Consider the following 57,671-nt stretch of genomic DNA (forward strand, 5'->3'; position numbering starts at 1 on the left):
GGGTTGTTCATCGCTTTCTGTCAACGTAGCATCTGCCAGCGCATCGGAAGAGTCCGAAGAAGAAGTTTCTGAATCGTCGCTACCACTTTCCTCGGTACCGTCAGTTGTCGTACTCTCATCAGTCGAACTTTCCTCTGAAGGATTGACCGACTGTTCTTGTTTTTCTTTAGCGGGTTCTTCATTGTTGCTTTCTGTACCGCATGCTGCAAGGAGTAGGGTTGCGGCAAGCCCGGTGTATAAAATTTTACATTTAATCTTCATTCATAATCCCTCCCATTTACTAATTGGACGTATCATTGGCTGAAACGTTTCACTGATCAGTTCCATGAATAATTGTATACCGTTTATGGTTGACAACTGTTTTTTCTTCCAGCTCAAGTTCATCGAAGTTTTCCATGAATGTCAAATCGACAATGACAGAGTTTTCATTTACTTTTTCAACAATCCCTTGTAAACCATCTCTGAATTCTATAATGTTGCCAACTTCTGCGATTTTCATAGTTCGCCAGCTCCTTAAACAGATTATCTTTTATAGTGTGCCTTAAAATGTTCAATTCGTAAAGGTTTTCACTCAAAAAATTGTGCAATTTCATAAGAAACATCGGGATTGTTAAAACGTTTCTAATTATTTGTAAAATAGGTTATACTAGACTTTTAAAACTATTATTCTCGGGAGGCTAGCGCATGAGTTGTATATTGGAAGAACAAATCGAATTGACGCGTCAACAGTTGAGTGCGATAGCGTTAGAAAAGGGGATATCTTCTAAAGAAACGATTGAAGTGAGTGAAGAACTTGATCGTTTATTGAATGCGCTCCAAACAATCGGCGAGTTGCCGGAATAATAGATGATTAGGGGAATAGGGAGGATTATGTAAAATGGTGACGTTACAAGAGTTTCGAGAAGAATTGAATGAAGCGGTCGTGGGGAGAGAAAAGGAATTTGATTTATTGTTAATTGCCCTTTTACAAGGAGGGCATGTGTTGCTTGAAAGTGTGCCGGGTTCCGGTAAGACAATGATGGCAAAAAGTTTTGCCAATACATTCAAAGGAATTTTTAAACGTGTTCAGTTCACCCCGGATGTACTACCGTCCGATGTGACAGGCATTCGATTTTTTAATCCACAAACACAGGAATTTGTCTTAAAAGCAGGACCTGTACAAGCGAATATCCTTTTAGCGGATGAAGTGAATCGAGCGACCCCGCGTACACAGTCAAGTTTGTTGGAAGCTATGGAAGAGAAGCAGGTAACGATTGATGGAGAAACGATTGAATTGCCTACTCCATTCATGGTCATTGCCACACAAAATCCTATTGAATCTCAGCAGGGAACTTTTCCGTTACCGGCTGCTCAGTTAGATCGTTTTCTATTTAAATTGACAATCGATTATCCTTCATTTGATGAAGAACATGAGATTTTGCGCCAATATGGTTCTAAACCTGGCGAAATTCGAACGAAAGCGCTTGTCGACGCTCAACTTGTCCGTCAATGGGCAAAAGAAGCCGGAGAAGTGACTGTCCATGAAGATATTGAAAGATACATTCTAAAGATTGTTCGAGCTACAAGAGAACACCCTATGATGGAACTTGGGTTAAGTTCACGAGCTGCACTTGCAATCCTACAAGCCACGAGAGCAAAAGCATATATAGAAGGCAGGAAGTATGCTACACCGGATGATGTCAAAGCGATTGTGGCACCTGCTGCATTGCATCGACTGGAGTTATCGACAGAAGGTATGTTAACACGCTCGGTAGAGGAAGTGTTAAATGAAATTGTCAATCATGTGACTACTCCCATTGAGGCGACTGTATGATGAATTGGATCCGCTATGAGCATGGGTTCAAGGCGATCTACAACGGCATGCTCCTTACACTTACATTATTTCTTCTCTGTGCAGTGTTTGGTTTATCTACACTAGCGGCTTGTTTTGCTTCAGTATTTGCAATGTTGGCTTTTCAGAATTATTATTTCTCCAAAATTGGAGAGGGGTTGACGGTTCGATTCAAAGCGAAACAAAAACGAATCTTAATCGGACATGACGAAGAACTCATAATGGAATTTGAGAACGGTAGGGTCCCTATTTGGAACGGCACACTTATTTTGTCAATGGAAGATGCGGTTGCACCGAAAAATTTGTTAATGAAAAACTTTAGTGGAATCTATGATATTTATATTCCTTTCGCAATTGGTCGTCATGAAAGGACAGAAATTCGTATTCCATTAGAAGGGAAAAAACGAGGCAAATCAAGAATTACGAGAGTGTTGCTGGAAATACCTCATATGTTTGGGGATGGTTCAGTTAATATGGAACTAAAAGATGCAGTCAGTTATCAAAGTATCGTGTACCCAAGAATTACGAAGTTAGGAAGAGAGCTGACACCATCACCTTTTAAACCAGGAGAATTTCAACAACGGCAGTCATTGTTTGTTGATCCTTTCCAACCGATCGGTACGCGTGATTATATGCCCAATGACCGATTTGATCAGATTCACTGGTCAGCTTCTGCGAGAATGCAAAAACTGCAGACGAAAGAATTTCAGCCAATTAGTGCACAAATGATTGTTTTAATGATGAACGCGCTTGAGAAAGACCGAGGTTATCATGACTTTGAAGCAAAAATTGAACGGCTTGTCGCATATGCGGATTATTGTACGAAAAATGAGATCCTTATGCGGTTGCCATTAATTTGCGTACTTTGGGAGGAAGACCCTACTTGTTCATTCCAAGTGGCTCTGGAAAATTACACTTTCAAGAGGTAATGGAAATGATGGCGCAAATTTCAGATCGTTATGCGAAAATGCCTTTTGAGGAGATGATGAAACATATGGAGAGTTCAGGTCAGCTCTCTCCAACGATTGTACTCATCTCTCATGTTCAAGAAAGGTTTCAAAGGATTGTTCATCAATGGGAAAGACGATATACAGTTACAGTCGATACTTCTTTTGAAAGGGATGAAAATGAATGGGAGAAGCCAGAATTGAAGATGACAGGAACCGATTCAGTAATTCCGAGCGATTGATTGTTGAGTTATCGCTCCTGGCTTACATTTTTGCTTTCTTTTCACAAGAAGTTCATGCGGTTGTAGCGTTTGTATGGATCTTGATTGCGTTATTTGGAGGCATTGTAAGCTATTTCCTGTTTAGTAAGCGTGATTATTCAATAGGGCTCGGTATAGGTTTGGCCTTAAGTTTGACGATGCTAGTTTTGTTTGCAGGTGTTCCGCTTATGAGCGGCTGGTTTATATTCTTGTTTGCATTGTGGCGGATACAAGGGAATTTTAATGGTTCTCGCATTCATGGTTGGCCGTTTTTATTCGTAAATACATTTGTATTTGTCATACTGACAGTTCTTGTTCGGTTATTGTTTCCAATGGATAACCCTGGAGTTAGGATTCAGGAGCAGGTTGTCATCTATCTTGTTATCACATTTCTGTATTTCTTTGTGCGAATGTTGACGATTTGGAGTAATAGCCGCAAATTAGCTAATTTTAAATTAGTCGATGCCAATCGAATATTCTTCTCCATTATTGGGCTAGGCAGTGCGGTATTTGCACTTATCGCATTTGGCTTGAAACCTGTGCGTCTTGGATTATTCATGTTAATGGGTTTTTTATTCAACGGATTGTTCACGCTGTTCGGTAAAGCGACGAGTCCGTTTCTTGAGTATATTAACCGTGAAGCTGCAAAAATTCAAGACGAATTGGAAGATGAGTCGAGTGCCGTTGATTTTGAAATGCAAGAAGAGGCAAAAGTTTTCGGAGGAGATGGAAGTCTTTTTGAGTATGCCATGTTTGCAGTCGTTGCAACTTTATTAATCGTTGCAACAATTTACCTGCTTCGAAGAAAACGACAAAACATGCACATCGAAAAGAAAGAAGCATATACCTTCATTTCAAAAGGAAAGAAGAGAAATAAAACGGTTCATCGTCAACTGACGTATGATTATTCAATTGCGCGAGATGTTGTTAGACAAGCTTTTGAAAGTTTTGAGTTAGAAGCAAAAAAGTACAATTTTTCTCGGTTTCAAGGTGAAACTGTCTCTGAATGGTTTGCAAGAATGGGGTGGAAGCAGGAAGTACTTGTTGTAACACTTTACAATGATGTTCGTTACGGTGCCTATATCCCTTCAGAATTGGAGCAAAACACATTTTTACAAGCACTTGAAAAAATAAAGGAAAACTTTTTTACGAAATAGGTTTAACCTTTGTATGATCAGGGCATAGTATGATTGAACACAGCAACATTCTCATTTCCCCCTTTTGAGGACAGAACCTTTTTCAGGTTTTGTCCTCCTTTTTTGTTGAACATTGTTTATAATGAGAGTAATACATATATTGGAGGGGTCAACTTGGAGAAGGCAAAATTAGCGTTCATTGGCACGGGTGTAATGGGTAAAAGTATTGTAAAGCATTTGTTGCAAGCGGGACATGATGTCACAGTTTATACGAGAACAAAAGCAAAAGCGGAGGAACTGCTTCAGTTTGGGGCTAAATGGGCTGAAACAGTTGGGCAAGCGGTTGAAGGGGCGAGCGTTATCTTTTCGATGGTCGGTTATCCAACTGATGTGGAGGAAGTGTTTTACGGTAGTGGCGGGATTTTAGAGAATGCCAATTCGCAAGCTTTGTTTATTGACATGACAACTTCCAGCCCTTCGTTAGCACAGCGCATGGATGCTGATGCGAGGGAAAGAGGTTTGTTTACACTAGACGCGCCAGTATCGGGTGGAGATGTTGGGGCACAAAATGGTACACTTTCCATTATGTGTGGAGGGGCTGAAGAAGTGTTCGAAAGGGCGCTACCTTTCTTACAACGATTCGGTAAGCAAATTGTGTATCAGGGTCCTTCAGGGGCTGGCCAGCATACAAAAATGTGTAACCAAATCGCTATTGCGACAGGCATGATTGGCGTTTGTGAAGCACTCGTCTATGGAAAGAAAGCGGGTCTGGATTTAGATACTGTATTACAGTCCATTGCAACAGGTGCAGCGGGATCTTGGTCATTGTCCAATTTGGCTCCTCGAATCATAAAAGGAGATTTTGAGCCGGGTTTTTACGTAAAGCATTTTGTGAAAGATATGAAAATTGCTTTGGAGGAAGCTGATAGGATGGGAGTAGCTCTTCCTGGTCTTCAAATGGCAAAGGATTTATATGCAGAGTTAATAGAGGAAGGGTATGGAGAAAAAGGTACTCAAGTGTTATTTATGAAATATAAGAATTGATAGATGGTGTAAAAGGTACAAGAAACAGTGGGTGGCATGCTGTTTGTATAAGTGAAAAATAGAAAAACGCGTGAAAGCAAAGGAACAGGCCGATTGCTTTTACGCGTTTTTCTTTCTGTTTGATGTTCGTCAGGCAATGTGAACTCTTTGGTGATCCTACGTTTACTTCCCATCTAAATAAGAGGAACGGAAGGATTGTGTATGTGACATTCGCTTGGTTTTGTGTTCCTTTATTGCAGGTCTTTTTTTAGGAGGAGTTTGGTGTACGACAGAGTCTTCTCCGATGAATGCAAGCAACAATTCTTTAGCTGCTTTTAAATTCATATGGATTTGAGGGTTTCGGAATTGTTGGTCTTGATTGCCGAGGTGAGGGAGAGATGTGAAGTCTTCTTTTGTTGGTAAGGTATGAAAGAGAAAATCACTGCATGCCACAAGCACTGTTGAGCTTTGTTTGCTTAATTGAGGATTCTCAATAAAATGCAAACCGATTTTTTGGGCATCCCCATTTCGAAGGAGTTGTTGAATCGCTTTGTTTTTCAATGTATACAACTCACGATTATTCGTAGCTGTTTTGGCGTGTCGGTTCACGGTATAGATGGCGATTGCCAATTGCTGTATTCTTTCTTCGTTAGTCACTGTTATCCTCCGCTCAAATATTGACGTCTGTCCTCCTATCATAGCATAGTTGAAACTAAAATGAAGTAGAGATGAATTTTACACAGACTACGCTACGATGTAATACCAAAACTATCTGATCATCGTCTTGACTCTGCGTGATATATGTGTACGGGACTACGGTTCGTTTACAGAAATTTACGTAGAGACACTATTTTTTTGTCGAATAAAAAGGTATACTTGTAAAATAACGTAGAATAGTAGGAAAACATGTATAATGATCGCCCTTAGCAAGAGATGTCCCCCTACTGCTCGTTAAAAGACAATCGACATGCATGGAGGCATACATGGAGAATAAAACTGTACAAGAACATCATGACGAAACACTGTGTACATATTTACAACAACATCCTCACAGTCTTGCCATCCTGATCGGCAGTATGCACGGCGACGATTGGACGGTTCTGTCCACAAACGAAGAAGCAAAGCGGTTTTTTGAAGAAAGTGAAGGGCTAGACGCGGCCAGCTACTTTGGACCATTCTGGGCGCCTTTACGTAAACAGATAGGGACAATGTGCTCTACACAAACGAGTAAAAAACAGATCGCTTATGAAATATATGAACAAGCTCACTTATTTGAGTCAATTATCATTCGCCAAGCTTCAGAACATTATCAAGAAATGTATGTGATTGAATTACGTTCACAAGAAGCGCTATTGGAAGAACAGATGATCCGTATAGAATTCGAACAAAAATATATGTCAGTAATTGAGCATAATTTAGATCCGATTATTACAATTAATCGCAGCAATCGTATTACGTATGCAAATATATCCGTTCATAATGCGTTTGGTTATCGAATGAAAGAACTGTCCGGACGTTCTGTCATCGATCTTTTGAGTGATGAAAAGAAAGAGGAATTCGATCACTTTATCGCACGGGCTTTTGCCGGTGAGTCATTAGAAATGGAAGGGATATCATTCTTTCATAAAAAAGGAAAGTATGTGACTTCCTATATAAAAGCAATTCCTGTAAAAATTAACGGATCAATTGATGAAATTCACTTGATTTTGCGCGATACTTCTTATCATCAAAAGAATAATGAAAAGTTATTGTTTTTATCTTATCACGATCAATTGACGGGTTTATGGAACCGACGTGCATTAAAAGAACATTTTAAAGTGGATGCCGACTATGCAAAGAAAAGTGATGAATATTTGTCTTTTATTCATTTAGACTTGGATCGCTTTAAAACGATTAACGATTCTCTTGGCCGCAATGGTGCGGATGAAATGCTGAAGATGATTGCCGACAGAATAAAAATGGTTTGTAGAAAGGATTGTAAGCTGTATCGAAATGGAGGGGACGAATACATTATCTCTTTCCGGAACCATTCCATTGACAGCACAGAATCATTGGTACAGCGGATTCTCAGTGATTTTACAAAGCCTTTCTATTACAATCATCAAGAGTATTTCATCTCTGCATCAGTCGGTATTTCAGTCTATCCACATGATGGTGTATCACTTGAAGGATTATTGCAGAAGGCTGAGCAAGCTGTTTTGTACGTAAAAGAGAATGGTAGGTCCCATTATCGGTTTTATCGTGAAGATATGAATAGCACATTTACAGATTTGGCTTTAATGGAATCCCATCTTCGTCGAGCAATTGAATTTAATGAGCTTGCGGTTTATTATCAACCGCAAGTAAATTTAAATACAGGGCAAATCGATAGTTTTGAAGCGCTGTTACGATGGAATAATCGAAAGTTCGGTTTTGTTTCACCGATGGAATTCATCCCTTTAGCGGAAGAATCCGGTCTGATTCATACGATAGGTGATTGGGTGCTAGAAGTTGTTTGTAAGCAGTTGAAAGAATGGCAAGACAAACAATATCGTCCGGTTCGAATCGCTGTAAATATTTCTCCGAAACAATTCAGATCTGGAGATTTTGCACTGAAAACGAAAGAATTAATAGAAAAACATGAAATAGATGCCTCTTCTTTTGAAGTAGAAATTACGGAAACAGCATTAATGCACATGAACGATACTTTATTAACCTTGCAAAAACTAAAAGCAATTGGTGTAACTATTTCAGTGGATGACTTTGGAACAGGATACTCGTCTTTAAGTTATTTAAAGCAATACCCCATTGATATTATTAAAATCGATCGGTCTTTTATAAAAGACATTGAACATGATAAGAAGAACGAAGCAATTGCAAAAACGATTATTAACTTAGCCCATAACCTTGGAATGGAAGTGATAGCTGAAGGTGTGGAGAAAGAGTTGCAAGCAAAAATTCTTAAAGCGGCGGCATGCCATAAAGCACAAGGGTTCTTGTTTAGCAAACCCGTTCCCGCTTCACAAATTGTCGATCAATATTTTGACTGGATTTAACTAAAAAAATGAGGTACATGAAGGTGTGTAAGAAGTGACACATTTTCATGTGCTTTTTTAGTGTTCATCTATATCATATACAGAAAATTGTGCTATAATTATGAGTGAGTATTCATTCATAAAGGGGGAGTAACATGTTTGAGGAAAAAGTCATTATTGTAACAGGCGGTTCTAGCGGGATGGGCAAGTATATGGCGAGAAAGTTTGCTGAAGAGGGTGCTCACGTCATAATAACAGGACGGGATGAAGCGAAACTAGAACAAGCAAAATTAGAAATTGGGGAATCTGCATATTGTTATCAAATGGATGTCCGGTCAACTGAGCAAGTGCAGGGGCTAGTTGAGTTTGCAGATGAGAAATTCGGTAAGATTGATGGACTTGTAAATAATGCAGCTGGAAATTTCATTGTCCAAGCTGAAGATTTATCACCGAATGGCTGGAATGCGGTAATTGACATTGTATTGAATGGAACTTTTTACTGTTCAAGTGCTGTTGGCAAGTATTGGATAGAAAAGGGGCAAAAAGGGAACATTTTAAACATGTTAGCCACATATGCATGGGATGCAGGCCCAGGGGTTGTTCATTCGGCAGCTGCGAAAGCTGGTGTCATGTCGTTGACTCGAACATTAGCTGTCGAGTGGGGACGTAAGTACGGCTTTAGGGTAAATGGAATTGCACCAGGACCTATTGAGCGCACAGGTGGAGCTGAAAAATTGTTCCAATCTGAAAAAGCGGTTCAACGTACAATCAATTCCGTTCCTCTTGGGCGTGTAGGAAAACCTGAAGAGATCGCTGAATTAGCAGCTTTCATTATGTCTGATAAAGCAGCTTATATGAATGGGGAAATCGTCACATTAGATGGTGGACAGTGGTTGAACCAATATCCTTTCTAATAGGAATTGCTTTAGTATTGTTTCCATTAAATCGCACACCCTACGTCATAATGAAGTAGGGAGGTTTACTAGTATGATGGATATTTGGACAGTTCCAGTTGTGATTGTCATTCTTATTATCGCTTATATTGGGTGGAAATCTGTGCGAAATTGGAATGAACCTGTAGTTCGTCTGAACAATAAAGACCAGCAAATCCCAGAGGTTGTGGAAGAAAACCCTTTTACTGTGAATCCGATTATTTGGGTGATCGCTGTCGCATCTGTGTTCATTCTGTTCGTGATTTTTTATTATTGGGCCTCTTCTTCATGAGAAGAGGTTTTTCACTTTGTATAGGTTGTCCAAATTACTTTCTTTATTTCCAGGCAGACGCGTTGGAAGTGCCCCGCGGAAAGCGTGCGCCGGAACGCAAGCCAACGGGTTCGAAGGAGTTTAACTGTAAATAAGTGAGTTAATCAACAAACCTGCATTGATTTTATTTCTCTTGCCCTTATTCTAATGCTCTTTCGCAATATGATACGCTGTTGGGAGACACTTATGGTATGATAGTGTTGAAGATTTGTTAGACAGCTTAAGAACCGAAGGAGCGATTCATTTATGATTTCTGTAAATAACAGGGATTTTTTGCATGTGCCGATTACAGACTATATTATTCCGTCTGAGAAAGTTGCACATGTGCAAGTTGGGAATAATGCTGAACACGCCCTTCTCGTCCTGACCAAGACTGGTTATTCTGCCATTCCTGTCATTGATTCGAAAAATCACTTAAGAGGTTTACTTGGTATCGGGATGATTACGGATTCCATTTTAGGATTGGAACGAATTGAATACGAACGGCTTTCAGACTTAAAAGTCGATGACATTATGCAAACAGACTTACCTACAATTAAAACAACCGATAAATTCCAAAAAGGACTAGATTTGTTAATTAACCATACGTTTTTATGTGTTACGGAAGAAGACGGGACATTTGCAGGGATATTGACAAGAAGAGTCATGTTAAAAGAGTTTAAAAAATACATTTACACAAAATAATCGATTCGATAGTCTGATTCGTCAGTATGCGTAACAAGGAAGGCTCCAAATTGGGGCCTTTTCCTAATTGTATACATAAATTATGGTTGGGTCATGGAGGGATGAATATGACGAAAGGTATAACGACAAAACGGCCGCTCGTGCTTGTTTCAGTTATGCTTGCAATGTTCGTTGGGGCTGTTGAAGCGACAATTGTTTCCACAGCTATGCCCGCAATTGCAGCAGAGTTGGGGGGCTTTTCAAGATATAGTTGGATTTTTTCATCTTATTTATTAATGAGTACGGTGACAGTTTTAGTCTATGGGAAACTTGCTGATCTATTTGGCCGCAAGCCAATATTTTTTTTAGGACTTTCGATTTTTCTAATCGGCTCTATTCTTTGTGGTTTGGCGACATCCATGGAAATGTTAATTGTTTTCAGATTCATTCAAGGGTTAGGCGCTGGTGCAGTGATGCCGATTGCTACAACGATCGTAGGAGATATTTACACGACGGAAGAGCGAGCAAAAATACAAGGCTATTTGTCGAGTGTGTGGGGGATATCTGCCGTCTCAGGGCCAGTTATCGGTGGTCTCATTGTTCAATACGTAGATTGGAAATATATCTTTTGGGTAAATGTTCCGCTTGGACTATTGGCGATGGCCGGTGTCTATTTGTTTTTGCATGAACCAGCAGTTGAACGTAAAGTGGCAATTGATAAGAAAGGAGCGTTATTACTGACGCTGTCGTTATCGTTCCTTCTTTTTTGGTTGGTTGAAGGAGGACAAGGGTTTCCACGACTTTCTGGTATTAGCTTTGTCCTTCTCGTTTTGGGTCTTGCACTATTTACTTTGTTCATTTTTGTCGAGCGTGTTGCAGAAGATCCGATGATGCCATTTTCTATTTGGAAAAATCCGGTTATCCTCTATGCCAATCTAGTTTCATTGACGACTGGTGTCATTCTCATTGGCGTTTCGACTTATTTGCCGACTTTTGTAACTGGCGTAATGGAACAACCTGCAATTATTGCTGGATTTACTTTAACGACGATGTCCATTGGCTGGCCTATTGCATCATCTGTTGCTGGCCATTTATTAGTGAGATTTGGTCCCTTTCCAGTCTCTTTTGTTGGTGGACTTTCTCTCATTGTTGGTGCTGTTCTGTTCGTCTTCATGTCAAGCGAATCAGGACCGGTATGGGCAGCAGTTGCCAGCTTTTTCATTGGTGTCGGCATGGGGCTAACAAGCACTTCGTTCACTGTCACAATCCAAGGATCTGTTGGTCGGGAAAAAAGAGGTACGGCTACAGCTGCAAATATGTTTATGCGAAATTTCGGCAATACAATTGGAGCAGCTATTTTTGGTGCAGTCCTAAATGGATCACTTTTATTTATTTTTAAGCGAGAGCACCTTTTTTATGAAGTAAATGATATAAACGCACTATTAACCGTAGATGAGCGATTGTTATTGCCAACGTTGAAGTTGCAATCTCTCCAAGAAGCATTGGACAGTTCATTGCAATGGGTCTATATTGTCGTGCTTCTCTTTGCCGTCATAAGTGTATTACTCATTTTACGCATTCCAAGAGGGAGGATGAATGAACGTGACGACAACTGAATTGGAAATTATTAAAGCACTTGCCGAAGAAGGAAACATGCGCAAAGCATCTGAGCGATTATTTCTCTCGCAGCCGGCATTGTCACAACGTCTACAGACGATTGAAAAAGAGTGGGGTGCAATGCTGTTTATCCGCTCACAAAAAGGCTTGGAACCGACACCTGCAGGCGAACTTGTTATCGCGTATGCAAGAGAAACGATTTTAAAGAAAGCAGAAACATTGGAAATGATCGCTTCACTTGCCGACAAAGTACATGGTACGTTGCGTATTGCGTGTGCATCCATTATTGGGCAAACTTGGTTGCCGCAAGTATTAAAAGAATTTGTCAGAATGTACCCCGATGCAAAAGTTTCTCTCATGACAGGTTGGAGTTCTGAAATTATGAAAGCTCTCTATGATGGGGAGGCCCATGTTGGAATTGTACGTGGACAAGTGGATTGGAAGAGCAAGAAAACGTATTTATTTAGGGATAAATTGTATTTAGTCGATCAAGAAATACAATCCATTGATGAATTGAAAAATACAGATCGACCGTTCATTCAATTCAAAAGTGATTCGAATTATTACATGGAAATTCAGAGATGGTGGCAACGACATTTTTCTCAATATCCCGGCCGTCAAATTACAGTCGACCAAATTGAGACGTGCAAACAACTTGCACTGAATGGAATTGGTTATGCGATTTTGCCAAACATTACGTTAACGGGCGATGAAAAAGTAAACAAAATTCCTCTTTTGAATAGTGAAGAAGAATTCGAATTGACAAGGGATACATGGCTGATTGGGTATGATTCCACATTTGCGTTAAAGCAAGTAAGTGCTTTTACAGAAGTGGTTATGGCGCATGCTGAAAAATTAAGAAAAGAATCAGAATAAAGGGGAACTTTCTTTCCTTTCCTACGTACTAATTAAGAAAGCTAAATAGATAAATGGCAATTGCCGATTAGGGGGAGTCTACATGTGGAAAAAACAGTGGGCAATCATAGCAATGCTGCTAACTGTATGCTTGTTCCTGCCAACTGTCCATGCGGCTGCAGCACCAGAATTAAAAGTGAAGGTGTCTGCGGGTTTTGACGGCAAGGCAAAATACGGAAAAGGAGCACCGATTTTAATTGAAGTCGAGAATAATGGAACTTCAACATTTAACGGTGACATGGTCATCGATACGCAACAAACGTATGAATCGGGTGTTGGAGAAGTCTTTCCTTTGTCGATAGAAGCAGGTGAAACAAAAACCGTATCTTTTGTTGTTTCGAAAATGTTTGATTTTAATATGTATGGATTAAATACGAAATCTATTTACTTTTATGAAGGTGGATGGAAAAAAGGTAAAGAAATTCAGCATAAAGGTTCTCAACAAATAACAGTTGCCATGTATCACGAAGATACGAAAATCATCACAACGTTTACAGATAACGTTGATCGACTTTCTGCAGTAAAAGGCATCAGATTGAATAATACTTCTTCTACTCAAGTGATTGATAGCACAAAAGTGGCATCCATTAAACTGCCTGATGAAGCTGCTGGATGGGGACCGGCTGATATTATTATCATAGACGAATATCCAGTTGCGGATTTATCTCCATCAGAGCAGGAATCTCTTGTGAATTGGGTTCGAGGTGGAGGCATCATCGTGTTTGGTGGATCGGATCATGTAGATGCCGAGGCAGGTACTTTTGCTGAATTTTTGCCTCTTAAAGTTGCTGAAAACAAAACAATCAGCCCACAGGTTTTTAATGACTGGACAAAAAGAAAAGGATTCACAGAAGATATTCAACTAGCAAAGGCGACATTGAACAAGGGAGCAACTGTTATCCATGCATCTGGTTCAGACATATTAGCCGCTTCCAACCAACTCGGAAAAGGAATGGTCGTACAGACTGCCTTCTCGGTTGGGGATGAACCATTTTCAAAAGTATCTGATGCAACTATCGTGTGGAATCAGATTCTGAATAATGTGCAACAATCATTAATGGTAGGCGGAAGTATGAACTATTATGACCAACCGATGGACTCTTTGCGCTGGACAATCGGTAATGCAAATGAATTGTTTCCTTCTTTTAAAGTTTCCGCTCCGTTCATTTTCGGAATCATCATTCTATATATCATTATTATTATCCCTGTATTATATTTTGTTTTAAAACGGAAAGACAAACGGGAACATGCTTGGTGGATCATCCCAGCCATATCAATTGTCGTTTCCGTATTCATTTTTGCATATGGTGCGCACGATCGTATTGGGAAAGCACAAATTCAACAGACATCTGTTTTCGATGTCAATCAGGACGGAACGATGACAGGGTATTTTGTTGAATCGATTTTAACACATAAAGGTGGAGACTTCGTGTTCACAGCACCTCGTGAGACGATTTTATCAACATTTACACCGTATTCTTCAGGGTTCTTCGGTCCTTCTCAAATGGGGACGAGTGCGCATAAAAGGGCGATACTGGAAAAAGATGCGAGTAGTTTGAACTTGTATGTACGAGACGTCGGATACTGGGACGTTGCGACCGTTTTTGGTCAAACGACATTAAACGAAGTCGGTACGTTTGCAATTGATCTGACCGTAAAAGATAAACAGTTAACGGGTGAAATTACAAACAATTTTCCTTTTCCATTAAGTGATGTGGCGATTTGGTCTGGAACAAAACAAATTACAGTTGGTGATTTAGGTCCTGGAGAAACAGTGAAAGTGAATGAAACGTTAAAAACATCTACGCTCATCAGAAAGCAGTCCTCAAATTCCATGTATATGGGTTATCAACCTGCTGCGACGACGGATGATCTAATGAAAATGCGTAAAGATAGTGTCCTTTCTTTTTCTGGTGATTTCATGAATAACCAACCAAAGCCAGTCGTAATCGGCTACACAGATACAAAATTTATTCCAGTTGAATTGGAAGGCACAAAAGCATCAACAGATGCATTCACGATGGTGTCACAAGCTTTTACACCGAATATCGAATTTAGCGGAGCTTTTTCTGTTGATGCCGAAATGATGACGATGGAGCTTTTGTCTGAAGTGAATAATATGCCTGCACATTCAAGTGGGTACGCAGGGAACATGTATTATTTTGACGAAGATGTATACATCCAATCATGGCATCTACCGAAAGATTTGCTAGAAAAAGCGTTTACGTGGAAGTCCATGGATATCTCAAAGATTAAGAAGAACTTGTATGATGTGAGTATATTAAATATCCAAACAAACGAATACGAACCACTTGAATCGGAAACGAGTTTGACAATTGATACGTTAGATCGTTACCTAACAACTGATGGGGTCGTTAAATTGAAATTGGACTTTATCAATAAACAGCATGGCAATGAGGCACAACCCCCAATCATCAAGTTGCATGGCGAGGTGAAGAAATGATTGACATACAGGGACTAACAAAAAAATATGGCCAATTTACTGCGTTAGATAATTTAAACCTTTCGTTAGATGAAGGGACGGTTTTTGGATTTGTTGGTGCAAATGGAGCAGGCAAATCAACGACATTTCTCATTTTATCGACTTTGTTGCAACCTACTTCAGGGGATGTTTTCATTAACGGAATTAGCGTGAGAAAGAAACCGGATGAAATACGAAAGTTGATCGGCTACATGCCGGATTTCTTTGGGGTATACGATCAGTTAAAAGCGGATGAATATTTGGATTTCTATGGAGCTAGTTATGGAATTCCAGAAGATGAAAGAAAAAAACTCATACCACAATTACTAGAACTTGTTAATCTATCCCATAAAAGATATTCGTATGTTGACTTATTATCCCGTGGGATGAAGCAAAGACTATGTTTGGCAAGAAGTCTTATACATGATCCAAAAGTTCTGATTCTAGACGAACCAGCATCAGGACTTGATCCTCGTGCAAGAATTGAAATGCGAGACATTTTAAGAACACTGAAAGGGATGGGTAAAACCATCTTGATTTCATCACATATACTGCCGGAACTTGCAGAGATGTGTGATGAAATTGGTGTAATTGATAATGGGAAGTTAATTGCACATGGATCTGTAACGGAAATTCAAAAAAAATTGCAAGGTGAAAAGCAAATTACAGTGCGCACAGTCGGTGATCGAGCAGAAGCGATTACATTTTTTGAAGAACAACCTTATGTTAGTACTGTTGAGTTGCTTGAGGAAAACGATGGATTCTCTTTCACTTATAGAGGAACGGATATTGAGCAAGCAAATATGTTACGAAAAGCAATGCTTGCAAATATACAAATATTATCGTTCATGGAGCATATTACGAATTTAGAAGATGTCTTTATGGAAATAACGAAAGGGGCGGACTGATTATGCGTTTCAACAATCCTGTTCTTGCGAAAGAGCTGAAATTGCGTTTCCGATCCTTTAAAGGCTTCAACGGCATCTTGTTTTTCTTACTTGCAATGTGTGTGTTTGTCTTTGGATACATTTTTCTCACCGTTAATATTGGTGGTAGCTCTTATTTCAGACCAAGTCAAAGTTTCGTCCTTTTTGCGTTTCTATCCTATATACAATTAGGTCTTGTGCTGTTTACGGCACCTGGCTTGACAGCGGGAGCTATAAGTTCTGAACGGGAAAAGCAGACATTACCGATCCTATTGACGACATCTCAAAGCTCTTTCCAAATCATTTCTGGAAAGATGTTGTCTTCGGTAGCATTTCTTTTATTACTCATTGTTGCAGGTCTTCCAGTTTACAGTTTGGTGTTTTTGTTTGGTGGTATTTCACCAATGCATTTTTTAAAAATGCTTCTATTTTTATTTGTGACATTGCTTGCAATCGGAAGCTTAGGCGTAATGTTTTCGACATTACTCCGTAGAACAATTGTGTCGATGATTGTCACGTATGGCTCAATGTTGTTCCTTTCGGTCGTAACTGGCTTCCTTTTCATCATAACGATGCAAATGAAAATGTATACACAAATGGGTACACCATCTATGTCACCGTCCTATTTAGGCCAGTTTTTGGCGTCCATTAATCCGGCGGTTTTATTTGCTACTTTTTTATCACCTGATATGAATCGAACCATTCATGAGATGACGAATATCGATTTTCCTATTTGGGCAGGTTATTTAATTTTCTACGGTATTCTTACCATGTTTTCTCTTTTCATTGCAGTAAAGAGATTGCGTGTTAATATGAAAAAATTAAAATGAGGTGAACTTTTTGGAAGGGAAAAGAGCATTACAACGATATGTAGATCGTGCGTTACGAGCTCTTCGCTTTGAGCGATCGATTTATCAATTGCAAACAGGTTTGTTCATCTCCATCCTGGTTTATACGGTAATACTTGCCGCTTCCAGATTGTTTATCCTGCCTTACTATGAGCAGATTGCTTTTTGGGCATCTTTTGGCACACTTCTCATCGCCGTCATTGTTATCCTTTTGAAACGAATTCATCGTCAAGAAGCTGTGTGGAGACTGGATCATTATTTACCGCACAATCTTCTTGTTACGGCTTTGGATGTGGACGACCAACAAACAAATTTAGCCGATGTACTAGTCGGTAATGCAAAAGCGCAAGTACCGACTGCGTACGAAAAATTCAAGAAACGGGATAAGCATTTTATCCATGCAAAAATGATAGTGGGTATTTTTGTTTTTTCAATCTGTTCAACGTTGCTCTTTTTGTTCCCGTCAGTTGCACAAGAAGAAGCAGAGGCAGTTGTAAAAGAAAAAGAGATTGTTGAAGAGTTGAAAAAAGAAATAAAAGATTTAGCGAAGAAAGAAAAAGTACCGGAGTTAAAAAAAGAACTCGAAGAACTAGCTAATCAATTAAAAGAAAGTCCAACATCTGAGCAGTTGCTGAAGGAGCTAGTGAAAAAACAGAAAGAGCTAAAATTGAAAGAACAAAAGTTAACTGAGAAACAATCTGTTGAAGGGCTGAATGATTCCGAACAAGAGGAGTTGGATCAACTTCAACCTCTCGTTGACCAATTAGCACAACAAGCCGGGAAGACTCAAAGTGCTTTAAATAAAATCGGCAAAGCACCATCATTGCCTGCATTGGCTAATGCCGGAAAATCTACACAATCTGGTTCAAGTAATTCAACCGGAAACGGTAAACCTGGTCAAGGTCAAGGCGAAGGCCAAGGTGAAGGCCAAGGCGAGGGCCAAGGCGAAGGTCAAGGCGAGGGCCAAGGCGAGGGTCAAGGCGAAGGCGAAGGTCAAGGCGAAGGTCAAGGCGAAGGTCAAGGTCAAGGTCAGGGCCAAGGTCAGGGCCAAGGCCAAGGTCAAGGCCAGGGCCAAGGTCAAGGTCAAGGGCCGGGAAGTGGAATGGGAGCAGGTACTGGAAAAGGTGGTCGTGACCTTTTATCCATTCCTGCAAACAGAATAGGAAAACAAACCAATTCATCTATCGACAGTGGAAAACTTGGTGAAGGGGATTTCATCGAAGAGAACGAGCGGGAAGGGTTAACAGAGAAAGGGACGATACGTCCGTATAAAGAAGTAATCGGAAATTACAAAGATGCGTATCTAAAAGGGTCTGATAAAATGAAACTTCCAGCAGATTTACAACGTGTCCTTTCTGATTACTTTTCATCAATTGAATGATAAATGATAGGGGATGTATACATGTCTTTTTCACCTGAACAATTTGAAGAAATGAGTAGCAAACTTGCTGAAGTGCGGAGTGAGATTGGGAAATTCATCGTTGGCCAGCAAGAAGCAGTTGACTTTTGTCTGTATTCCATATTAGCTGACGGTCACGCATTACTTGAAGGTTTACCAGGTCTCGGAAAAACAATGCTTATTCGAACAATTTCTGAAGTGTTGGACCTATCCTTTGCGCGTATCCAATTTACGCCTGATTTAATGCCAGCAGACATTACAGGCACAAGTATTTTAGAACGTGATAAGGATGGAATTCAACGATTTATCTTCAAAGAAGGTCCGATATTTGGCCAAATGGTCCTTGCAGACGAAATCAATCGAGCGACACCTAAAACCCAAAGTGCTCTGTTAGAGGCGATGGGAGAAAAGACCGTAACGGTTCTCGGTGAAACGAGAAAAATGGCCAATCCATTTTTTGTATTGGCAACTCAAAATCCGATTGAAATGGAAGGGACATATCCTTTACCTGAAGCGCAAATGGACCGATTTTTGTGCAAGATTTTACTTCCGTATCCAACAAAAGAAGAATTGAAAGAAATTATGAAGCGAACGACAGGACCTCGTACAATCGGTGTAGAAAAAGTGATGACAGCTACTAAAATCATTGAAGCACAAGAAATGGTTAGAACTGTCGTAATTGCAGATGAAATGGTCGATTATGCAGTCGATTTGATTGCTGCAACCCATCAAAAAGTTGAAACAGGTAACGAATGGAGCCAGTACGTGCAATACGGAAGTGGTCCGCGGGGCTTGCAGTCCATTATTCGTTTAGCAAAAGCAAGAGCGCTTGTTTCTGGACGCTTCCATGTGTCAATTGCTGATATTAAGACAGTCGCTAAACCTGCATTACGCCATCGGGTCCTCATCAATTATGAAGGTGAAGCGGAAGGTGTCGACGTAGATCAGTTGATCGATAAATTATTGGAAGAGATTCGCCAAGGAGCATCTGTCTAATGGGTGAACAACTCTTTCCGGATGGTTTGACAAAAAGGTTAGGTGCACTAACCATTGCGACAAAATCACGGCGTCTTGGCCACCATAAAGGGACACATCGTTCAACGAAAACAGGTACTTCATTGGATTTCTCTGATTTTAGAGAGTATCATCCCGGTGATGACTTGCGCCACATCGATTGGAATGTGTTTGCCCGTACAGATAAGCCGTTCATTAAACAGTTTTTGGACGAACAGGAGATGCGGATACATATACTGCTCGATTCCACAAAATCGATGGGAACGGATGGCAAGTGGGACTTTGCTCGCCAGCTTGCAATTGGATTTGGACAGATTGCATTAAAAAGCGGTGATACCGTTTCCTTTTCAACTTGGACAGCAGAGCAGAACTATTTCTTCAGAAAGAAGGGGGCACTCCATCGGGCTTCCTTTAAAAAATTTGTTTCGCAACTACCAGCACCTTCGTCCCCTAATGGTTTTGCTGATCATGCGCTTCGTCATGTTCCAAAAGCCGTTACGGTGTTGTTCATCATTACAGACGGGCTGGAAGAACTGTCAAAGTGGGAGTTGCTTTTTAAAAGACTTCCGGGTATTTGCAGAGACGTCCGTGTTATGACAATACATTCTCGTACAGAAGAAGTGCCGACTTATGAAGGAGATGTAAGATTTATTGACGTTGAGGATGAAGCAATCGTGGAAGTATCACTAAATCACCGTATCGTACAACAGTATCAAGAAAAGAAAAGTAGGCATGAAGCGGAAATACGAGCACTGGCGAATAAATACGGTATCCAGCTGGTGCGTACAGAAGTCACAGATGGCGTCATGGAAGTGTTTACTAAGAAGATGCGCCATATTGGTTGGCTACGTTGAAGGGGGACGGCTAAGTGGGTTTGGATCAATTGAATAATTTGTGGACGGCAATTTTCCCGCTCGCCGTCCTTCTTTATTATTTTTTTCGGAAGAAATACGTGACGACGACAATTTCATCCACTTTATTTTGGGAAAGGTCGATGCGTGAAACGAAAGTATCGCCCTATTTAAAAAATCTACAACAAAATGCTTTGTTTTATTTACAAATGGCTGCGTTATTGTTGTTTCTCTTTGTGTTACTAAAGCCTTATGTTGCTGAAGAGAACGTGGTAGGAGAACATTCAATTTTTGTCATTGATACATCAGCCTCAATGGGGGCTATGGTTGACGGAGTATCGTTGTTTGAGCGGAACAAGAAAAAATTGCTTGCTCTAGCAGAAGAAAAAGAAGGGGAAGCGATTTCCGTTATCACAACTGGTAAAGAGCCTTCTTTCCTTTTGCGGGAAGAAAAAGATTTACGCTTGATTCTAGGGACAATTGATCAATTGGAACTGAACTACGAACATGAACATATGGATCGGGCAATTGAAATCGTCCAATCTATTGCAAAAACGGGCGGCGCAGATGTTCATATTTTTACAGATTACTTGGATCGTTCATTTTTTATGGAAAACGAAAATGGTATTTCGTGGAACATTCATAACAACGACAAACCACTCACGAATATTTCGATTGAAAAGTTTGGAGCTGTATCCTCTCAAAATCATACAGAAGCAATTGTCAAATTGAAAAATGAGTCAGCGATGAAGTTGGAAGGGAAAGTCCTGCTGAAGAATGAATTGACGGGTGAACAGCTTGCGGCAGAAAATGTAGTTGTAGAAGGGCAATCGGAAGAGCTATTAAGCTTCAAGGAGTTACCAGTAATGACTGTTGTTAGTGTGAAGATAGAAGCGGAAGATGACTATCTTTTGGATAATGAAGCAATCGTGTTGTTAGGAAAAGAGTCAACGGAAGTTATTGTTGACGTTCAGCTCCATGAACTTGTGAAAAAAGCATTTGAGGCAATTGGCTTGACTGTAACAACTGGTTCTACAAATGAATTGAACCTATCAAGAGATCAAGCGATACTTGTCACAAATCAGACCTCTTTTTTAGATGAAGGGACGGAACCAATTTTGTTAATTGGGCGAAATGACGTTTCGGCAGAAGAAGTAGCGGGGGACATTGAGACGGTACCAAACCCATTATTTACAGTTGCTTCGATTGAAGAAGTGTATGTAAGTGAACTCTATCCTCCATTTGAGGGTTTCACAACACTTGCTTCAATCAATGATAGGCCTTTCATTCAGCAGTCTTCTCGAGGGGATATTGTAGTATTAACAGATATCGACTTAACAGATTGGCCATTACATCCGTCGTTTCCGTTGTTTTTTTGGAGTGCTTCAGAGTTGTTGCGAACGGATCGTGAACTTATCGGCTCTTTTACACCAAATGAACGTAAAGCAATTGTGACAGGCGGAGCCGAATCCCTAGAACTATTCACCCTTGATGATCAATATGTAACGACATTCACGGATGGCAATAGTTTTGTTGCCCCTTCAAAACCAGGCATCTATAAGTTACTCGATGAAGGTAATGAGAGCTTTCTGTCTGTACAACTTGATGCTGCAGAAAAAACAGTTGCAGATGGAAAAGGCTATCAACTCGGTTCTACCCAACAGAAAAACCAAGAAGAAGGTAAAAAGTTGATAGGTTGGCTGTTTTTATTGCCAGTTCTCCTTCTGTTAGTACTAGAGTGGGAGGTGCAAAGACGTCGTGGATATCCGAATAATTGAACCGTTGTGGCTGCTATTGCTTGTTCCGATTGGACTGTATATGGGTTATACGTGGAAAGCATCAAAATTAAAAGTCATTAGCAAAGGTGCAATTTTATTTGTATTAAGAAGTGCAGTCATCATTTCCCTTGTATTTGCACTAACCGTTCCCTATATTAATCTACCGCATAAAGAAGAACAAATCTTGTTTGTCGTGGATAGGTCTGTATCGATTGAAGATGCCGGTCAGCTAGCTGAACAATGGATTGCGGATAGTTTAAAAGAACGTAAAGAGTATCAAGCTTCCGGCATTTATTCATTCGGAGGTGGCTTTCGAACAGATCATCAGTTGACAGACCAAGCAGTAAATATAGCATCTCCTGAACCGTTACCTACAGCGAATAAGACTAATATTGCGAACGCGGTCGATTTGTCTGTTGCATTAGCAAAAAGGAATGTAGCAACTCGACTTGTTCTGTTAACGGATGGATTGGAGACGGATGGGTCGATCGAGGAATTGCTCCCGAAGTATGAAAATAGCCATGTCCAGATTGATACCGTTGTATTGAAGAAAACGAATGTGGCAGATGCATCCATTTCATTATTCGACACGCCGCGAACTGCGTTTGAAGGCGAAAAGCAGCTACTCCGAGTTGAAGTTGAGTCATCGTCTAAGACAGCGGGGCAATTGCTTATTTACCGAAACGATGAAGAGATTAATCGGGAAGAAGTTGTATTGGACGAAGGTGGGAATGTCTTCACATATTCCATGGAGGCAAAAGGATCCGGTTTGTTGAAATATGAAGCGAAGCTCATTGTTCCAAATGATGGTCTACTCGAAAACAATCGAATGCTTTCCGTAACAATGGTGGAGCAATCACCGAAAGTGCTCGTTGTTCAAACTGAACGTAATCCATCTGTCATACCTTCTTTGTTGGATCAGAATGCAATGGATGTCGATGTTTTGCAAGCTGAACAACTGCCTGAAACGTTGTCGGGTTATTTAGGGTATGGTGCCATTATTTTTGACAATGTCCCTGGTCATCTTGTAGGTGAGCATAAAATGACCGTGATTGAACAAGCTGTTAAAAATTTCGGTACAGGTTTCATGATGGTTGGTGGTGAAGATAGCTTTGGACTTGGCGGTTATTTTAAATCACCAATTGAGAGGTTGTTACCTGTTGAGATGGAAGTGAAAGGGAAAGAGCAATTACCATCTCTTGGACTTGTCATTGCAATGGACCGATCTGGAAGTATGTCAGGATCTAAAATTGTCATTGCGAGGGAAGCAGCTGCCCGAGCAGTCGATCTTCTCCGAAATGATGATACGTTTGGTTTTACAGCGTTTGATCATGAAATTTGGGAAGTCATTCCTGTAGGGACACTGGGAGATAAACAAGATGTTATCGATCAAATTCTTTCTATACCGGTAGCAGGCGGAACTGATATTTTCCCATCCGTTGCAAAAGGATATGAAGACTTGGCAGATTTGAAGCTTCAGAGGAAGCATATTATTTTACTGACGGACGGCCAATCATCGATGCCTTCGGATTATGAAGACATCATTACGGAAGGTAAGACAAATAACGTTACTTTATCTACCGTATCAATTGGCACAGATGCAGATGTTGGTCTATTGGAAGAACTCGCTGAATTGGGGGGAGGCCGATTTTATAATGCAATCGATGAGTCGACAGTCCCTGCTATTCTAACCCGTGAGACTTCTATGCTGACGAGAACATATATTGAGGACAATCCATTTTATATGAATTTGAATAATGTGCCTGAATGGACTTCACTCTTTACAGAAGGAGTTCCACAAATGAATGCATATATCGCAACAACTCCAAAAGGCACGTCAACGATTGTCGCTGAGAGTCCGAAAGAAGACCCTATTCTTGCTGAATGGATGTATGGATTAGGACGTACCGTTGCATTTACATCTGATTCTACAGGTAAATGGGCTGGAGATCTTGCGAGGTGGGGAGGATATGGTGATTTCTGGAACGCGGCTGTTTCTAGATTGCTACCGTCGTATGAAAGTGTCCCGTATCTAATTACGCATGAACGTGGAGGCACATATACAGTGACGGATACGTCGAAAAATTCAGCGTTCCTGGATATTGCCATTGTAAATGAAAAAGGAAATGATGTGAATTTTGTCTCTGAACCACTCGCACCGGGGAAAGTGAGAGTTACGCTGGATACTGATCCTGGACTTGTATTCTTTGGAGTTTCAGACGATAAAGGAGGACTCTTTGAAGCGGGTGTTTCTGTTCCTTATAGTGATGAATTCAAATACGCTGAGCCGAATGTTCAGCTATTAGAAAAAATTTCAGAACGTACAGGGGGGAAGGTACTGGAAGAACCAACAGAAGCTTTTCGTCCTCATCCTTATAAAAGTGCTGATCAGCTACCGATTGCTCAGTGGCTTGTAATGTTAGGGATGATCCTGTTTTTCGTAGATATTACATTGCGACGTTTTGGAATGTTAGGTGGACTCGTACGAAGAAAGAAAGACGATACGGAGTCTGTCTCCACGCCTTCATCGAGCGAAGACCATGTAGGTGCTTTATTAAAAGCGAAAAAGAGACGATAACGAATTAGAGCCCTATACTCTTTAGCATACATGCGAGAGAGTAAGGGGCTTTTTGTTTGTAGATAGTAAGGACTGTAAGTAGAACTTTTTAAGTCCGTGTAGCTGCAATGATATTTTTCTTTTTGACAGACCAGACATTTGCAATGGCAAAGCAAATGAGTAAGATCGCAGTACCGAGTATGTAAGGAAATGTATAATTTATATCAAATATAAAGCCTGCTAGTGCTGGTCCAAACATGTTTCCTAAACTCATATATGCATTCATCATACCTGCTGCAAAACCTTGTTCTTCTCCTGCAAGTTTAGAGACGAGCGTATTGACTGCTGGACGCAAGAGGGAAGTAGCGGTGGAAAACACAGTAGCGACCAATAGAATCGTCCAAAAAAGATCTACAAAAAGAATTGCGAGCATCGCACCGGCTGCAATGAGAAGATTGACAAGAACAATACGCATTTCCCCAAATCGCTTAAACAATGGATTGATGACAAATGTTTGAACGATAACGCCTACAAACCCACCGACTGTGATGAGAACTGCAATCTGGGTAGGCGTATAGCCATATTTTTGATCGACATACAAAGAAATCGTCGATTGAAAATTAGCCAATCCAAATGAAAATACAAACATGACGATTAGTAAGACAAAATAAGGTGTTTTTGTAGATTTCACTAGTTGCTTAAAAAGATGATCTTGTCGTTTATGCTGTTTTTCCATTGAAATTGTTGGTGTAGGATTCGGTAAAATGATGATCGATAAGAGTGCTGCAAAAAAAGAAGCACCTGCAGCAAAATAAAATGGAAAATGTAAACTAATTGTTGAAAGGAAACCCCCGATGCCTGGTCCAATCATAAAACCTAACGACATGGAAGCTCCCAATAGGCCCATTCCTCTTCCTCTTCCTTCAAGTGTTGTAATATCCGCTACGAATGCCATCATTGGCGGTACAAGAAAAGCTGCACCAAATCCTGAAAAGAATCTTGCGGCAAAAAGCATCCATAATTCTGTAGATAAGCTAAAAGCGAGTTGCGCAGCACCGTATATGAACAAGCCGATAATAATGATTTTCTTTCTGCCATGTCGGTCTGAAAGATCTCCTGACAGAGGAGAAAAGATGAATTGAGCAAAAGAGAAGATTGCGATGAGGAATCCGAGTACCATACCAGCGGCGCCGAAAGTTTTTAAGAATTCAGGCATGATCGGAATAATTAGACCGATGCCCGCCATCGCGATGAACATATTGAACATCAAAACGATAAGTGCGATATTGGTGGATTTTGAACCTGTCAAATGCGCACCGCCTTTCAATATAGTAATTACGTTATTGAAATAGTTTACCATAGTAAATAGCCAAATACACACGATTGAGAAAAGGAAACGATTTGGTTAGTTAATAGGAGATTTAAAGGCATGCGAAGCGTAAAACAAATCAGGAACAGTACATAAAAATGCATGAGGGCGATATGCCTCCATGCATTTTAAGAATTCGTATAAAGTGAACTTTCAAGTCTGTACCGGAATGCAAAACTCCAGTCATCCTCATACGATTAATTTGTCTTTAGTTCAAATCCATTTTGAATTCAAGGAACAGTTCATTATAGATTCCTAGTAATTCTAGGCCGAGATTTTTATATACTTCTAATTCACTTCTTGTTTCTTCGTCGGGATAAAACCGTTCATCTAATACAACTTCAGGATCCATAAGGTCCAAAGCAGTTTGATTAGGTGTGGAATACCCAACATAATCTGCGTTTTGAGCCGCTACTTCAGGGTCTAACATAAAGTTAATGAACGCATGGGCACCTTCAATATTTTTACTCGTTCTTGGAATAACAATATTATCAAACCATAAATTTGAGCCTTCTTCTGGAACGATGTAGTCTATATCCTCGTTTTCATACATCATATCTGCAGCTTGCCCAGACCATGTTAAGGAGATTGCGGCTTCATTGTTAATCATTAGTTGGGTTACTTCATCGCCAATCACTGCTTTAACATTTGACTTGAGTGTTTTCAGCTTGTCGACAGCTTGCCGAAGTTCAGCAGGGTTTGTTGAGTTTAGCGAGTACCCTAATGAGTTTAAGCCCATACCAACTGTTTCGCGTGCACCATCTACGAGGATGACACGTTGCTTTAACGAAGGATCCCATAGATTATCCCAACTTTCGAACGTTTGCCCTTCGAGAAGCGTTGGATTGAAAGCTATTCCTACAGTGCCCCAAAAGTACGGGATTGAGTACGTATTGCCAGGGTCAAATGGCAAGTTGAGAAAATAAGAATCGATATGTTGGATATTTGGAATTTTACTATAATCAATCGGTAAAAGAAGATCTTTTTCGACCATCATTTCAACCATGTATTCGGATGGGACGGATATGTCGTATGCTGTTCCGCCTTGCTCGATTTTTGCCATCATTCCCTCGTTGGAGTCAAATGTTTCATAAATAACTTTATAGCCTGTCTCTTGCTCAAATTGTTTAAGTAATTCAGGGTCAATATATTCCCCCCAATTATAGACAGTAATTGTATTTTTTCCTGACTTGCTTCCTTCGCTCAATTCTCCATTAATGAAGAAGAGAACTCCAGATACAGCTAAAATAAGTATTGCTACTTGTAATAAAGATTTCATTTCTTCACCCCCGCAAAAGGAGTTTTTAACTTTTGATTAATGGCGTAGTAGCCGACGACTAATAGGACGGTGACGATGAATATTAGACCGGATAAGGCGTTAATCGTCAAGCTGATCCCTGTCCTTGCCATTGAATAGATCTCAACTGATAACGTGGAGAATCCATTTCCGGTAACGAAAAATGTAACTGCAAAATCGTCTAATGAATAGGTCAAAGCTAAGAAGAAGCCAGCAAATATTCCGGGTTGAATGAAAGGTAGGATGACTCTCCTCATAATATCCTTTCGCGTTGCTCCTAGATCTAGTGCAGCGTCAATTAGCGTTGGATTCATCTCAGCAAGTTTAGGCAGTACCATGATGACTACGATTGGAATACTGAAGGCAATATGTGAAATCAACACAGATGCAAAACCTAGCTTCACGCCAAGAATTGTAAACAAAATGAGAAATGAAGCACCAATGATAACATCTGGGCTGACAATTAGGATATTGTTCAACGACAATACTGCATTCCGCATTTTTTTATTTCGCATGAAATAGATGGCAAGTGCGCCCATTACCCCAATGGTTGTCGATAATAAGGCAGAAAGCAAGGCGACAATAACTGTATTGATGACGATAATAATGAGTCGTTTGTCTTCGAAAACTGCTGCGTAATGTTCAAGCGTGAAAGACTCGAAGTTTGACATGCCACCACCCGAATTAAATGAGTAGAACATGAGATAAAAGATGGGTGCATATAAAATAATGAAAACGACCGCCAAAAAAAGTTTAGGAAGCTTACCGATTCTTTCCATTGTTAGTCGCCTCCTTTTCTTTAGCTGTTGTTACGAGCATGATAATGAACATGAACAAAATAAGGAATACGGCAATGGTGGACCCCATGCCCCAATTTTGCGTGACTAAAAATTGTTGTTCAATTGCTGTACCAAGTGTGATGACTTTATTCCCCGCAATAAGTCTTGTAATCATGAAGAGTGATAATGCAGGAATAAATACGACTTGAACGCCCGATTTCACACCATTAATGGTAAGCGGCCAAATGACCCGCCTGAACGTTGTCCATGAGTTAGCACCTAAATCACGTGAGGCGTCAATTAAAGCTGGATTTAACTTATCAAGTGCATTAAAGATCGGAAGAATCATAAACGGAATGAAAATGTAAACCGAAACAAAGACGAAACTGAAATCCGTAAACAGAATTTGTTGTTTGCCAATGCCGATTACATCTAAAAATGCATTTACAGGTCCATACAATCCCATCAAACCGATAAAAGCATACGTTTTCAGTAACAAATTAATCCATGATGGAATGATGATCAGTAAAAGCCAAAGTTGCTTGTGCTTCGTTTTTGTCAATAAGTATGCAGTTGGGTAAGCAATCAGCAACGAAAAAAATGTAATGAGAAATGCATACCAAAAAGAACTGAGCGTCAACGTCAAATAAACGGACGAAAAGAAGTTTTGATAGTTCTCAAGTGTAAAATTGCCGGTCAAGTCGAAAAATGAATAGTACACAATGAGTGCAATCGGTGCAAGAACGAACAAGATGATCCATGCAGCATAAGGGATCGTATAAACGGGACGGAGTCGATTATTCTTCATGAGCAATCGCTCCGTAGGCTTCAAGTCTTGCATCGTAGTCTTCTTCAGATTCATTCAATCGCATGACGTGAATATCTTCAGGATTAAAATCTAGTCCAATGACAGCTCCAACTTCAGCTTTCTTTGTCGAGTGAACGAGCCACTCATTACCGTCACTGTCGTATGTTGACAATTCATAATGAACACCACGGAACAACTGTGTATCGACAGTCACATTCAATTTTCCTTTATCGACCGTCGTCATTTCCAAGTCTTCTGGCCGCAAAACGATATCTACTTTCTCATTTGGCTGTAATCCTGCATCTGCACAATCAAACCGTTTACCTGTAAATTCGACTACATAATCCTCAATCATTCTTCCGGAAACAATATTGGATTCACCGATGAAATCAGCAACAAAACGGTTAATCGGCTCATCGTAAATATCGATTGGTGTGCCTGATTGTTGGATGGAACCTGCATTCATGACGAAAATTTCATCGGACATCGCGAGTGCTTCTTCTTGGTCGTGTGTAACAAACACGAATGTTTTTCCTAAACGTTGCTGTAATTCCCGTAACTCATATTGCATCTCAGAGCGCAGTTTCAAGTCTAAGGCCGAAAGGGGTTCATCTAATAAAATGACTTCCGGATCGTTGACGATTGCTCTTGCAATCGCTACACGTTGACGTTGACCGCCAGACATCTCTGTAATTTCCCGACTTTCATAACCAGCCAAGTTTACGAATTTTAGCGCTTCTTTTACACGTGTATCGATTTCAGCTTTTTTTACTTTCTTGATGCGTAAGCCAAACGCGACATTTTCATACACGTTTAAATGAGGAAAGAGAGCATAGTCTTGAAATACGGTATTTACTTGACGTTCATTTGCTGGGACCGTATTAATATTTTTCCCGTTAAAGTAAATCGTGCCTTCAGTTGGTTCAATAAAACCGGCAATTAGCCGAAGGATTGTTGTTTTTCCGCAACCTGAAGGTCCTAACAATGTATAAAATTTCCCCCGTTCCATTTCAAACGAGACACCATCCAAAACCGTTGTATCTTCACCATATTGTTTGCTTACGTTTTCAAAACGAATAATTGGTTCAGTTGTCATAATTGTTATCCTCCTTCTTTCATAAATAAGATTCTGTAGCGACGAGTAACAGTTCACTTGGCCCGTCATGTGCATTGAAAATCCGATGATGATCCGACGCATCATAATAGACTGAGTCGCCTCTGTTGGCCGTATATGTACGTTTTCCCAATTCAATTTCCACTTTACCTGTCAATACATAAATGAATGTTTCTGCTGAAGAGGGTTCAAATTGCTTAAATTCTCCGTTCGATGAAAAAGTGATATGGACAGGCTCCATTTCGTTTTCATTCGAGCGGGGCACTAGCCAACGTATTTTATAGCGGAGTTCATCATTGACATAGGTTGTTTGATCGTGAGGTGAGTAGACCACTTTCAGGTTTTTCTTCGGATCTTCAAAGAATTCTTTCGGAGTTGTTCCGAGGACTTCCAATAAGGAGAACAATGTTTCAATGGAAGGAGAGGTAACTTCCCTTTCCAATTGTGAGATGTAACCTTTCGTCAAGTCCGTCCGTTCACCTAACTCTTCTTGCGTTAATCCTTTTTTAAGACGAAGTCTCTTGATTTTACTCCCTATTTGCATGGATAACATTCCTTCCTCCAAAAACGGAGTTTAGTAATACTGTACTTTTAGTTTACTATAAACCTTTCTTATTATACAAAAAAACGATTGGAAATCAAGGGTTCCAATGAAAAAAGCTGAAATCCATTTTCAGGACTTCAGCGAAGTGTTATTCATCATCTAAGGAATGTCGCATACTACGCCATTTTTGGCGAAGAATTCTTCCGAAAGTATAAAAAATCAAATAGCCAGACAGGGCAATTCCAGCAAGAGCAGTGATAAGAGAAATCCATTCAAACACCGTATAGGTAGTGAATTTTTTCCAGCCTGAAGGTGACTCCCAATCTGCAATAACTAGATTCATGCCGTAAATGCCAGATACCACCGTGAAAATTGTCAAAATGAATAACAATGTATTAACACGATTTGCTTGGCTATTCTCTTGGCTTTTATATAATTCTTGTAAAGTACTGCTCACTTCGTTGTACAAGCGTTCAATCGAGAATGCTTCTCTGAATAGACGTGACAACTCCTTGCCTTCGCTTCGTGTACTCACTACTTTAAAGTAGTACCAAGAAGAAAATAATGTAATAAGTTTTATCAATGAACGGACGTACTGCTCATCTTTTTTCCACTCGATTTCACTATATTCGAACGACACACGAAGGAGCATGATTTTGTAATAGTAATGAAGGAGCATGTTGTAATAATGTGTACCCATATAATGGGACAATTCAGTAGACAGTTGCTGAATGGGCCGGTTAGAAATCGTTGCAAATGCATGATCAGTTGCAACGATAAACAAGTTGGGTCCCCAACGGTCATGTAATGAAGTTGAGAGAGAGCGCTGCATGTAATTTGGATTTGTTGTTGCAATAAAAGGTTCACCGGCTGGAGTTTTGCCATTTAAACTGCCAAGTCGAAACAAATCTGTATCAGTCAGCTCACGGCCTTCTTCAGTAATCATGAACGTTGTGACGAACATCCTCTCATCTTCAATGTAAGGCAATGAACCAAAGTATCCTCTTAGTCTATCATTTTGTATAACAATGTCTTTTAGGTAAGGGCTTAAACACGTAAAAATGAAATCGTGCATGGATTGCTTCGTATTTTCAGTAGTAATGATATGTGAACCTTTATTTTCATCCAAATTTGACTCGACTGCTCGGAAATGTTGAAGAAAATCGAGTACATCAGAGTATTCGTAGGTATCGGTCAATTCAAGTCGTATCGATAAAAAACCAATACCAAATGGTGCTAATACAATATCAGTACTATGAATGATGAACGAATAAAGGTCAGAGCGAATTTGAAATTGGTACTCCTTTTGTTGGCATTTGCTGAAGCGATGAAACCCTTTGGACTGAATGGAAGTAGGGAAAAGTTTATGCTCGATATATGGATAAAAATATTGTTCCAGTTCTGTTTCTTCCACAACAATCGATTCTCCGTAATAAGAAGGATTCTCTCGCTTTTTCTCATCTCGCAAGCAAAAATATGCATACTGATTTTGTTCCAGCAACTTTGCTACTTCTTTTTTCTTTCCCGATTCGTAACTAAAAGGTAACATAAAAGTTACATGTGTTTGTAAAATAGGTAATTTCCGCTTGATATCAAGTTGCGACAATAAAATCCCTCCTTGTAGAGGTATTCGGATAGAGTGGGCATTACAAAAATACTTCCCGTTAAATATGTAGGTTTAAACATTTTTAGGGTTTTCTTTGAATGGGTTTGTGTTGGGGAGGGGCATGAAGGGTATGGTGCGAAGGGGTAGGTTGCGATCCATATTGGGGGATACCACATACTTTCATTATAATGATCACTCCGTTAATAATGAGAACAACAAAACCATGATTGAGAGAGGAAATTGCAACCAAACGTATAGAAGTTGAGGAAATTGCACAGTATGAACACGTTTATTGAGGAATGAAATGACGTTTTCTACTGTATAAACAATAATGATTATTATCTTCGAGCTATTATAATTGAAATCATATTGTAGATTTGGTATTCTGAATAAGGATTGTTCAGCACTACGAAAAACTGAACGAAGAACTATTGGAGGGATTTATTCATGGTAGAACGTATGGTAGGTAAACAAGCTCCTGATTTTACAATGGAAGCAGTATTAGCGGACAAGTCATTTGGAAAAGTTAGCTTGCAAGAAAACATGAAGAATGACAAGTGGACAGTTCTTTTCTTCTATCCAATGGATTTCACTTTTGTATGTCCAACTGAAATTACAGCGATGTCTGATCGCTATGACGAGTTCGAAGATTTAGATGCAGAAGTAATTGGTGTATCTACAGATACAATCCACACGCACCTTGCTTGGATTAACACGGACCGTAAAGACAATGGTCTTGAGCAATTGAAATATCCATTAGCTGCAGATACAAACCACGAAGTATCACGTAACTATGGCGTTTTGATCGAAGACGAAGGGATTGCATTGCGTGGTCTTTTCATCATCAACCCTGAAGGTGAATTGCAATACCAAACTGTGTTCCACAACAACATCGGTAGAGATGTGGATGAAACATTACGTGTACTTCAAGCGCTTCAAACAGGTGGACTTTGCCCTGCGAACTGGAGACCGGGTCAAAAAACTCTATAATGTTGTAAACAATTGCTTACATCCAAATTTGATCCCCACGCATACTATAGGCAGTGGGGATCTTTTAAACCGGAGGAGATTTGACGATGAAATTACGTGAACAAATGCCTGAATTAACAGGTGCGACAACTTGGCTCAATGGGCAAGTTGAAAAAGCGGATTTAGTAGGGGAAAAGCCTACCCTCATTCATTTTTGGTCAATCAGTTGCCACTTGTGCAAAGAAGCGATGCCGGATGTGAATAATTTCCGGGATGAGTATAAAGATGAGTTGAACGTCATCGCTGTTCATATGCCACGTTCAGAAGACGATGTGGACTTGGACCAAATTAAAGAAGTTGCAGCGGAGCATGATATTACACAACCGATTTTTGTTGATAGCGATTTAAAATTGACGGACGCTTTTGACAACCAGTATGTCCCGGCTTACTATGTTTTTGATAAAGATGGGCAGTTACGTCATTTCCAAGCTGGTGGAAGTGGCATGAAAATGCTTGAAAAACGTGTGAACCGTGTATTGGATGAAATGCGAAAATAAGTACAATACAAAAACGACGGCCATTTTACGGTCGTCGTTTTTGTGTACGAAATAGGAGGATGACATGCTAATAGTAGACTGTAATTGTGGGCTTCTCCTAGGTATGATACACTAATTTCATCCATCAATCGGATTGGAGCGAGCAAAATGAAAAAAGAATTTGTCGTCATTGGATTAGGAAGGTTCGGAGGCAGCATTGTTAACGAACTCGTAGAATTAGATGCGGAGGTAATGGCCATCGATATTTCTCCGGATCGCGTAGAGGAATATGCACAAATTGCAACAACGGCAGTGTCCGCTGACACGACGGACGAGTCCGCGTTACGTTCGTTAGGGATTCGGAATTTTGAGCATGTTGTCGTTGCAATTGGAGAAAACATTCAAGCGAGTATTTTGACGACGTTAATATTAAAAGAGATTGGTGTCAAACATATTACTGTAAAAGCCCAAAATGATTATCATGAAAAGGTATTACGTAAAATCGGTGCCGATCAAGTAGTCCATCCTGAACGGGACATGGGGAAGAGAATTGCGAATAATATGGTGTCCAATAATATCCTCGATTATCTTGAATTGTCAGATGAATATTCGATCGTGGAAATAAGAGCTAATGAAAAACTAGCAGGTTCCACGTTAATTGACTTGGATATACGAGCAAAATATGGTGTCAATATTGTAGCAATTAAGCGGCACACCCAAATACTAGTTTCTCCACAGGCGATTGAAGAAATTGAGCTGAATGATATTCTGATTGTCATCGGTTCTGATGTGGATATCCATCGTTTTGAAAAGAAAGCACTGCATTGACAGTTGCTTAAGCTCAAATGATCATTCATAATCGAAAAGCCATCTGCAACCGTGTTTACAGAACTCGGTTGCAGATGGCTTTTCTTATTGTGTAGCCTGTGCCTTATTGCATTATACTTCCATGACAACAGGCATTATCATTGGTTTACGTTTTGTTTGGTCGTATAAGAAAGGGGACAATATATCGATAATGTCACTTTTCATAGACCCAGCATCAAATGGAGTGTTTGATAATTGTTTCTGTAACTCTTTCGCAAGTAAATTTTGGGCTTCATTGATCATCATGCCGGATTCTCGCATGTACACAAAACCGCGAGAGATGATATCTGGTCCTGAGACAACTTTGTTGCGTTTTTTATCAACAGTAGCCACGACGATGACAAGTCCGTCCTCTGAGAGGATTTTACGGTCACGTAACACTACGCTCCCGATATCGCCAATACCGCTTCCGTCAATATAAATATCACCCGACGGCACTTTGCCTGCAATGCGAGCGGAGTTTTCGGTTAATGCGAGAACGTCCCCGTTACTCATGATGAAGTTATTTTCAGGTTCAACATCACAGCTGATCGCAAGTTCTTTATGCATCGTCAACATCCGGTATTCTCCGTGAATTGGCATAAAGTATTTCGGTTTAATCAAGCGGAGCATTAACTTCTGTTCTTCTTGAGAACCGTGACCGGAAGTGTGGATGTTATTTAGTGCGCCGTGAATGACTTCTGCGCCTGCACGGAATAGGGCGTTGATTGTTTTGTTGACACTTAATGTGTTTCCAGGAATCGGTGAAGACGAGAAGATGACCGTATCACCAGGTTGGATTTGTACTTGGCGGTGAGTGCCGTTAGCAATTCGGGATAACGCAGCCATCGGTTCACCTTGGCTACCTGTACAAAGAATCATCACCTCGTTCGCAGGTAAGCGATTGAGCGATTGTGTATCGACGAATAAGTCTTTCGGTGCGTTAATGTAACCAAGTTCTCGACCAATTGTGATGGCATTGTCCATGCTACGCCCAAATACAGCGATTTTTCTTCCGTATTTTTCAGCAGCTTCAATCACTTGTTGAAGTCGATGGATGTTGGAAGCAAAGGTAGCGAAGATTATTCTGCCATCTACTTTTCGGAAGATTTCATTCAAACTGTCGCCGACTTTTCTTTCAGACATTGTAAAATTTGGGACTTCCGCATTTGTACTATCTGATAACAAGCATAAGACGCCTTCACTTCCGACTTTGGCCATCTTTGCTAAGTTTGCAGGTTCGCCTACAGGAGTGAAATCGAATTTGAAGTCACCTGTGTGAACGATGTTTCCTGATGGTGTTTTGACGACGATTCCAAATGCATCCGGGATACTATGTGTAGTACGGAAAAATGAAATCGAAGTTTTTCGGAACTTAATAATATCTTCTTCTTTAATTTCAATCATTTTTGTCGTGCGGAGTAAGCCGTGCTCCTCGAGTTTGTTACGCAGAAGGCCTAACGCTAATTTCCCCCCATAAACGGGGACGTTGATTTTCCGTAACAAGTACGGAATCCCGCCAATATGATCTTCGTGTCCATGTGTGATGAATAAACCTTTGATTTTATCCATATTCCGTTCTAAGTACGTATAGTCAGGAATAACATAGTCGATTCCGAGAAGATCGTCTTCTGGAAATTTGATACCGGCATCAATGAGAATAATTTCGTCTTGGAATTGCACACAATACGTATTTTTGCCGATTTCACCAAGTCCGCCTAAAGCGAAAACAGCTGTTTCATTGTTCTTGATCAATTTCATAGTGCTCAGACCTGTTCAAGCTCAAAATGTGAAGATGCTTGCTCGTATTCGAGATGTGGACCTTCAAGGAGCTGGATAAGTTCAATGTTATAATTGCGGTCTTTTAGTTTTTCGCGGACGGATTTTTCTGAATCAGCTTCTACATAAACGTGCTTCGTATTTTCGCGAATCGGAACTTGAGTAGCGTTTTCTTGGAAATATACTTTGTAAATCATGGTAAACTCTCCTTTTTACGTTCGTTTGGAATCATTCTCTTCATATTAGCATGTCGGATGCGTAAAATAAAGAAAAGCCCACCAAATGACTTGGTAGGCGTGAATTTATGCAATTGTCTTTCTACCGAGTATGCCGTTGAGCCGCTTTAACAATTTGCGTTTTAGGCGCTTGTACATGGGCATATCACTCCTTACAACCAGTATAGCGTTAATTGAATTCTCTGTCAAGTTGTTTTTTTGTAGGAGAACGGGTTTGTTGTTCAGTTCAATTCCTCTCAAAAGGAATAGCGTTAGGAATGTCCCGGAAAGGTGCTGCCTGGTCGATATGGTCATAAAACATGACACCATTCAAATGATCCAGTTCGTGTTGGAAAGCAATTGCGTGTAAGCCTTTCAATCGCATTGTATATTCTTGGCCATCTGGATTGAACGCTTTAATGGTAATTCTTGCGTATCGTGGGACATATCCTTCTACATCGCGATCTACGGATAGGCAACCTTCTCCAGATGTCAAGTAAGTCATTTCCACCGAATGGCTGATGATTTTAGGATTAATTGCAACGATGCTTAATGGTTTTTTTCCCTCTTCAACAATGTGTAGGGCAAATACGCGTTTAGAAACATTTACTTGAGGAGCTGCTAGCCCGATGCCTGGGCGCAATCCGTATTGAATGCTTAATTCTTCATCTTGACTGTTAATGATATATTCTAGCAATTCATGACATAATTTTTTATCTTCATCACTTAACGGGAAGGTGACTTCCGTAGCTACTGTCCTTAACGCTGGATGCCCTTCACGGACGATATCTTTCATTTCGATCATTTTTATTCTCCTTCTTACTCGTATTTCTGTTATCGTATTATAATCCAAGAAGAAAAGGGTATAAAGAGTTTTGTACATGCTTGAAATAAACACTTACTAACGATATAGTGAAAAACAGATTGGAGGAAAGACTATGAATAAAAAAATCTTTAGTATAATTGCGGTTAGCGTAATGGCCTTATCCGCTTGTAGCATTGGTTCTTCCACGGAGTCCCAACTCTCTGAAACTCTAACAAAAATGAATGATTCTGAAGCGCAATATCGCAGTTCCCAAAGTACTTTAACGGAGTTAGAGCAAAGTGAACAAAAAACGTTCACCGAAACGATGGAACTAACAAAAGAAGATGTAGATCAGTTACGTAATAAAGTAGCTGAGCTTGAGAAGTCTATTGAAGATAGATTAGCACAGCTAAAGGAAGAAGAAGCTGCAATGCATGAAGCAAAGGGTTTCGTTACAGAACTGGAGTCCATTGCAGAAAAAGCATCTGAAGCTGAAAAGAAAAAAATTGAGGAACTTAATCGTGCTGTACAAGACCGCTACGACTTACATGATCAATTCATTGAAGCATACAGAGCACTCTCCTCTCAACAAAAAGAATTTTATGCATTGCTCGTGAAAGAAAATGTAGAGTTAGCGGATTTAAAAGAAAAAGTTAAAGAAGTGAATGAGCAAAACGAAGTCGTCAAAGACGTGATAGCAAAGTTCAATGAAGCAACAAAGATTGTTAATGATCTTAAACAAGACGTTTTTTCGAGTTTAGAAAAAGAAGAATAAAGGAATTATGAAAAGTGGAGACCGAGCATCTTCACTTTTTTTAATGGCATTTTTTAAAAATCTATTATAATACAGTTTTGATATTGTAGTAGTACAGTTTAGTCGGAATGAATGTATCTCACTTATGATTATGCTGGCCAATCCTACTAAATACAATGATTGACCAATTTGTCTCTCTTCAGTATACTGAGTAAGGAAGAGATTGTATCATTATTGAAAGTGATAGAACATAATACAGATATAAAGGAGAGTTGCCGATATGGCTGCGAAAAAAGACAAGCAGTTTGATCCGGTGGAAACGCTTCATTCTATTGAAGATCAGTTTGAAATGTTCCAGATCTTGAATGAAGAAGGCGAAATTGTAAACAAGGAAGCCGATCCGAATTTATCAGATGAAGAGCTAACAGAATTAATGACGCGTATGGTGTATACGAGAATCTTAGACCAACGTTCAATTTCCTTAAACAGACAAGGACGTCTAGGTTTCTATGCGCCAACTGCAGGGCAAGAAGCGTCACAGCTTGCCTCTCACTTTGCGCTTGAGAAAGAAGATTTTATTCTTCCAGGATACCGTGATGTACCGCAAATCGTTTTTCATGGTTTACCATTACATATGGCATTCCTATGGTCACGAGGACATTATCAAGGAAGCATTATTCCGGAAGGTTTGAACATTTTCATGCCTCAAATCATCATTGGAGCGCAATACATCCAAGCTGCTGGAGTTGCACTCGGATTCCAAAAACGTGGCATTAAAGCGGTTGCAATGACGTATACAGGTGATGGCGGTACTTCACAAGGTGATTTCTATGAGGGGATCAACTTTGCAGGAGCTTACCGTTCTCCGGCAATCTTTGTCATTCAAAACAACCAATATGCAATTTCCACACCTAGAGAGCTACAAACAGCTGCGAAAACGCTTGCACAAAAAGGGATTGCAGCTGGTATTCCGAGTATTCTCGTAGATGGAATGGATGCATTAGCAGTATATGCTGCTACGCGCGACGCTAGAAAACGTGCCATTAACGGAGAAGGTCCGACGCTGATCGAAGCGATGACTTACCGATATGGTCCACATACAATGGCTGGAGATGACCCGACACGTTATCGTACATCTGAAACGGATAACGAGTGGGAAAAACGCGATCCGTTAATTCGTTTCCGTAAATACCTTGAGGCTAAAGGCATTTGGTCGGAAGAGAAAGAAAACGCTGTGATTGAACGCGCCAAAGAAGAAATCAAGGAAGCGATCAAAAAGGCGGATGCCGCTCCTAAACAGAAAGTGACAGATTTCATTAACATTATGTATAAGGGCGACCTTCCATACAACTTACAAGAACAATATGACATTTATAAAGAGAAGGAGTCGAAGTAACCGATGGCACAAATGACGATGATTCAAGCGATTACCGATGCAATGCGCACGGAGCTTAAAAATGATGAAAACGTCCTCGTCTTCGGTGAAGACGTTGGCGCAAACGGTGGTGTGTTCCGCGCTACTGAAGGTCTACAAAAAGAATTTGGTGTAGATCGAGTATTCGATACACCATTAGCTGAATCAGGTATTGGTGGGTTAGCGATCGGTCTATCATTGACTGGATTCCGACCTGTTATGGAAATTCAGTTCTTTGGCTTCCTCTATGAAGTGATTGACTCCATTAGTGGTCAGTTGGCTCGTCAATCTTTCCGTAGCGGCGGACATTATAATGCTCCTGTAACAATCCGTTCTCCATTTGGTGGGGGTGTTGCGACGCCTGAAATGCATGCTGATAGTTTCGAAGGGCTTGTTGCTTCTCAACCTGGGTTGAAAGTGGTCATTCCTTCAACACCTTACGATGCAAAAGGATTGCTAATTTCGGCAATTAAAGATGAGAATCCAGTAGTTTTCTTGGAGCATATGAAATTGTATCGTTCATTCAGACAAGAAGTGCCTGAAGAGGAATATACGATTCCACTTGGTAAGGCGGATGTGAAGCGTGAAGGTACAGACCTATCAATTATCACATACGGTGCGATGGTACACGAAAGTTTGAAAGCTGCTGAAGCACTTGAAAAAGACGGCTATTCTGTTGAAGTTGTCGATTTACGTACTATTCAACCATTGGATATTGAGACGATTATCGGTTCTGTTGAAAAAACAAATCGCGCAATCGTTGTGCAAGAAGCACAAAAACAAGCGGGTATTGCTGCAAACGTCGTATCTGAAATTACAGAGCGTGCGATTTTAAGTTTGGAAGCACCTGTTTTACGTGTAGCGGCGCCTGATACAGTATATCCGTTCGCGCAAGGGGAAAACGCGTGGTTGCCAAATGCAAACGATATTATTGAAACAGCTAAAAAAGTACTGACATTCTAATACAGAGTCTTGCTCTGACAAAAAGAAAGGGTGAATCTTGTGGCATATGAATTCCGTTTGCCAGATATCGGAGAAGGGATTCACGAAGGTGAAGTTGTAAAGTGGTTTGTTGCCAAAGGCGATAAAATCAATGAAGACGACACGCTTCTTGAAATTCAAAACGATAAAGCAGTGGTGGAAATCCCATCCCCTGTTACAGGCACAGTAGAAGAAATCCTTGTGGGAGAAGGTAAAGTGGCGGTAGTAGGCGATGTCCTCATCCGTTTCGATGCACCAGGATACGAAAGCCATTCTGACTCTGAGGAAGGTGCAGAGAAAACTGAAGAACAAGTGCAATCTTCAGCTGAGGCTGGCCAAGAACTCGATAAGAAACAACAGGAGAAAGAACAATCCGAGACAAAGCAATCCTCTGCTAACACGAAAGAGTCAGTTGTATCAAAAACAACTCGGGTAATTGCGATGCCATCCGTCCGTAAGTTTGCACGTGAAAACGATGTTGACATTCATGAGGTGGAAGGAACAGGCAAGAACGGCCGTGTGTTAAAAGAAGATGTTGAAGCGTTCGTGAATGGTGATCAAAAGCCGGCAACGTCAACTTCTTCAACTGAACAAGTTGCGCGTGCAGAAGAAGCAGCACCTAAGACAGAGTCGGCTGCTCCTGTACAACTTGAAGGCGATTTCCCTGAAACACGTGAGAAGATGTCTGGTATTCGAAAAGCGATTGCAAAAGCAATGGTGAATTCAAAACATACTGCACCACACGTGACATTGTTAGATGAAATTGATGTAACGGATCTTGTCGCACATCGTAAAAAGTTCAAAGAAATCGCTGCTGAAAAGGATATCAAGCTGACGTATCTTCCATACGTTGTCAAAGCGCTTGTTTCCACATTGCGTGAGTTCCCACAATTAAATACATCTCTTGACGATGAAAAAGAGGAAATCATCCAGAAGCATTATTACAACATCGGTATTGCAGCTGATACGGACCGCGGATTACTCGTACCTGTTATTAAACACGCGGATCGAAAATCTGTATTTGCGATTTCTGAAGAGATTAATACATTAGCAGTGAAAGCGCGCGATGGTAAATTAAGCCCTGCAGAAATGAAGGGTGCATCATGTTCCATCACGAATATTGGCTCTGCAGGTGGCCAATGGTTCACGCCGATTATTAACCATCCAGAAGTTGCGATTTTAGGAATCGGCCGTATCTCTGAAAAACCGGTCGTAAAAAATGGTGAAATTGTAGCTGCACCTATGTTAGCATTATCATTGGTATTCGATCATCGAGTAATTGATGGTGCTACAGGTCAACAAGCATTGAACCATCTTAAGAAATTGCTCGGTAATCCAGAACTTTTATTAATGGAGGCGTAAGCAAATGGTAGTAGGAGACTTTCCGATTGAAGTGGACACACTCGTTGTAGGTTCAGGCCCCGGAGGATATGTAGCAGCAATTCGGGCTGCACAGTTGGGTCAGAAAGTAACAATCGTTGAAAAAGACACACTAGGTGGCGTATGTCTGAACGTAGGTTGTATCCCTTCCAAAGCATTGATTTCAGTAGGACACCGTTACGCATCCGCGAAGGATTCTGACGATATGGGAATTACAGCAACCGATGTGAAATTGGATTTTTCGAAAGCTCAAGCTTTTAAAGATGGTGTGGTCAAGAAATTGACTGGTGGCGTAGAAGGCTTATTAAAAGGCAATAAAGTTGATATTGTTAAAGGTGAAGCGTATTTCGTCGATGCGAATACGGTGAAAGTTATGGATGAAAAGTCTTCTCAAACATACAAGTTTAACAATGCAATTATTGCAACAGGTTCACGTCCAGTAGAAATTCCATCTTTCAAGTACTCTAAACGTGTTATCAATTCTACAGGTGCTCTGAATTTAGAAGAAGTTCCTGGACATTTAGTTGTCATCGGTGGTGGTTACATCGGAACTGAGCTAGGTTCTGCGTATGCAAATCTAGGTTCCAAAGTAACGATTATCGAAGGAGCAGATGATATTCTTGCTGGCTTTGAAAAGCAAATGACGCAAATCGTTAAAAAAGGATTGAAGAAAAAAGGTGTCGATGTAGTAGTGAAAGCTTCTGCAAAAGGCGTTGAAGAATCCGATAACGGTGTTGTTGTCACTTACGAAGCAAAAGGTGAAGAGCAAAAAGTTGAAGCGGATTATGTACTTGTTACAGTTGGTCGCCGTCCGAATACGGATGAAATTGGTCTAGAAGGTCTAGGTGTTAAGTTCCTTGATCGTGGGTTGATTGATGTGGATAAACAATGCCGTACAAGTGTATCAAACATCTTTGCGATCGGTGATATCGTATCTGGTCCACAACTTGCGCATAAAGCATCTTATGAAGCGAAAGTGGCTGCAGAAGCAATTTCTGGAGAAAAATCAGAAGTGGATTATTTGGCAATCCCAGCTGTATGTTTCACGGATCCAGAACTTGCAACTGTTGGTTTAAACGAACAGCAGGCAAAAGATGAAGGTTTTGATGTCGTAGCAGGCAAATTCCCGTTTGCAGCAAACGGCCGTGCGCTTGCATTAAATGCGACAGATGGCTTTGTAAAGCTTGTCTCTCGTAAAGAAGATGGATTGCTGTTAGGTGCACAAATTGTCGGTGAAAACGCGTCTGACATGATTGCTGAACTAGGTTTGGCAATCGAGGCAGGTATGACACTTGAGGATATCGCTATGACAATCCATGCGCATCCAACATTAGGCGAAATTTCAATGGAAGCTGCTGAAGTTGCGCTAGGTAAACCCGTTCATATGATTACAAAATAATAGGTTTGAAAAAGAGGCGTCCGGAGATGATTATCCCGGACGTCTTTTATGTAGCTCGTAGATTTGTGAAGACTTTATGTGTATTACTAGAAATCGTTTTGCAATGTAACGAACTCTTGTTGTGCAATTACTTTCCAAGTAATATGCTTTCGTTTGTTTGATACGTCTATTGGGTACATGTTAGTATGAATTTACTCAGCTAGAGAAAGAGGAGATGGGATTTATGAAATTGAAAGTAGTATACATAATGTTCGTGCTTTTGTTTGTACTCGCTGCTTGCAGCGCTCAAAGTGAAACGGATGAGCAAGCAGACAATGGACAGGAAGTACAGCAAGACAATTCCGTTGATGAGGAACAAGCTGGAGATGAAGCTAGCAAAGTGGATGAGGACCAGGCGAGTGAGACAGATGACGAAGTGAAAGAAGGAGCAGAATTAGAACCTCCGGCAGAACCTCTGTATAAAATTAATCCGACAAACTATTCAATTGAACCAATCAGTGAGGCAGATCCGAAAGTTGTGTTGTTGACAATTGATGATGCACCGGACAAGCGTGCGCTAGACATGGCGAAGACATTGAAGAGGTTGGATGCACCTGCCATCTTCTTTGTAAACGGGCATTTCATTGAGACTGATGAAAAAAGAGCAATCCTTAAAGAAATCTATGAGATGGGCTTTGTAATTGGCAACCATACGAAAACCCATGCGAATTTGAAGTCACTTACGGAAGAGGAGCAACGTGAGGAAATACTATCAGTTAGCAATACTGTAGAGGAAGTAACTGGAGAACGGCCGAAGTTTTTCCGTGCGCCATTTGGGGTGAATACAGATTTCAGCAGGTCACTTGCTGAACAAGAAGGGATGCAATTGATGAATTGGTCGTATGGCTACGATTTTGTAAAAGAGTACATGACGAAAGAGAAAATTGCAGATATTATGGTGAACACTGAACTGTTGAGCAATGGTTCGAACTTATTAATGCATGATAGGGAATGGACGGCTGATGCATTAGAAGAAATTGTGAATGGTTTGCGAGAAAAAGGATATGAATTTGTCGATCCGAAGTCTATCCAAGGATATGCAGATTAATTCATTAAATGATTGAATGGGGGAATGGGGTTATGGAATGGAACACAAAAGTAACTGAACTGCTTGGGATTAAGTATCCGATCATTCAGGGTGGTTTGGCGTATCTTGCATATGCGGAGTTGGCTGCAGCGGTTTCTGAAGCAGGAGGATTAGGGCAAATCACTGCAATGAGCTTACCGTCTCCGGATGCTTTGCGTATGGAAATTCGCAAAGTAAAGGCGCTGACAACAAAGCCTTTTGGTGTGAATTTTGCAATTGGGCAACATGGTAGACCCTATGAACATCTCTTAGACGTAGCGATAGAAGAGAAGGTTGAAGTGTTGTCTGTGACAGGGGGAAATCCTGCGCCATTCTTTGACTATGTGAAAGATGCATCCGTCAAAAAGCTGGTACTTGTGGCTTCAAAGAGGCAAGCGGTAAAAGCTGAATCACTTGGAGCGGACGCAGTCATGGTTGTTGGCCAAGAAGGTGGAGGGCATTTAGGTAGGGACGATGTTGGCACGATAGTTCTTGTACCGCAAGTCGTTGATGCTGTTAACATTCCAGTCATTGCTTCAGGTGGGATTGGGGATGGACGTGGTTGGATGGCTGCTCATGCACTTGGAGCTGAAGGAATTGAGATGGGTACAAGATTCATCGCTACAAAGGAGTGTGTTCATGCTTCAAAAGCGTACCAAGATGCTTTACTCAAAGCAGACGAGACAAGTACAGTGGTTATTAAGCGATCGCTTGGAGCACCTGCACGAGCATTAGCAGGTGTTTGGACTGAAAAGATTCTCTCAATGGAATTAGAGCATGCGGATTATGCCCAACTTAAAAACTTTATTAGTGGAGAGGCAAATAGACGATTCATACATGAAGGAAGTTCAAATGAAGGATTTGGGTGGTCAGGTCAAGTAGCTGGAATGATCACGGATGTCCCGTCAGTCGAAGATTTATTTAAGCGGATGGTGAATGAAGCAGAAAGCATTCGTCGAAAATGGTTGTAAGAGAGGTGTAGGTGAAAGATGGAGTATAATTATCCGATTCGTCATGATTGGTCGACTGAAGAGATTATAGATGTCGTCGCATTCTTTCAAGCGGTAGAGAAGGCGTATGAAACAAAAATTGAACGAAAGCAGTTTATGGAAGCGTACCGCGCATTCAAGAATGTAGTTCCTTCAATGGCCGAGGAAAAGACATTATGTAAGGAATTTGAAGAGGCAAGTGGATTTGTTTGCTATCGAATCGTGAAAAATGCAAAGGATGCATCGGACGGTGACATGATTCAAGCGAGATAGTGAGTAAAATAGGTGGAAGGTGGACGTAACGTGATCCACCTTCCATTTTCTATTGTGCATTCTTATTTTAGTTTTGCAGTCATAATATCGTATAGAGGTAGAAGATCATGAATGGTCTTCTCAGCCATACGAAAGAATTCCTCTTCTGTAAAGCCCGTCGTTATTTCTCTTGACAAATGCCTTCCAAGGACAAGCTCGGCTTTCTTGACAGTTTTTAAACGCTCCAACATCCCTTCAAGTTCCTCACGATCCATGTTAGCGAGTATTGTTGCATCAGGCTTCATATGATCACCGGAAATTACGTACTGCTCAGGCAAAGACGTGAGCATGTCCAGGTTAGAGGTGAGGCGTTCTGAAATTCCTTTTTTGTCTGGATTTTCATAAATGACTGCTAAGATGATAAATAGGTGTGTTTCCCATAGGCCTACTTGAAAATGTGGTAACGCCTTATATCCACGTTTCGCAGGAGCAAAAGCAACCCAACTGTCTTTTGGAGGATTAACCGTCCTTCGTGCGTGTTTTGCAATGTGGGGGAAAAACTCACCCTTGCCGTGAGCAGACAAGTAGCTGGTAAGACGTTCGCCAATAACGGCAAACTTTGGCTGTATAGTCTGTTGCAAAGCGTCCATCCTATTTTCTAATCCATCAATCGTGAATACATCAAAATCTTTTGAATCCCAAAATCGTTCTTTCAAATTCAATCCCTCATTTCATTCTATACGTTTATCGTAACAGAAAATGGGGAACAATTTAATACAAGAAGGCTTATAACTAACCAAAGCGGAACTAGCCGCATACGTTAGAAGTAAGTAAATGCATCGTTGAACGATATTCTAATAAAGGGGTGTTACGTATGAAACAGGTCGTCCATATTATCCGAAAAGCGGAAATTGAAAAAGAGTATGTGAAGTTGCTTCAACTTGAATTGGATTATGAGTTAGCAACGTTATATGATGCCATGCAACAAGATGATGGAAAACAAATTGATAAAAGTAAAGTAAGACTCACGGAAATCCATAGTGAGCTGGAGACATTCAATGCTTTTGCATAAACAAGCACTACTGTTCCATTATTTGCTCCTCTACTGACCTCTCGCAATACAGGGGGGACAGTGTGAGGGGCATTTTGTTTGTCGTAAAGTATTTGTGTTATACTTAGATAATACGCAAGTAGTTGGGGTGATGGAATGAATTGGGGAACAATCGATAAATATGCAAAATCATTGATTAAGGAAGCAGGTCACAAAATCCGTATGTCCTTCTTTTCTTCGATTGATATTGATTCGAAAGCGGATGCGAACGATTTGGTGACAAACATTGACCGACAAATTGAACAGTTTTTCATTCAACGGATTCAGCGAGACTTTCCTGGGCACCGGATTTTAGGGGAAGAAGGTTTTGGCGACGAAATCACCTCCCTAGATGGTGTCGTTTGGATGCTTGATCCTATTGACGGTACGATGAATTTTATTCATCAGAAAAGAAATTTTGCAATTTCTCTTGGTATCTATGCAGATGGAATCGGTATGTTAGGTTATATTTATGATGTGATGAATGACGATTTTTATCACGCGGCTTTAGGCGAAGGTGCGTATTATAATGATGAAAAACTGCCGATTCTTGAGAACACACCGCTCGAAAATGCGATAATTGGCGTTAACGCAAGTTGGGTCGCTCCCAATCGTCGGATTGAAAACGAACCGATAGCGAAAATGGTACATACATGCAGAGGAACACGGTCATACGGTTCGGCTGCGATTGAATTAGCTTATGTTTCATCCGGTAGAATTGATGCATACATGTCACTGCGCCTGTCCCCATGGGATATAGCAGGAGGGATGGTGATTGCTCAAGAAGTTGGAGCAATTGCAACAAATATGCTGGGGGATAAGCCTGAATTACTTGGACAAGATACGTTTCTTGTTGCGAAACCAGGCTTACATGAAACGATTTTAAGCAACTACATTCGATTGAAATAAAAAAGGGGACTGCTAAACGCATGCAGTCTCCTTTTGCAAATTATAGTAAGCCTTTTTCGCGCATCTTCTTTTTCGTTTTAAAGCCGTTCCCCATTACGAAAATAAGTGCTAGCATAGCAATGAGGGCAACGGGAATACTACGCATGGCAACAGCAATTCCAATACCACACATCGCTAAAACTGCCGCAATAGAATAGATGACAAAAACCCATTTGATATTCTTCAAAATGTAACCTCTTTCGAAATAAATGTTTTTTTATACTGTTCCCATGTGCTATAATAACACAGTTAATCATCTGATAAAAGATAACGGAGTGAAAATATGACAAACACACGTAGCGATTTACGAAATATAGCAATTATTGCCCACGTTGACCACGGAAAAACAACATTAGTCGATCAACTATTGAAACAATCAGGTATTTTCCGTTCTAATGAACATGTGGAAGAACGCGCAATGGATTCTAATGATCTTGAACGTGAACGAGGTATTACAATTTTAGCAAAGAACACGGGTATCGAGTATAAAGGTACAAAAATCAACATCCTTGACACACCAGGACACGCTGATTTTGGTGGAGAAGTGGAACGGATCTTACGAATGGTCGATGGTGTTATCCTTGTCGTCGACTCCTTTGAGGGATGTATGCCGCAAACACGTTTCGTGCTGAAAAAAGCATTGGAAACGAATTTGAAACCGATTGTTGTTGTAAATAAAATTGACCGTGAATTTGGCCGCCCCGAAGAAGTAGTTGACGAAGTACTCGAGTTGTTCATCGAGTTGGATGCGAATGACGAACAATTGGAATTCCCAGTCGTATACGCATCGGGCTTTAATGGTACTGCGAGCCTTTCACCAAACCCTGCTGATCAGGAAGAGACATTGGAAGTATTGTTTGATTCCATTATTGAAAATATTCCTGCTCCTATCGACAATCGTGAAGAACCTCTTCAATTCCAAGTATCGTTGTTGGATTACAATGACTACGTAGGACGTATTGGAATTGGTCGGGTATTCCGCGGTACGATGAAGGTAGGTCAGCAAGTTACAGTGCTCAAACGGGATGGTTCGACAAAGAACTATCGTGTAACAAAAATGTATGGATTTTTAGGGTTGAAACGAATTGAAATTCAAGAAGCTTATGCAGGAGATTTGATTGCCGTATCCGGTATGGAAAACATCGACGTCGGTGAAACGGTTTGTCCTGTTGATCACCTTGAAGCGCTACCGGAATTGCATATTGATGAGCCGACATTACAAATGACGTTCCTCGTCAATAACAGTCCTTTTGCTGGTAAGGAAGGTAAATGGGTAACGGCGCGAAAAATTGAGGAGCGTCTTGAACAGCAATTGCAAACGGACGTTTCATTACGTGTCGATCCGACAGATTCTCCGGATGCATGGGTCGTATCTGGTCGTGGTGAGCTTCATTTATCGATCTTAATCGAAAATATGCGTCGTGAAGGTTACGAACTTCAAGTTTCCAAACCTGAAGTAATTATCCGTACAATTGATGGAGTAAGATCTGAGCCAGTTGAACGTGTGCAGATTGATATTCCTGAAGAATATACAGGGGCAATCATTGAGTCAATCGGTGAGCGTAAAGGTGAAATGCTCGACATGATTAACAATGGTAACGGTCAAGTTCGATTAATATTCCTTGTACCTGCACGTGGACTTATCGGGTATTCGACAGATTTCTTAACGTTGACGCGCGGATATGGTATCATTAATCATACGTTCGATTCTTACAAACCGGTCGCGCCAGGTAAAGTCGGTGGACGACGCCACGGTGTGCTTGTCTCAATGGAAACGGGTACTGTTACTGCATACAGTGTCATGCAATTAGAAGACAGAGGCGTCATGTTTGTGGAAGCAGGAACTGATATTTATGCAGGTATGGTCGTTGGTGAGAATACACGTGACAATGACTTGACAATCAATTTGACAAAAGTGAAACACGCTACAAACGTACGGTCAGCGACAAAAGACCAAACGGTGTCGACGAAGAAACCTAGAATTCTTTCGTTAGAAGAAGCGTTGCAATACTTGGGTGACGATGAATACTGTGAAGTGACACCTACTTCCATCCGCTTACGTAAAAAGATTCTTGATAAGAACGAACGTGAACGTGTACAAAAGAAGAAAAAACTTGGTGAATGATGTAACTCATTAATGCTGTAAAATACAAATGCGTAAGATCGCTTTATTCAGAAGGGAATGTGCTATATGAATGGTACTATCGGGGATGCAGAAACAATCGAAGCGATGTCTCCTGTAGTTCGGATGATTTATGAATTGACTTCTTCATCCGTTACAGGAATCTTGCTGTTCGCGGTCATTTTCATCCTTTCGGCCATTGTATATAAGTTAGGATTCGCTAGGAAGATAAAGTTATGGCAGAATGTTGTCGTCTATAGTTTCCTTTTTGCTGGATGCATCATGTTGACGTTTTTTGCGATTTTCCTTCCGATTGTGGAAGGACTTCTAGTTGCAGCGCTCATATTGATTATTTACAGAGTTCGAAGGATGAATGAACACAAAGAAAACTCCGCTGTATAATGGCGGAGTTTTTTCTTTGTGTTTTATGCTTTAAAATTCGTTTTCAGCAGGATGCGAACTGCGGTGAAATGAAAATTTTCCGGTCGACAGACGAGAATGGGTTTGTTCCGAAATGCGTTCATTGCAGTTGTCGCACATATACGTATTAATCGGGTGATTCCTTAACTTTTTCGCGAGTGGATGATCATCGGGGAGTTTCCCGATTTCGTCACAAAGTACACACTTTACACGCAAATGACCAACTCCTTCTATTTGTCAAAAAATGCTCAGTGGATCGTAATCTCTTTAACATTGCGAATAGGCTGTTTCTGATTTGACCCATCCATGAAAAGCACATGTACGGGGCCATCATCGGTCAAAGGTTTTCCATCTTGACTAAATTTAAACAATAAATTTTTCGTTTCGGAAACAGGGAAACTATATTCTTCATCGTCTCCTGTTGAAAAAGTGATTGTGGTTGCATCTTCATTCGGTACTGCATTCTTTATAAAATGTTCAAGTTGTATGCCGAATGTGCCGGTCACCATTTTCTTTCTATCAAATTTTTTTTCTGTCTTCAATGTTGGAGGGAATGTTGCGCCTTCCATGATTTCTCTGGACCAATGTTTGCCCATTTCTTGCTTATATTCTTCATCTTCATCTTTTAAGGTCAGACCTTCAATGAAAAAAGATTGTAAGTCAATTTTTCGATCATCAAAAATCCAAACAGTTGGATCTAATGTTATAGAATGTTGTACGTTCCCTTTGATCGGAATAATTCGTTCCAATTTAATAGCCTCCTACAAACAAATATGTATCTTCTTCATTGTTATCTAGTATACCTCTTTGAAGGAAAAGTGAAAAGGTATTGAATTCACACTTGCGAATGAAGGGAAACACTTGCAATTTAGCTGCTCAAAAGATACAATTTATTCATAATCACCATAGTGGAATAAAAGGTGAATGGGGGCGTCCTCATATGGATATTGAACTACAAGAAACGTATCAAGAAAAAGCACTCTTGCAATTACAAGCCGATGCAGACAAAATTGCACAACTCATAAAAGTACAAATGGATCATTTAACGATGCCTCAATGTCCGTTATACGAGGAAGTGTTGGATACACAAATGTATGGATTATCGAGGGAAATCGATTTTGCTGTGAAGCTTGGCTTGATTGATCGAGCAAAAGGAAAAGAAATTCTTTCCTTGCTTGAAAAAGAGATGAATGTCTTGCATGAGCTATATACAGAAAAATAAACGAAGAACTCAAACTCATTAACGGTTTGAGTTTTTTATTTACTAAGAAGAGGTAATGACAATGGCAAACTACTTTAGAAAAATGATAAGGAATTTTGATTATCCGTTATTCCTTGTTTATGTAGGACTGTGTCTTTTTGGATTGGTCATGATTTATAGCGCCAGTATGGTCGTGGCGGTCAATCGTTATGACTATCCACCTGACTATTTTTATAAGCGACAATTGACCAACTTGGTCCTATCCTTTCCGGTCTTCCTAGCCGCGGCATTTTTTCCTTTCCAAAATTATAAACGGAAAAATTTAATGGTGTTATCGATTGTTGTTATGTTTACGTTATTGTTTCTCGTTCATTTCATCGGATTTGGTGGCGACGTTGGCTCGCAAAGCTGGATCAGATTACCGAAATTAGGTAGTATTCAGCCTTCGGAAGTAGCAAAGATTGTAATCATTATTTACTTTTCTAGTGTCTTTGCCAAGAAATATGAAGCCGGAACGCTCGACTCAATAAACAAATCAATTGGACCACCCGTGCTGATTCTTATGTTTGCGATATTGTCCATTATGAATGAAACAGATATTGGGACGTCACTCATCATTATTGCAACAGCAATTGCGGTAATTGCTGCAAGTGGAATAAAAGTAAGGACATTCATGAAGTTGAGTGGAATCTTGGCAGTTGCAATGGTCCCGATTGCGCTAATACTCTATTTTGGTTGGGATTCGATTATGAATGAGAGTAGACAAGGCCGTATTTTAGCATTCTTAAATCCTTTTGATTATTTACAAGGATCCGGTTACCAGATTGCTAACGGCTATATCGCAATTGGAGCAGGTGGTGTACAAGGATTAGGACTAGGGAACTCAATTCAAAAAATGGGGTATCTGCCTGAACCGCAAACGGATGTAATCATGGCAATTATATCTGAGGAGTTAGGCATTTTTGGAACAATTATTGTTATAGGTGGATTAGGCTTTATCGTCTTACGTGCCCTATCCATTGCAATGCGAACAAAAGACCCGCAAGCTCGTATGTTGGCAGCTGGGATTGGAAGTGTTATTGGAATTCAAACTTTTGTCAATCTTGGTGGATTAACGGGTCTTATCCCGCTCACAGGTGTGCCTTTGCCGTTTATTAGCTATGGCGGAACCTCTCTTATTCTGTTATCTTTATCTTTAGGAATATTGATGAATGTGTCAATGTTCACAAAATATCAAAAGAATAAGTAGATAAGGAGTGCATTAATGGTGGAAATGGGTCGTATTAAGAAAATTCTCGTGGCAAACCGCGGTGAAATTGCAATACGTATTTTTCGCGCATGTACTGAACTTAAGATTCCTACGGTCGGTATCTATTCAGCAGAAGATAGAGGTTCTTTCCACCGTTATAAAGCAGATGAGTCCTATCTCGTCGGTGAAGGGAAAAAACCGATAGATGCCTATTTGGATATTGAGGGAATCATTTCAATCGCCAAGGCAAGTGGTGCGAATGCGGTTCATCCAGGTTATGGATTTTTAGCAGAAAATGAGCAATTTGCTCGTAGGTTGGAAGAGGAAGGAATTATATTCATCGGCCCTACATCCAAACACCTTGACATGTTTGGTGATAAAGTCAAGGCGAGGCAGCAAGCGATCAACGCAGGGCTACCTGTCATTCCTGGCTCGGATGGACCAGTAAAGTCCGTTGAGGATGTGTCTGCGTTTGGTGAGACATACGGTTATCCAATTATCATTAAAGCTTCTTTAGGAGGCGGAGGAAGAGGGATGCGTATTGTCCACTCCTCTGACGAAGTGCTAGAGGCGTATGAACGAGCAAGATCTGAAGCGAAATCAGCTTTCGGCTCAGATGAAGTATATGTTGAAAAATACATTAACAAACCGAAGCATATTGAAGTGCAAATCCTAGGTGATACATACGGGAATGTCATTCATTTGTATGAACGGGACTGTTCCATTCAAAGACGTCACCAAAAAGTGGTGGAAATCGCGCCATCCATTTCACTAAATGAACATTTACGAAATGAGATATGCGAAGCTGCGGTTGCGTTAGCAAGGAATATTTCATACACAAATGCAGGAACGGTTGAATTCCTAGTTGCTGACGGAAAGTTTTATTTCATCGAGGTGAATCCTCGTATTCAAGTGGAACATACAATCACCGAGATGGTAACAGGTGTTGACATCGTACATGCGCAGATCCATATTGCAAATGGTGGTAATCTGCATGAAGGGGAAGCTGCAATTCCGTCGCAAAAAGAAATTCCGTTATTTGGGTATGCAATCCAGTCGAGGGTGACAACTGAAGACCCGTTGAATGATTTCATGCCGGATACAGGTAAATTAATGGTCTATCGATCAGGAGGAGGTTTCGGTGTCCGTCTAGATGCCGGAAATGGCTTCCAAGGAGCCGTCATTACGCCTTATTACGATTCGTTGCTTGTTAAAGTGTCGACGTGGGGCACTTCATTTAGAGATGCAGCTGCAAAAATGGATCGAAATTTACAGGAATTTCGTATTCGTGGAATTAAAACAAACATCCCGTTCCTAGAAAATGTCGTTCGCCATGAAAGTTTTTTAACAGGAAATTATGATACCGGTTTCATTGACACGACACCAGAACTTTTTGAGTTTCCTGTTAAAAAAGACAGAGGAACGAAAATACTGAACTATCTAGGTAATGTCACGGTAAATGGTTTTCCGGGTATCGGGAAACAAGCTAAGCCTGTTTTCCATCCTGCGAGAAAGCCTGAAGTAGACTTGCTAACACCGCCTCCAGCTGGAACGAAACAAATTCTTGATGAAAAAGGTGCCGACGGATTAATCCAATGGATAAAAGCACAGGATGATGTCCTTTTGACAGACACAACATTCAGGGATGCTCACCAATCACTACTAGCAACGAGGGTTCGTACATCAGATCTATCAAATATTGCTTCGGAATCGGCAACACTTATGCCGAACCTATTTTCATATGAAATGTGGGGAGGGGCAACATTTGACGTAGCTTACCGTTTTTTAAAGGAAGATCCTTGGGAAAGATTGTTGAAATTACGTGAACAAATACCAAATGTATTGTTCCAAATGTTGTTCCGAGGGGCGAATGCAGTTGGGTATTCAAACTATCCTGACAATGTCATTCGGGAGTTTGTCAAAACATCAGCAGAAAATGGTATAGATGTATTCCGGATCTTTGATAGTTTGAACTGGATCAAAGGAATGGAAGTGGCAATCGATGCAACCCGTCAAGCAGGTAAAGTTGCTGAAGCGGCCCTCTGTTATACGGGAGACATTTTAGATCCTTCTAGGGATAAATATACAGTAGAGTACTACAAAAAGATGGCGAAAGAGCTGGAAGCAACTGGTGCCCATATATTGGCGATCAAAGACATGGCTGGTCTGTTAAAGCCAGAAGCTGCGTATCGACTCATTTCAGAACTGAAAGCAACAGTCGACATTCCGATTCACCTTCATACCCATGATACGAGTGGAAATGGCATATACATGTATGCAAAAGCTATCGAAGCAGGAGTCGACATTGTCGATACTGCACTTGGAGCGATGGCGGGATTGACTTCGCAACCTTCCGCTAGTTCTTTGTATTACGCTTTGGAAAATGGCAAACGTCAAGTCCGTTCCGATGTTTCGTCGTTGGAAACACTGTCCCATTATTGGGAGGATGTCAGAAAGTACTATCAGCATTTTGAAAGTGGCATGAATAGCCCGCATTCGGAAATCTATGTTCATGAAATGCCGGGTGGCCAATATTCGAATTTGCAACAGCAAGCAAAAGCAGTAGGTCTCGGCGAGCGATGGGAAGAAGTCAAATCGATGTATTCCAGAGTTAACATGCTCTTTGGTGACGTTGTGAAAGTGACGCCTTCCTCCAAAGTCGTTGGTGATATGGCGTTGTTTATGGTTCAAAACGAATTAGATGAGCAATCCGTGATCACACGCGGCGAGACAATTGATTTTCCTGAATCGGTCATTGAGTTTTTTGAAGGGTATATTGGTCAACCATACGGTGGTTTTCCAAAGGAACTACAACAAGTGATTCTGAAAGGACGTCAACCGATTACTGTTCGTCCTGGTGAATTACTGGAGGATGTTGACTTTACAGGGCTCCTTCAGAAGACCGAGCAATTACTTGGTGAACCTTCGACGATGAAAGATGCATTAGCGTATGCGCTGTATCCGAAAGTCTTTGAGGAATATGCAACAATGAAAAAGGCATTCGGCAACATTTCTGTCATTAATACACCTGAGTTCCTATTCGGTATGCGCTTAGGCCAAGAGATTGAAGTTGAAATCGAAAAAGGTAAAACGCTTATCGTAAAACTCGTGTCGATTGGAGAACCTCAATCGGACGGAACGCGTATCATTTACTTTGAATTGAATGGACAACCTCGAGAAGTACTAATTCAAGACATGAGCGTTGAAACCGATGTTGTTCGAAAGCAAAAGGCTGACCCGGCAAATGATTCACATATTGCAGCAACAATGCCAGGAACTGTACTCAAGGTCGTTGTCTCTAAAGGTGCTAAAGTAAAGAGGGGAGAACACTTACTCATTACAGAAGCAATGAAAATGGAAACGACGATACAAGCCCCGTTTGATGGAGTTGTAAAAGAAATATACGTGCAAGCGGGTGAAGGGATTTCAACAGGAGACCTTCTCATTGAAATTGAACATTAAGAACAAAAGAAGCATTCGACATATTGGTTGTCGAATGCTTCTTCCTTATTTTTTGTTGCTTCTTGAAACGAGTAATACCATATACGTCAACAAACCGAATAAGAGCGTAACAAATAAGGAATGTAAAAGAGCTAAGTAAAGATTTAAACGAGTTATGATCACAGCGCCACCAGCTAGTACTTGCAAGCAGACCAAGATGAAGGCGATAATCCATCCCCAATAAATGACACGTTGATTCTTATAATGTTTGATAGCATGATAGGCAATGATTCCAAGCCAAATGAAAATAATTGCAGCTGCAGTTCTGTGGCTCATCTGCACCCATTCCCAGAAGTTCGCTGGTAAAGAAAAGTCGCCATTTCTGCACATCGGCCAATCTGTGCAACTTAGTTCAGATTCGGTATGACGAACGAGGGCCCCAGAGTAAACAACAACATACGAATAAATTGTTACACCGATAGTATGGAACTTCATTGTCTTGCCGATTTTAAGTTTATCGGCATCATACTTTTGGTCGACTTCAAAGATGAGCAATGTCAACAACAACACTGAAGCGAATGAAATAAGGGAAATCCCGAAGTGCAGTGCTAGGATGAAGTCTCCTTGTCCCCATAAAACTTGGGCTGCTCCAATGAGTGCTTGTAGAATAAGAAAGAACAACGCTAGAAAAGCCAGTAATTTTGTTTCTCGAATATGGCCAATTGCTTTCCAAGACCATACAGCAAGGACGACAATTAAGATGCCAACTGAACCAGTAACGAGACGATGGGAAAATTCGATAAGCACTTCTGGTGTTATTTCATCCGGTATCAACTGCCCGTTACAGCCTGGCCAGTGGCGACCACAACCCATTCCACTATCGGTTTTCGTAACGAGTGCTCCACCTAGTAAAATTAGAAGCATACCAATTGTCGACGCAACACCGAACCATTTAAGGTATTTATTATAGCGCAAGAATGACACCTACTTTTATGAATGATGTGTTAAAGAAGGTTTGTGGCCATGAACAATCAAAGACATCCCTTCTTTGGTAGTTGGTTTAAAATAAACGTGTAACAGTGTAGAAAAGATATTTCCTATTAATATTTGATTTGGTTCGACATTGTTAATTCATAGCGATAAACGCTCGGTAAAAGATCTCTGCCTTGTTGATGATAGCGAAGAAATGACAAAAAAACAACGGATTTAGGTATAAAATGATTTTTTGTACGGTTATTTCACAAATTGTTCATAAAAAAGACCCTTTAACTTCACAAAAGACCTAGGGAAATGATTTACTATAGATAGGGCATAGCTATACAAATAGTTTGTATACTTTCTGTTTCGGGCAAAATTCGTGATATGTATAGAAATTAGTGACGAATTTCGATATAGTAAAGTATAGCGGCCTTTGCCGACAACTCTGAAAGGAGGGTACATATGTCAAACGGTCGAGCGATAACTTCATCCGGTTCATCGGATATGGCTTCGACTTCTCTTGTTAAGGATTTCCTGGCACTTATAAAAATTGGAATCGTTAATTCGAATTTGATTACTACTTTTACCGGACTATTCCTCGCGTTTCAATTTACTGGAACAAGTTTTATCCAGAATCTTGATTTGTTACTGTATGGGTTAGTTGGGACAGGTTTAATCATAGCGGGTTCTGCAGCCTTGAATAACTTGATTGATCGGGATATTGATCCAATTATGGCAAGGACAAAGTCACGCCCAA

General features: G+C 40.5%; 57 protein-coding genes (2 of these 57 running past the window's edge). 39 read left to right on the top strand and 18 right to left on the bottom strand.

The features are described 5' to 3' along the window. Together ACVHUV_RS10470 and ACVHUV_RS10475 are read right to left on the bottom strand one after the other, a co-directional pair. On the bottom strand, positions 1-261 hold the 5' portion of the coding sequence (locus ACVHUV_RS10470; RefSeq protein ID WP_462084574.1) for a hypothetical protein. It extends 387 nt beyond the left edge of the window; the window shows 261 of its 648 coding nt (coding positions 1-261); it begins with the start codon at positions 259-261; the stop codon falls past the left edge of the window. 49 nt (positions 262-310) lie between these two features. After that, the gene (locus ACVHUV_RS10475) at positions 311-499 is read right to left on the bottom strand and encodes a YkvS family protein (protein ID WP_462084575.1); all 189 of its coding nucleotides are present in this window, start codon (positions 497-499) and stop codon (positions 311-313) included. Between the two features lie 185 nt (positions 500-684). On the opposite strand from ACVHUV_RS10475, the gene ACVHUV_RS10480 reads away from it, so the two are divergent. From ACVHUV_RS10480 to ACVHUV_RS10505, 6 genes are all read left to right on the top strand, one after another. Beyond that, positions 685-843, top strand: a complete 159-nt coding sequence (locus tag ACVHUV_RS10480) for a Spo0E family sporulation regulatory protein-aspartic acid phosphatase (protein ID WP_462084576.1) — start codon at positions 685-687, stop codon at positions 841-843. Between the two features lie 34 nt (positions 844-877). Continuing rightward, positions 878-1,813, top strand: coding sequence for an AAA family ATPase (locus ACVHUV_RS10485; protein ID WP_462084577.1), 936 nt, complete (start codon positions 878-880; stop codon positions 1,811-1,813). Next, a complete protein-coding gene (locus ACVHUV_RS10490; protein ID WP_462084578.1) occupies positions 1,810-2,760 on the top strand; it encodes a DUF58 domain-containing protein in 951 nt (316 codons plus the stop codon). Before ACVHUV_RS10485 ends, ACVHUV_RS10490 begins: the two co-directional genes overlap by 4 nt. Before the next feature lie 5 nt (positions 2,761-2,765). Then, entirely contained in the window at positions 2,766-3,020 is a 255-nt protein-coding gene (locus ACVHUV_RS10495) for a hypothetical protein (protein WP_462084579.1), read from the top strand. Beyond that, on the top strand, positions 2,963-4,195 hold the full coding sequence (locus ACVHUV_RS10500) for a hypothetical protein (protein WP_462084580.1): 1,233 nt from the start codon (positions 2,963-2,965) through the stop codon (positions 4,193-4,195). Before ACVHUV_RS10495 ends, ACVHUV_RS10500 begins: the two co-directional genes overlap by 58 nt. Before the next feature lie 153 nt (positions 4,196-4,348). After that, positions 4,349-5,218, top strand: a complete 870-nt coding sequence (locus tag ACVHUV_RS10505) for an NAD(P)-dependent oxidoreductase (RefSeq protein ID WP_462084581.1) — start codon at positions 4,349-4,351, stop codon at positions 5,216-5,218. A 162-nt stretch (positions 5,219-5,380) separates the two neighbouring features. On the opposite strand, the gene ACVHUV_RS10510 is transcribed toward ACVHUV_RS10505, so the two are convergent. After that, positions 5,381-5,854, bottom strand: a complete 474-nt coding sequence (locus tag ACVHUV_RS10510) for a YkyB family protein (RefSeq protein ID WP_462084582.1) — start codon at positions 5,852-5,854, stop codon at positions 5,381-5,383. A gap of 326 nt (positions 5,855-6,180) precedes the next feature. Here ACVHUV_RS10510 and ACVHUV_RS10515 point away from each other — a divergent pair, with 326 nt between their 5' ends. The 14 genes from ACVHUV_RS10515 to ACVHUV_RS10580 all read left to right on the top strand — a co-directional run bounded on the left by ACVHUV_RS10515 (position 6,181) and on the right by ACVHUV_RS10580 (position 24,545). After that, a complete protein-coding gene (locus tag ACVHUV_RS10515) occupies positions 6,181-8,232 on the top strand; it encodes a putative bifunctional diguanylate cyclase/phosphodiesterase (RefSeq protein ID WP_462084583.1) in 2,052 nt (683 codons plus the stop codon). Between the two features lie 134 nt (positions 8,233-8,366). Continuing rightward, the gene (fadH, locus tag ACVHUV_RS10520) at positions 8,367-9,125 is read left to right on the top strand and encodes a 2,4-dienoyl-CoA reductase (protein WP_462084584.1); all 759 of its coding nucleotides are present in this window, start codon (positions 8,367-8,369) and stop codon (positions 9,123-9,125) included. Between the two features lie 73 nt (positions 9,126-9,198). Beyond that, a complete protein-coding gene (locus ACVHUV_RS10525) occupies positions 9,199-9,435 on the top strand; it encodes a hypothetical protein (protein ID WP_317941818.1) in 237 nt (78 codons plus the stop codon). 285 nt (positions 9,436-9,720) lie between these two features. Next, positions 9,721-10,158 (top strand): cyclic-di-AMP-binding protein CbpB, encoded by a 438-nt coding sequence (gene cbpB, locus ACVHUV_RS10530; RefSeq protein WP_317941817.1) that lies wholly within the window; start codon positions 9,721-9,723, stop codon positions 10,156-10,158. A 107-nt stretch (positions 10,159-10,265) separates the two neighbouring features. Then, the gene (locus ACVHUV_RS10535) at positions 10,266-11,753 is read left to right on the top strand and encodes an MDR family MFS transporter (RefSeq protein ID WP_462084585.1); all 1,488 of its coding nucleotides are present in this window, start codon (positions 10,266-10,268) and stop codon (positions 11,751-11,753) included. Beyond that, positions 11,734-12,630 (top strand): transcriptional regulator CcpC, encoded by an 897-nt coding sequence (ccpC, locus tag ACVHUV_RS10540; protein WP_317941815.1) that lies wholly within the window; start codon positions 11,734-11,736, stop codon positions 12,628-12,630. The genes ACVHUV_RS10535 and ccpC overlap by 20 nt, the downstream gene beginning before the upstream one ends. 82 nt (positions 12,631-12,712) lie before the next feature. Continuing rightward, positions 12,713-15,133, top strand: coding sequence for a DUF8725 domain-containing protein (locus ACVHUV_RS10545; RefSeq protein WP_462084586.1), 2,421 nt, complete (start codon positions 12,713-12,715; stop codon positions 15,131-15,133). Next, positions 15,130-16,059, top strand: coding sequence for an ABC transporter ATP-binding protein (locus ACVHUV_RS10550; protein ID WP_317941812.1), 930 nt, complete (start codon positions 15,130-15,132; stop codon positions 16,057-16,059). The genes ACVHUV_RS10545 and ACVHUV_RS10550 overlap by 4 nt, the downstream gene beginning before the upstream one ends. A 2-nt stretch (positions 16,060-16,061) precedes the next feature. After that, on the top strand, positions 16,062-16,907 hold the full coding sequence (locus ACVHUV_RS10555; protein WP_462084587.1) for an ABC transporter permease: 846 nt from the start codon (positions 16,062-16,064) through the stop codon (positions 16,905-16,907). Between the two features lie 10 nt (positions 16,908-16,917). Beyond that, positions 16,918-18,306, top strand: a complete 1,389-nt coding sequence (locus tag ACVHUV_RS10560) for a DUF8809 domain-containing protein (protein WP_462084588.1) — start codon at positions 16,918-16,920, stop codon at positions 18,304-18,306. Between the two features lie 21 nt (positions 18,307-18,327). Continuing rightward, complete coding sequence (locus tag ACVHUV_RS10565; RefSeq protein ID WP_317941810.1) at positions 18,328-19,320, top strand: AAA family ATPase; 993 nt, start codon at positions 18,328-18,330, stop codon at positions 19,318-19,320. Further along, positions 19,320-20,192, top strand: coding sequence for a DUF58 domain-containing protein (locus ACVHUV_RS10570; RefSeq protein ID WP_317941809.1), 873 nt, complete (start codon positions 19,320-19,322; stop codon positions 20,190-20,192). The genes ACVHUV_RS10565 and ACVHUV_RS10570 overlap by 1 nt, the downstream gene beginning before the upstream one ends. A 14-nt stretch (positions 20,193-20,206) precedes the next feature. Then, positions 20,207-21,967 (top strand): vWA domain-containing protein, encoded by a 1,761-nt coding sequence (locus ACVHUV_RS10575; protein ID WP_462084589.1) that lies wholly within the window; start codon positions 20,207-20,209, stop codon positions 21,965-21,967. Next, the gene (locus ACVHUV_RS10580) at positions 21,948-24,545 is read left to right on the top strand and encodes a VWA domain-containing protein (protein ID WP_462084590.1); all 2,598 of its coding nucleotides are present in this window, start codon (positions 21,948-21,950) and stop codon (positions 24,543-24,545) included. The genes ACVHUV_RS10575 and ACVHUV_RS10580 overlap by 20 nt, the downstream gene beginning before the upstream one ends. Positions 24,546-24,633: 88 nt before the next feature. Here the strand turns inward: ACVHUV_RS10580 and ACVHUV_RS10585 are convergent, their stop codons facing one another. The 7 genes from ACVHUV_RS10585 to ACVHUV_RS10615 form a co-directional block, all read right to left on the bottom strand. Further along, positions 24,634-25,833: an MFS transporter gene (locus ACVHUV_RS10585; RefSeq protein WP_462084591.1), complete on the bottom strand. Its 1,200-nt coding sequence runs from the start codon at positions 25,831-25,833 to the stop codon at positions 24,634-24,636. A 268-nt stretch (positions 25,834-26,101) separates the two neighbouring features. After that, the gene (locus ACVHUV_RS10590; protein WP_462084592.1) at positions 26,102-27,172 is read right to left on the bottom strand and encodes an ABC transporter substrate-binding protein; all 1,071 of its coding nucleotides are present in this window, start codon (positions 27,170-27,172) and stop codon (positions 26,102-26,104) included. Further along, entirely contained in the window at positions 27,169-27,969 is an 801-nt protein-coding gene (locus ACVHUV_RS10595) for an ABC transporter permease (protein ID WP_317941804.1), read from the bottom strand. The genes ACVHUV_RS10590 and ACVHUV_RS10595 overlap by 4 nt, the downstream gene beginning before the upstream one ends. After that, on the bottom strand, positions 27,953-28,777 hold the full coding sequence (locus ACVHUV_RS10600) for an ABC transporter permease (RefSeq protein WP_317941803.1): 825 nt from the start codon (positions 28,775-28,777) through the stop codon (positions 27,953-27,955). Before ACVHUV_RS10600 ends, ACVHUV_RS10595 begins: the two co-directional genes overlap by 17 nt. Further along, positions 28,767-29,873: an ABC transporter ATP-binding protein gene (locus ACVHUV_RS10605; RefSeq protein ID WP_317941801.1), complete on the bottom strand. Its 1,107-nt coding sequence runs from the start codon at positions 29,871-29,873 to the stop codon at positions 28,767-28,769. The genes ACVHUV_RS10600 and ACVHUV_RS10605 overlap by 11 nt, the downstream gene beginning before the upstream one ends. 19 nt (positions 29,874-29,892) lie before the next feature. Further along, complete coding sequence (relB, locus tag ACVHUV_RS10610) at positions 29,893-30,435, bottom strand: type II toxin-antitoxin system RelB family anti-toxin (RefSeq protein ID WP_317941953.1); 543 nt, start codon at positions 30,433-30,435, stop codon at positions 29,893-29,895. 148 nt (positions 30,436-30,583) lie between these two features. Next, positions 30,584-32,041: a hypothetical protein gene (locus ACVHUV_RS10615; RefSeq protein ID WP_462084593.1), complete on the bottom strand. Its 1,458-nt coding sequence runs from the start codon at positions 32,039-32,041 to the stop codon at positions 30,584-30,586. 447 nt (positions 32,042-32,488) lie between these two features. On the opposite strand from ACVHUV_RS10615, the gene ACVHUV_RS10620 reads away from it, so the two are divergent. The 3 genes from ACVHUV_RS10620 (at position 32,489) to ACVHUV_RS10630 (ending at position 34,374) form a co-directional block, all read left to right on the top strand. Continuing rightward, entirely contained in the window at positions 32,489-33,031 is a 543-nt protein-coding gene (locus tag ACVHUV_RS10620) for a peroxiredoxin (protein ID WP_317941799.1), read from the top strand. An 86-nt stretch (positions 33,032-33,117) separates the two neighbouring features. Continuing rightward, a complete protein-coding gene (locus ACVHUV_RS10625) occupies positions 33,118-33,567 on the top strand; it encodes a TlpA family protein disulfide reductase (protein WP_317941798.1) in 450 nt (149 codons plus the stop codon). A 147-nt stretch (positions 33,568-33,714) separates the two neighbouring features. Beyond that, a complete protein-coding gene (locus ACVHUV_RS10630; protein WP_317941797.1) occupies positions 33,715-34,374 on the top strand; it encodes a potassium channel family protein in 660 nt (219 codons plus the stop codon). A gap of 111 nt (positions 34,375-34,485) precedes the next feature. On the opposite strand, the gene rnjA is transcribed toward ACVHUV_RS10630, so the two are convergent. The 3 genes from rnjA to def form a co-directional block, all read right to left on the bottom strand. Next, positions 34,486-36,153 carry a ribonuclease J1 gene (gene rnjA / locus ACVHUV_RS10635; RefSeq protein WP_317941796.1) on the bottom strand — a complete coding sequence of 556 codons (1,668 nt, stop codon included), beginning with the start codon at positions 36,151-36,153 and terminating at the stop codon, positions 34,486-34,488. A gap of 5 nt (positions 36,154-36,158) precedes the next feature. Beyond that, positions 36,159-36,368, bottom strand: coding sequence for a DNA-directed RNA polymerase subunit epsilon (rpoY, locus tag ACVHUV_RS10640; RefSeq protein WP_317941795.1), 210 nt, complete (start codon positions 36,366-36,368; stop codon positions 36,159-36,161). 265 nt (positions 36,369-36,633) lie between these two features. Further along, positions 36,634-37,191, bottom strand: coding sequence for a peptide deformylase (gene def, locus ACVHUV_RS10645; protein WP_371389822.1), 558 nt, complete (start codon positions 37,189-37,191; stop codon positions 36,634-36,636). Between the two features lie 133 nt (positions 37,192-37,324). Here def and ACVHUV_RS10650 point away from each other — a divergent pair, with 133 nt between their 5' ends. The 8 genes from ACVHUV_RS10650 to ACVHUV_RS10685 all read left to right on the top strand — a co-directional run bounded on the left by ACVHUV_RS10650 (position 37,325) and on the right by ACVHUV_RS10685 (position 45,486). Beyond that, positions 37,325-37,966, top strand: coding sequence for a YkyA family protein (locus ACVHUV_RS10650; protein ID WP_371389823.1), 642 nt, complete (start codon positions 37,325-37,327; stop codon positions 37,964-37,966). 259 nt (positions 37,967-38,225) lie between these two features. Further along, positions 38,226-39,341, top strand: coding sequence for a pyruvate dehydrogenase (acetyl-transferring) E1 component subunit alpha (pdhA, locus tag ACVHUV_RS10655; protein ID WP_317941792.1), 1,116 nt, complete (start codon positions 38,226-38,228; stop codon positions 39,339-39,341). A 3-nt stretch (positions 39,342-39,344) separates the two neighbouring features. Continuing rightward, positions 39,345-40,322: an alpha-ketoacid dehydrogenase subunit beta gene (locus ACVHUV_RS10660; protein WP_317941791.1), complete on the top strand. Its 978-nt coding sequence runs from the start codon at positions 39,345-39,347 to the stop codon at positions 40,320-40,322. Positions 40,323-40,361: 39 nt separating this feature from the next. Continuing rightward, entirely contained in the window at positions 40,362-41,702 is a 1,341-nt protein-coding gene (locus ACVHUV_RS10665; RefSeq protein WP_371389824.1) for a dihydrolipoamide acetyltransferase family protein, read from the top strand. Positions 41,703-41,706: 4 nt separating this feature from the next. Further along, positions 41,707-43,119: a dihydrolipoyl dehydrogenase gene (lpdA, locus tag ACVHUV_RS10670; protein WP_317941789.1), complete on the top strand. Its 1,413-nt coding sequence runs from the start codon at positions 41,707-41,709 to the stop codon at positions 43,117-43,119. Between the two features lie 223 nt (positions 43,120-43,342). Beyond that, complete coding sequence (locus ACVHUV_RS10675; protein ID WP_371389825.1) at positions 43,343-44,206, top strand: polysaccharide deacetylase family protein; 864 nt, start codon at positions 43,343-43,345, stop codon at positions 44,204-44,206. Positions 44,207-44,238: 32 nt separating this feature from the next. Continuing rightward, a complete protein-coding gene (locus ACVHUV_RS10680; RefSeq protein ID WP_462084594.1) occupies positions 44,239-45,195 on the top strand; it encodes an NAD(P)H-dependent flavin oxidoreductase in 957 nt (318 codons plus the stop codon). An 18-nt stretch (positions 45,196-45,213) separates the two neighbouring features. Continuing rightward, positions 45,214-45,486 (top strand): UPF0223 family protein, encoded by a 273-nt coding sequence (locus tag ACVHUV_RS10685; protein WP_317941786.1) that lies wholly within the window; start codon positions 45,214-45,216, stop codon positions 45,484-45,486. Between the two features lie 62 nt (positions 45,487-45,548). On the opposite strand, the gene ACVHUV_RS10690 is transcribed toward ACVHUV_RS10685, so the two are convergent. Beyond that, positions 45,549-46,181, bottom strand: coding sequence for a YktB family protein (locus ACVHUV_RS10690; protein ID WP_462084595.1), 633 nt, complete (start codon positions 46,179-46,181; stop codon positions 45,549-45,551). 158 nt (positions 46,182-46,339) lie between these two features. On the opposite strand from ACVHUV_RS10690, the gene ACVHUV_RS10695 reads away from it, so the two are divergent. Both ACVHUV_RS10695 and ACVHUV_RS10700 read left to right on the top strand, forming a co-directional pair. Continuing rightward, positions 46,340-46,537, top strand: a complete 198-nt coding sequence (locus ACVHUV_RS10695; protein ID WP_462084596.1) for a YkzI domain-containing protein — start codon at positions 46,340-46,342, stop codon at positions 46,535-46,537. Between the two features lie 135 nt (positions 46,538-46,672). Continuing rightward, positions 46,673-47,464 carry an inositol monophosphatase family protein gene (locus ACVHUV_RS10700; RefSeq protein WP_462084597.1) on the top strand — a complete coding sequence of 264 codons (792 nt, stop codon included), beginning with the start codon at positions 46,673-46,675 and terminating at the stop codon, positions 47,462-47,464. Between the two features lie 40 nt (positions 47,465-47,504). Here ACVHUV_RS10700 and ACVHUV_RS10705 read toward each other — a convergent pair whose 3' ends face one another. Next, positions 47,505-47,690, bottom strand: a complete 186-nt coding sequence (locus ACVHUV_RS10705; RefSeq protein ID WP_317941782.1) for a YlaF family protein — start codon at positions 47,688-47,690, stop codon at positions 47,505-47,507. Between the two features lie 96 nt (positions 47,691-47,786). Here ACVHUV_RS10705 and typA point away from each other — a divergent pair, with 96 nt between their 5' ends. Then, on the top strand, positions 47,787-49,628 hold the full coding sequence (gene typA / locus ACVHUV_RS10710) for a translational GTPase TypA (RefSeq protein ID WP_317941781.1): 1,842 nt from the start codon (positions 47,787-47,789) through the stop codon (positions 49,626-49,628). Positions 49,629-49,694: 66 nt separating this feature from the next. Next, positions 49,695-50,027: a YlaH-like family protein gene (locus ACVHUV_RS10715; RefSeq protein WP_317941780.1), complete on the top strand. Its 333-nt coding sequence runs from the start codon at positions 49,695-49,697 to the stop codon at positions 50,025-50,027. A gap of 30 nt (positions 50,028-50,057) precedes the next feature. On the opposite strand, the gene ACVHUV_RS10720 is transcribed toward ACVHUV_RS10715, so the two are convergent. Continuing rightward, complete coding sequence (locus ACVHUV_RS10720) at positions 50,058-50,261, bottom strand: YlaI family protein (RefSeq protein ID WP_317941779.1); 204 nt, start codon at positions 50,259-50,261, stop codon at positions 50,058-50,060. 32 nt (positions 50,262-50,293) lie between these two features. Beyond that, positions 50,294-50,794 (bottom strand): peptidyl-prolyl cis-trans isomerase, encoded by a 501-nt coding sequence (locus tag ACVHUV_RS10725; protein WP_462084598.1) that lies wholly within the window; start codon positions 50,792-50,794, stop codon positions 50,294-50,296. 191 nt (positions 50,795-50,985) lie between these two features. Between ACVHUV_RS10725 and ACVHUV_RS10730 the strand changes: the two genes are divergently transcribed. The 3 genes from ACVHUV_RS10730 to pyc all read left to right on the top strand — a co-directional run bounded on the left by ACVHUV_RS10730 (position 50,986) and on the right by pyc (position 55,957). Continuing rightward, positions 50,986-51,267, top strand: coding sequence for an Fpa/YlaN family protein (locus tag ACVHUV_RS10730; RefSeq protein ID WP_317941777.1), 282 nt, complete (start codon positions 50,986-50,988; stop codon positions 51,265-51,267). A gap of 61 nt (positions 51,268-51,328) precedes the next feature. Beyond that, positions 51,329-52,495 (top strand): FtsW/RodA/SpoVE family cell cycle protein, encoded by a 1,167-nt coding sequence (locus ACVHUV_RS10735; protein WP_462084599.1) that lies wholly within the window; start codon positions 51,329-51,331, stop codon positions 52,493-52,495. 24 nt (positions 52,496-52,519) lie between these two features. Further along, complete coding sequence (gene pyc, locus ACVHUV_RS10740; RefSeq protein ID WP_462086896.1) at positions 52,520-55,957, top strand: pyruvate carboxylase; 3,438 nt, start codon at positions 52,520-52,522, stop codon at positions 55,955-55,957. A 45-nt stretch (positions 55,958-56,002) separates the two neighbouring features. Here the strand turns inward: pyc and ACVHUV_RS10745 are convergent, their stop codons facing one another. After that, positions 56,003-56,911: a COX15/CtaA family protein gene (locus tag ACVHUV_RS10745; protein ID WP_317941775.1), complete on the bottom strand. Its 909-nt coding sequence runs from the start codon at positions 56,909-56,911 to the stop codon at positions 56,003-56,005. A 465-nt stretch (positions 56,912-57,376) separates the two neighbouring features. Here ACVHUV_RS10745 and cyoE point away from each other — a divergent pair, with 465 nt between their 5' ends. Continuing rightward, positions 57,377-57,671, top strand: partial view of a heme o synthase gene (gene cyoE / locus ACVHUV_RS10750; protein ID WP_371389827.1) — the beginning only. 623 nt of this gene lie beyond the right edge of the window; 295 of the gene's 918 nt are visible here — the first part of the coding sequence; its start codon is at positions 57,377-57,379; its stop codon lies beyond the right edge, outside the window.

This window comes from Sporosarcina saromensis, from assembly GCF_054901285.1.

Coding starts and splice junctions, on each gene's coding strand:
- ACVHUV_RS10475 (WP_462084575.1), bottom strand. CDS start 499: ATGAAAATCGCAGAAGTTGGCAACATTATAGAATTCAGAGATGGTTTA.
- ACVHUV_RS10480 (WP_462084576.1), top strand. CDS start 685: ATGAGTTGTATATTGGAAGAACAAATCGAATTGACGCGTCAACAGTTG.
- ACVHUV_RS10485 (WP_462084577.1), top strand. CDS start 878: ATGGTGACGTTACAAGAGTTTCGAGAAGAATTGAATGAAGCGGTCGTG.
- ACVHUV_RS10490 (WP_462084578.1), top strand. CDS start 1,810: ATGATGAATTGGATCCGCTATGAGCATGGGTTCAAGGCGATCTACAAC.
- ACVHUV_RS10495 (WP_462084579.1), top strand. CDS start 2,766: ATGATGGCGCAAATTTCAGATCGTTATGCGAAAATGCCTTTTGAGGAG.
- ACVHUV_RS10500 (WP_462084580.1), top strand. CDS start 2,963: ATGGGAGAAGCCAGAATTGAAGATGACAGGAACCGATTCAGTAATTCC.
- ACVHUV_RS10515 (WP_462084583.1), top strand. CDS start 6,181: ATGGAGAATAAAACTGTACAAGAACATCATGACGAAACACTGTGTACA.
- fadH (WP_462084584.1), top strand. CDS start 8,367: ATGTTTGAGGAAAAAGTCATTATTGTAACAGGCGGTTCTAGCGGGATG.
- ACVHUV_RS10525 (WP_317941818.1), top strand. CDS start 9,199: ATGATGGATATTTGGACAGTTCCAGTTGTGATTGTCATTCTTATTATC.
- cbpB (WP_317941817.1), top strand. CDS start 9,721: ATGATTTCTGTAAATAACAGGGATTTTTTGCATGTGCCGATTACAGAC.
- ACVHUV_RS10535 (WP_462084585.1), top strand. CDS start 10,266: ATGACGAAAGGTATAACGACAAAACGGCCGCTCGTGCTTGTTTCAGTT.
- ccpC (WP_317941815.1), top strand. CDS start 11,734: ATGAACGTGACGACAACTGAATTGGAAATTATTAAAGCACTTGCCGAA.
- ACVHUV_RS10545 (WP_462084586.1), top strand. CDS start 12,713: ATGTGGAAAAAACAGTGGGCAATCATAGCAATGCTGCTAACTGTATGC.
- ACVHUV_RS10550 (WP_317941812.1), top strand. CDS start 15,130: ATGATTGACATACAGGGACTAACAAAAAAATATGGCCAATTTACTGCG.
- ACVHUV_RS10555 (WP_462084587.1), top strand. CDS start 16,062: ATGCGTTTCAACAATCCTGTTCTTGCGAAAGAGCTGAAATTGCGTTTC.
- ACVHUV_RS10565 (WP_317941810.1), top strand. CDS start 18,328: ATGTCTTTTTCACCTGAACAATTTGAAGAAATGAGTAGCAAACTTGCT.
- ACVHUV_RS10570 (WP_317941809.1), top strand. CDS start 19,320: ATGGGTGAACAACTCTTTCCGGATGGTTTGACAAAAAGGTTAGGTGCA.
- ACVHUV_RS10590 (WP_462084592.1), bottom strand. CDS start 27,172: ATGAAATCTTTATTACAAGTAGCAATACTTATTTTAGCTGTATCTGGA.
- ACVHUV_RS10595 (WP_317941804.1), bottom strand. CDS start 27,969: ATGGAAAGAATCGGTAAGCTTCCTAAACTTTTTTTGGCGGTCGTTTTC.
- ACVHUV_RS10600 (WP_317941803.1), bottom strand. CDS start 28,777: ATGAAGAATAATCGACTCCGTCCCGTTTATACGATCCCTTATGCTGCA.
- ACVHUV_RS10605 (WP_317941801.1), bottom strand. CDS start 29,873: ATGACAACTGAACCAATTATTCGTTTTGAAAACGTAAGCAAACAATAT.
- relB (WP_317941953.1), bottom strand. CDS start 30,435: ATGCAAATAGGGAGTAAAATCAAGAGACTTCGTCTTAAAAAAGGATTA.
- ACVHUV_RS10620 (WP_317941799.1), top strand. CDS start 32,489: ATGGTAGAACGTATGGTAGGTAAACAAGCTCCTGATTTTACAATGGAA.
- ACVHUV_RS10625 (WP_317941798.1), top strand. CDS start 33,118: ATGAAATTACGTGAACAAATGCCTGAATTAACAGGTGCGACAACTTGG.
- ACVHUV_RS10630 (WP_317941797.1), top strand. CDS start 33,715: ATGAAAAAAGAATTTGTCGTCATTGGATTAGGAAGGTTCGGAGGCAGC.
- rnjA (WP_317941796.1), bottom strand. CDS start 36,153: ATGAAATTGATCAAGAACAATGAAACAGCTGTTTTCGCTTTAGGCGGA.
- rpoY (WP_317941795.1), bottom strand. CDS start 36,368: ATGATTTACAAAGTATATTTCCAAGAAAACGCTACTCAAGTTCCGATT.
- def (WP_371389822.1), bottom strand. CDS start 37,191: ATGATCGAAATGAAAGATATCGTCCGTGAAGGGCATCCAGCGTTAAGG.
- ACVHUV_RS10650 (WP_371389823.1), top strand. CDS start 37,325: ATGAATAAAAAAATCTTTAGTATAATTGCGGTTAGCGTAATGGCCTTA.
- pdhA (WP_317941792.1), top strand. CDS start 38,226: ATGGCTGCGAAAAAAGACAAGCAGTTTGATCCGGTGGAAACGCTTCAT.
- ACVHUV_RS10660 (WP_317941791.1), top strand. CDS start 39,345: ATGGCACAAATGACGATGATTCAAGCGATTACCGATGCAATGCGCACG.
- lpdA (WP_317941789.1), top strand. CDS start 41,707: ATGGTAGTAGGAGACTTTCCGATTGAAGTGGACACACTCGTTGTAGGT.
- ACVHUV_RS10675 (WP_371389825.1), top strand. CDS start 43,343: ATGAAATTGAAAGTAGTATACATAATGTTCGTGCTTTTGTTTGTACTC.
- ACVHUV_RS10680 (WP_462084594.1), top strand. CDS start 44,239: ATGGAATGGAACACAAAAGTAACTGAACTGCTTGGGATTAAGTATCCG.
- ACVHUV_RS10685 (WP_317941786.1), top strand. CDS start 45,214: ATGGAGTATAATTATCCGATTCGTCATGATTGGTCGACTGAAGAGATT.
- ACVHUV_RS10695 (WP_462084596.1), top strand. CDS start 46,340: ATGAAACAGGTCGTCCATATTATCCGAAAAGCGGAAATTGAAAAAGAG.
- ACVHUV_RS10700 (WP_462084597.1), top strand. CDS start 46,673: ATGAATTGGGGAACAATCGATAAATATGCAAAATCATTGATTAAGGAA.
- typA (WP_317941781.1), top strand. CDS start 47,787: ATGACAAACACACGTAGCGATTTACGAAATATAGCAATTATTGCCCAC.
- ACVHUV_RS10715 (WP_317941780.1), top strand. CDS start 49,695: ATGAATGGTACTATCGGGGATGCAGAAACAATCGAAGCGATGTCTCCT.
- ACVHUV_RS10730 (WP_317941777.1), top strand. CDS start 50,986: ATGGATATTGAACTACAAGAAACGTATCAAGAAAAAGCACTCTTGCAA.
- ACVHUV_RS10735 (WP_462084599.1), top strand. CDS start 51,329: ATGGCAAACTACTTTAGAAAAATGATAAGGAATTTTGATTATCCGTTA.
- pyc (WP_462086896.1), top strand. CDS start 52,520: ATGGGTCGTATTAAGAAAATTCTCGTGGCAAACCGCGGTGAAATTGCA.